Annotated in this window: 46 protein-coding genes and 1 tRNA gene (1 of these 47 running past the window's edge); 24 read left to right on the top strand and 23 right to left on the bottom strand. The window is 68.0% G+C overall.

Features of this window, described 5'->3' with window-relative positions; all coding sequences use genetic code 11:
• From AB4Z27_RS21800 to AB4Z27_RS21820, 5 genes are all read right to left on the bottom strand, one after another.
• Positions 1 to 350: ATP-binding cassette domain-containing protein (locus tag AB4Z27_RS21800; protein WP_441645249.1), on the bottom strand; the 350-nt coding region annotated here is incomplete at its 3' end.
• Between the two features lie 323 nt (positions 351 to 673).
• On the bottom strand, positions 674 to 2,353 hold the full coding sequence (locus AB4Z27_RS21805) for a GMC family oxidoreductase (RefSeq protein ID WP_441645250.1): 1,680 nt from the start codon (positions 2,351 to 2,353) through the stop codon (positions 674 to 676).
• A 90-nt stretch (positions 2,354 to 2,443) separates the two neighbouring features.
• Entirely contained in the window at positions 2,444 to 3,307 is an 864-nt protein-coding gene (locus AB4Z27_RS21810) for an alpha/beta hydrolase (RefSeq protein ID WP_255370720.1), read from the bottom strand.
• A gap of 166 nt (positions 3,308 to 3,473) precedes the next feature.
• The gene (gene cueR / locus AB4Z27_RS21815) at positions 3,474 to 3,902 is read right to left on the bottom strand and encodes a Cu(I)-responsive transcriptional regulator (protein ID WP_092290921.1); all 429 of its coding nucleotides are present in this window, start codon (positions 3,900 to 3,902) and stop codon (positions 3,474 to 3,476) included.
• Positions 3,899 to 6,157 (bottom strand): heavy metal translocating P-type ATPase, encoded by a 2,259-nt coding sequence (locus tag AB4Z27_RS21820; RefSeq protein ID WP_441645251.1) that lies wholly within the window; start codon positions 6,155 to 6,157, stop codon positions 3,899 to 3,901. Before AB4Z27_RS21820 ends, cueR begins: the two co-directional genes overlap by 4 nt.
• Positions 6,158 to 6,318: 161 nt before the next feature.
• On the opposite strand from AB4Z27_RS21820, the gene AB4Z27_RS21825 reads away from it, so the two are divergent.
• Together AB4Z27_RS21825 and AB4Z27_RS21830 are read left to right on the top strand one after the other, a co-directional pair.
• A complete protein-coding gene (locus AB4Z27_RS21825; RefSeq protein ID WP_092290925.1) occupies positions 6,319 to 6,516 on the top strand; it encodes a heavy-metal-associated domain-containing protein in 198 nt (65 codons plus the stop codon).
• A 119-nt stretch (positions 6,517 to 6,635) separates the two neighbouring features.
• On the top strand, positions 6,636 to 7,520 hold the full coding sequence (locus AB4Z27_RS21830; RefSeq protein WP_441645252.1) for a hypothetical protein: 885 nt from the start codon (positions 6,636 to 6,638) through the stop codon (positions 7,518 to 7,520).
• A gap of 74 nt (positions 7,521 to 7,594) precedes the next feature.
• Here the strand turns inward: AB4Z27_RS21830 and AB4Z27_RS21835 are convergent, their stop codons facing one another.
• The 3 genes from AB4Z27_RS21835 to AB4Z27_RS21845 form a co-directional block, all read right to left on the bottom strand.
• Positions 7,595 to 8,323 (bottom strand): OmpW/AlkL family protein, encoded by a 729-nt coding sequence (locus AB4Z27_RS21835; RefSeq protein ID WP_092290929.1) that lies wholly within the window; start codon positions 8,321 to 8,323, stop codon positions 7,595 to 7,597.
• A gap of 249 nt (positions 8,324 to 8,572) precedes the next feature.
• Positions 8,573 to 9,541, bottom strand: coding sequence for a delta(1)-pyrroline-2-carboxylate reductase family protein (locus tag AB4Z27_RS21840; RefSeq protein WP_441645253.1), 969 nt, complete (start codon positions 9,539 to 9,541; stop codon positions 8,573 to 8,575).
• 69 nt (positions 9,542 to 9,610) lie between these two features.
• Positions 9,611 to 10,609 (bottom strand): aldo/keto reductase, encoded by a 999-nt coding sequence (locus tag AB4Z27_RS21845; protein WP_441645254.1) that lies wholly within the window; start codon positions 10,607 to 10,609, stop codon positions 9,611 to 9,613.
• An 87-nt stretch (positions 10,610 to 10,696) separates the two neighbouring features.
• Here AB4Z27_RS21845 and AB4Z27_RS21850 point away from each other — a divergent pair, with 87 nt between their 5' ends.
• The gene (locus tag AB4Z27_RS21850) at positions 10,697 to 11,623 is read left to right on the top strand and encodes a LysR family transcriptional regulator (RefSeq protein ID WP_441645255.1); all 927 of its coding nucleotides are present in this window, start codon (positions 10,697 to 10,699) and stop codon (positions 11,621 to 11,623) included.
• Here the strand turns inward: AB4Z27_RS21850 and pbpC are convergent.
• The 4 genes from pbpC to AB4Z27_RS21870 all read right to left on the bottom strand — a co-directional run bounded on the left by pbpC (position 11,620) and on the right by AB4Z27_RS21870 (position 21,106).
• Positions 11,620 to 13,824 (bottom strand): penicillin-binding protein 1C, encoded by a 2,205-nt coding sequence (pbpC, locus tag AB4Z27_RS21855; protein ID WP_441645266.1) that lies wholly within the window; start codon positions 13,822 to 13,824, stop codon positions 11,620 to 11,622. The two genes, AB4Z27_RS21850 and pbpC, sit on opposite strands and share 4 nt — an antisense overlap.
• A 2-nt stretch (positions 13,825 to 13,826) precedes the next feature.
• Positions 13,827 to 14,540 (bottom strand): lysoplasmalogenase, encoded by a 714-nt coding sequence (locus AB4Z27_RS21860; RefSeq protein ID WP_092290940.1) that lies wholly within the window; start codon positions 14,538 to 14,540, stop codon positions 13,827 to 13,829.
• Positions 14,537 to 20,533 carry an MG2 domain-containing protein gene (locus AB4Z27_RS21865; RefSeq protein WP_441645256.1) on the bottom strand — a complete coding sequence of 1,999 codons (5,997 nt, stop codon included), beginning with the start codon at positions 20,531 to 20,533 and terminating at the stop codon, positions 14,537 to 14,539. The genes AB4Z27_RS21860 and AB4Z27_RS21865 overlap by 4 nt, the downstream gene beginning before the upstream one ends.
• A gap of 93 nt (positions 20,534 to 20,626) precedes the next feature.
• Positions 20,627 to 21,106, bottom strand: coding sequence for an Lrp/AsnC family transcriptional regulator (locus AB4Z27_RS21870; RefSeq protein WP_092292059.1), 480 nt, complete (start codon positions 21,104 to 21,106; stop codon positions 20,627 to 20,629).
• A 141-nt stretch (positions 21,107 to 21,247) separates the two neighbouring features.
• Between AB4Z27_RS21870 and phhA the strand changes: the two genes are divergently transcribed.
• The 4 genes from phhA to AB4Z27_RS21890 all read left to right on the top strand — a co-directional run bounded on the left by phhA (position 21,248) and on the right by AB4Z27_RS21890 (position 24,972).
• Complete coding sequence (gene phhA, locus AB4Z27_RS21875; RefSeq protein WP_092290944.1) at positions 21,248 to 22,171, top strand: phenylalanine 4-monooxygenase; 924 nt, start codon at positions 21,248 to 21,250, stop codon at positions 22,169 to 22,171.
• Positions 22,172 to 22,194: 23 nt separating this feature from the next.
• Positions 22,195 to 22,518 (top strand): 4a-hydroxytetrahydrobiopterin dehydratase, encoded by a 324-nt coding sequence (locus tag AB4Z27_RS21880; protein WP_255370721.1) that lies wholly within the window; start codon positions 22,195 to 22,197, stop codon positions 22,516 to 22,518.
• A 110-nt stretch (positions 22,519 to 22,628) separates the two neighbouring features.
• Positions 22,629 to 23,333, top strand: a complete 705-nt coding sequence (locus AB4Z27_RS21885) for a response regulator transcription factor (RefSeq protein WP_092290948.1) — start codon at positions 22,629 to 22,631, stop codon at positions 23,331 to 23,333.
• Positions 23,272 to 24,972, top strand: coding sequence for a sensor histidine kinase (locus AB4Z27_RS21890; protein WP_441645257.1), 1,701 nt, complete (start codon positions 23,272 to 23,274; stop codon positions 24,970 to 24,972). Before AB4Z27_RS21885 ends, AB4Z27_RS21890 begins: the two co-directional genes overlap by 62 nt.
• 14 nt (positions 24,973 to 24,986) lie before the next feature.
• Here AB4Z27_RS21890 and AB4Z27_RS21895 read toward each other — a convergent pair whose 3' ends face one another.
• A complete protein-coding gene (locus AB4Z27_RS21895) occupies positions 24,987 to 25,484 on the bottom strand; it encodes an SET domain-containing protein (protein ID WP_092290953.1) in 498 nt (165 codons plus the stop codon).
• Positions 25,485 to 26,303: 819 nt separating this feature from the next.
• Between AB4Z27_RS21895 and AB4Z27_RS21900 the strand changes: the two genes are divergently transcribed.
• Positions 26,304 to 26,582 (top strand): HU family DNA-binding protein, encoded by a 279-nt coding sequence (locus tag AB4Z27_RS21900; RefSeq protein ID WP_092290955.1) that lies wholly within the window; start codon positions 26,304 to 26,306, stop codon positions 26,580 to 26,582.
• A 241-nt stretch (positions 26,583 to 26,823) separates the two neighbouring features.
• The gene (locus AB4Z27_RS21905; RefSeq protein ID WP_092290957.1) at positions 26,824 to 27,795 is read left to right on the top strand and encodes a DUF2272 domain-containing protein; all 972 of its coding nucleotides are present in this window, start codon (positions 26,824 to 26,826) and stop codon (positions 27,793 to 27,795) included.
• A 54-nt stretch (positions 27,796 to 27,849) separates the two neighbouring features.
• Here AB4Z27_RS21905 and AB4Z27_RS21910 read toward each other — a convergent pair whose 3' ends face one another.
• A complete protein-coding gene (locus AB4Z27_RS21910) occupies positions 27,850 to 29,589 on the bottom strand; it encodes a carbohydrate porin (protein WP_092290959.1) in 1,740 nt (579 codons plus the stop codon).
• Positions 29,590 to 29,893: 304 nt separating this feature from the next.
• Between AB4Z27_RS21910 and AB4Z27_RS21915 the strand changes: the two genes are divergently transcribed.
• The 5 genes from AB4Z27_RS21915 to AB4Z27_RS21935 all read left to right on the top strand — a co-directional run bounded on the left by AB4Z27_RS21915 (position 29,894) and on the right by AB4Z27_RS21935 (position 36,506).
• Positions 29,894 to 31,033: a TRAP transporter substrate-binding protein gene (locus tag AB4Z27_RS21915; RefSeq protein WP_092290961.1), complete on the top strand. Its 1,140-nt coding sequence runs from the start codon at positions 29,894 to 29,896 to the stop codon at positions 31,031 to 31,033.
• Positions 31,034 to 31,144: 111 nt separating this feature from the next.
• Positions 31,145 to 32,047, top strand: coding sequence for an EamA family transporter RarD (gene rarD / locus AB4Z27_RS21920; protein ID WP_092290963.1), 903 nt, complete (start codon positions 31,145 to 31,147; stop codon positions 32,045 to 32,047).
• A 121-nt stretch (positions 32,048 to 32,168) separates the two neighbouring features.
• Complete coding sequence (gene dinB / locus AB4Z27_RS21925) at positions 32,169 to 33,341, top strand: DNA polymerase IV (RefSeq protein ID WP_441645258.1); 1,173 nt, start codon at positions 32,169 to 32,171, stop codon at positions 33,339 to 33,341.
• An 80-nt stretch (positions 33,342 to 33,421) separates the two neighbouring features.
• Positions 33,422 to 34,615: an MFS transporter gene (locus tag AB4Z27_RS21930; protein WP_441591598.1), complete on the top strand. Its 1,194-nt coding sequence runs from the start codon at positions 33,422 to 33,424 to the stop codon at positions 34,613 to 34,615.
• Between the two features lie 193 nt (positions 34,616 to 34,808).
• A complete protein-coding gene (locus AB4Z27_RS21935; protein ID WP_441645259.1) occupies positions 34,809 to 36,506 on the top strand; it encodes a diguanylate cyclase in 1,698 nt (565 codons plus the stop codon).
• Positions 36,507 to 36,536: 30 nt separating this feature from the next.
• On the opposite strand, the gene AB4Z27_RS21940 is transcribed toward AB4Z27_RS21935, so the two are convergent.
• Positions 36,537 to 37,037 carry a hypothetical protein gene (locus AB4Z27_RS21940; protein WP_092290972.1) on the bottom strand — a complete coding sequence of 167 codons (501 nt, stop codon included), beginning with the start codon at positions 37,035 to 37,037 and terminating at the stop codon, positions 36,537 to 36,539.
• A 377-nt stretch (positions 37,038 to 37,414) separates the two neighbouring features.
• Here AB4Z27_RS21940 and AB4Z27_RS21945 point away from each other — a divergent pair, with 377 nt between their 5' ends.
• The 6 genes from AB4Z27_RS21945 (at position 37,415) to AB4Z27_RS21970 (ending at position 43,552) form a co-directional block, all read left to right on the top strand.
• A complete protein-coding gene (locus AB4Z27_RS21945) occupies positions 37,415 to 38,371 on the top strand; it encodes a Bug family tripartite tricarboxylate transporter substrate binding protein (RefSeq protein WP_092290974.1) in 957 nt (318 codons plus the stop codon).
• Between the two features lie 128 nt (positions 38,372 to 38,499).
• Positions 38,500 to 38,982: a tripartite tricarboxylate transporter TctB family protein gene (locus tag AB4Z27_RS21950; RefSeq protein ID WP_092290976.1), complete on the top strand. Its 483-nt coding sequence runs from the start codon at positions 38,500 to 38,502 to the stop codon at positions 38,980 to 38,982.
• Between the two features lie 19 nt (positions 38,983 to 39,001).
• Positions 39,002 to 40,516, top strand: a complete 1,515-nt coding sequence (locus AB4Z27_RS21955) for a tripartite tricarboxylate transporter permease (RefSeq protein ID WP_092290978.1) — start codon at positions 39,002 to 39,004, stop codon at positions 40,514 to 40,516.
• Positions 40,517 to 40,611: 95 nt separating this feature from the next.
• Entirely contained in the window at positions 40,612 to 41,052 is a 441-nt protein-coding gene (locus AB4Z27_RS21960; protein WP_092290980.1) for a PaaI family thioesterase, read from the top strand.
• 19 nt (positions 41,053 to 41,071) lie between these two features.
• Complete coding sequence (locus AB4Z27_RS21965; protein ID WP_255370691.1) at positions 41,072 to 42,001, top strand: patatin-like phospholipase family protein; 930 nt, start codon at positions 41,072 to 41,074, stop codon at positions 41,999 to 42,001.
• Between the two features lie 69 nt (positions 42,002 to 42,070).
• Positions 42,071 to 43,552, top strand: a complete 1,482-nt coding sequence (locus AB4Z27_RS21970) for a dihydrolipoyl dehydrogenase family protein (RefSeq protein WP_441591592.1) — start codon at positions 42,071 to 42,073, stop codon at positions 43,550 to 43,552.
• 60 nt (positions 43,553 to 43,612) lie between these two features.
• On the opposite strand, the gene AB4Z27_RS21975 is transcribed toward AB4Z27_RS21970, so the two are convergent.
• The 8 genes from AB4Z27_RS21975 to def form a co-directional block, all read right to left on the bottom strand.
• Positions 43,613 to 43,688 (bottom strand) — tRNA-Phe (locus AB4Z27_RS21975).
• 62 nt (positions 43,689 to 43,750) lie between these two features.
• Positions 43,751 to 44,470, bottom strand: a complete 720-nt coding sequence (locus AB4Z27_RS21980) for a response regulator (RefSeq protein ID WP_092290986.1) — start codon at positions 44,468 to 44,470, stop codon at positions 43,751 to 43,753.
• 51 nt (positions 44,471 to 44,521) lie between these two features.
• On the bottom strand, positions 44,522 to 47,002 hold the full coding sequence (locus AB4Z27_RS21985; protein WP_092290988.1) for a sensor histidine kinase: 2,481 nt from the start codon (positions 47,000 to 47,002) through the stop codon (positions 44,522 to 44,524).
• Positions 46,999 to 47,889: a DUF4390 domain-containing protein gene (locus AB4Z27_RS21990; protein WP_092290990.1), complete on the bottom strand. Its 891-nt coding sequence runs from the start codon at positions 47,887 to 47,889 to the stop codon at positions 46,999 to 47,001. The genes AB4Z27_RS21985 and AB4Z27_RS21990 overlap by 4 nt, the downstream gene beginning before the upstream one ends.
• 8 nt (positions 47,890 to 47,897) lie before the next feature.
• The gene (rsmB, locus tag AB4Z27_RS21995) at positions 47,898 to 49,271 is read right to left on the bottom strand and encodes a 16S rRNA (cytosine(967)-C(5))-methyltransferase RsmB (RefSeq protein WP_092290992.1); all 1,374 of its coding nucleotides are present in this window, start codon (positions 49,269 to 49,271) and stop codon (positions 47,898 to 47,900) included.
• Between the two features lie 128 nt (positions 49,272 to 49,399).
• On the bottom strand, positions 49,400 to 50,260 hold the full coding sequence (gene htpX / locus AB4Z27_RS22000) for a zinc metalloprotease HtpX (protein ID WP_092290994.1): 861 nt from the start codon (positions 50,258 to 50,260) through the stop codon (positions 49,400 to 49,402).
• A 140-nt stretch (positions 50,261 to 50,400) separates the two neighbouring features.
• Entirely contained in the window at positions 50,401 to 51,396 is a 996-nt protein-coding gene (gene fmt / locus AB4Z27_RS22005; protein WP_441645260.1) for a methionyl-tRNA formyltransferase, read from the bottom strand.
• Positions 51,397 to 51,506: 110 nt separating this feature from the next.
• The gene (gene def / locus AB4Z27_RS22010) at positions 51,507 to 52,013 is read right to left on the bottom strand and encodes a peptide deformylase (protein WP_092290998.1); all 507 of its coding nucleotides are present in this window, start codon (positions 52,011 to 52,013) and stop codon (positions 51,507 to 51,509) included.
• Between the two features lie 161 nt (positions 52,014 to 52,174).
• Here def and AB4Z27_RS22015 point away from each other — a divergent pair, with 161 nt between their 5' ends.
• The 4 genes from AB4Z27_RS22015 to AB4Z27_RS22030 all read left to right on the top strand — a co-directional run.
• The gene (locus AB4Z27_RS22015; RefSeq protein WP_092291000.1) at positions 52,175 to 53,350 is read left to right on the top strand and encodes a LysM peptidoglycan-binding domain-containing protein; all 1,176 of its coding nucleotides are present in this window, start codon (positions 52,175 to 52,177) and stop codon (positions 53,348 to 53,350) included.
• Entirely contained in the window at positions 53,347 to 54,510 is a 1,164-nt protein-coding gene (gene dprA / locus AB4Z27_RS22020) for a DNA-processing protein DprA (protein ID WP_441645261.1), read from the top strand. The genes AB4Z27_RS22015 and dprA overlap by 4 nt, the downstream gene beginning before the upstream one ends.
• A gap of 75 nt (positions 54,511 to 54,585) precedes the next feature.
• The gene (locus AB4Z27_RS22025) at positions 54,586 to 54,987 is read left to right on the top strand and encodes a thioredoxin family protein (protein ID WP_149137045.1); all 402 of its coding nucleotides are present in this window, start codon (positions 54,586 to 54,588) and stop codon (positions 54,985 to 54,987) included.
• A 165-nt stretch (positions 54,988 to 55,152) separates the two neighbouring features.
• Positions 55,153 to 57,671, top strand: the 5' portion of a protein-coding gene (locus AB4Z27_RS22030) for a DNA topoisomerase III (RefSeq protein WP_441645262.1). The gene runs 190 nt beyond the window's last position; 2,519 of the gene's 2,709 nt are visible here — the first part of the coding sequence; its start codon is at positions 55,153 to 55,155; its stop codon lies beyond the right edge, outside the window.

The following is a 57,671-nucleotide window of genomic DNA, read 5'->3' on the forward strand; positions in this document are numbered from 1 at the left end:
CAGAACTGGAACGAGGTGCCGAGCTGGCGCTGCAGGCCGATGCGCACGTTCTCGCGCACGGTCAGGTGCGGGAACACGGCGGAAATCTGGAACGAACGGATCACGCCGCGCCGCGCAATCTGCGCCGGTTTCTCGCGGGTGATGTCGATGCCGTTGAAAAGGATGGTGCCGGTGGTCGGCTCCAGGAACTTGGTGAGCAGGTTGAAGCAGGTCGTCTTGCCCGCGCCGTTGGGGCCGATCAATGCGTGGATCGAGCCGCGTCGCACCTGCAGGTTGACGTCGCTAACCGCCGTGAACCCCTTGAATTCCTTCGTGAGGTTCTTTGTTTCCAGGATGATTTCCTGAGTCATAGTCTCCTGCCCGCCCTCTTGCTGCGATACCGGGTTGTGCCCGGCACTGACAATGGTTCGAACTCCGGCTTTGTCGCCATGTTTGCCGCGTTATAGGTGTCTGGAAGCGGCGCGGCTGCCGCGATATCCGGGTGGCTCAACCGCCCTGAAGTGCAGGCGGGAGCACCGTATACCGGCGACTATTGTGTGCGTCTGCTGCGTCGCAAAACATCGGGGTTTGCACTAGGCATAAGACATGCAGGAGTCGTCATGTTTCGCCTTGTCTGGTCAACGCTGGCGCGGGTTGGCGGCGGGTTGGGGGCTCCCGCCGCCGACCCGGCACATCACGCCACGGGAATACCCGAAGGCGTGTCAGCAAGCACCTGCACCACGGCGGCGCCACTGGCGCGCAGCTTGCGATCCTCGCGGATCATGTCGCTGGCGCGCTCGGCGATCATGATCGTCGGCGAGTTGGTATTCCCCGACGTGATCAGCGGCATGACGGACGCATCCACCACGCGCAGGCCGGCGATGCCCCGCACGCGCAGGCGGTTGTCCACCACGGCGTCCGGATCGTCGGCGGTGCCCATGCGACAGGTGCCCACCGGGTGGAAAATGGTCGTGCCGATGGCGCCAGCAGCCTCGGCCAACTGCTCGTCCGTCTCGAAAGCGGCGCCGGGCAGCCATTCCTGGGGCTTGTACGGCGCCAGCGCCGGGGAGGCGACGATGCGGCGCGTCAGGCGCAGCGAATCGGCCGCCACCTTGCGGTCCTCCTCGGTGGCGAGGTAGTTGGGGGCGATGGCCGGTGCGCGCCGGAAATCGGCGTCTTCTATATGTACGCTGCCGCGCGAGCTGGGCCGCAGGTTGCACACGCTGGCCGTGAAGGCGTTGAAGGCGTGGAGCGGATCGCCGAACTTGTCGAGCGACAGCGGCTGCACGTGGTATTCGAGGTTCGGCCGTGTGTAGCTGGGGTCGCTGCGCGCGAACGCGCCGAGTTGCGACGGCGCCATGCTCATCGGCCCGCTCTGGTTGAACGCGTACTGGAGGCCGATGCCGAGCTTGCCCCACCAGCGCGCCACGCGCGTGTTCAGCGTGCGCACGCCATCCACCTTCATCACCGCGCGCAGCTGCAGGTGATCCTGCAGGTTCTCGCCCACGCCCGGCAGCGCCTGCCGCACGCGGATACCGAGCGACTGCAGCCGCTCCGGCTGCCCGATGCCGGACAGCTCCAGCAGCTGGGGCGAATTGATCGCACCCGAGGCCAGGATCACTTCCTCRGTRACGCGTGCCTCGCGGTTCTCCCCGCCGCCGACGAACTGCACGCCGGTGCAGCGGCGCCCGTCGGGGCCGTCGAAGGTCAGCGCGCTGACCTGCGCCCCGGTGACGATGGTCAGGTTGGGCCGGTCCGAGGCGCGTCGCAGGAAGGCCTTGGCCGTGTTCCAGCGAATGCCGCGCCGCTGGTTGACCTCGAAATAGCCGACGCCGAAGTTGTCGCCACGGTTGAAGTCCTCGGTACGGGGGATGCCGGCCTGCTCGGCCGCGTCGATAAAGCGCTCGAGGATGTCCCAGCGCAGCCGCTGGGCCTCCACGCGCCATTCGCCGCCCGCGCCGTGGAAGGCGTTGGCGCCGCGATAGTGGTCTTCGCTGCGCCGGAACAGCGGCAGGACGTTGTCCCAGCGCCAGCCGTCGTCGCCGGCGATGCGCGCCCACTCGTCATAGTCCTCGCGCTGGCCGCGCATATAGATCATGCCGTTGATGGACGAGCTGCCGCCGAGCACGCGCCCGCGCGGGTAGCCGAGCGAGCGGCCATTGAGCCCCGGCTCCGCCACGGTGCGGTACATCCAGTCCGTGCGCGGGTTGCCGATGCAGTACAGGTAGCCCACCGGAATATGAATCCAGTGATAGTCGTCCTTGCCGCCCGCCTCCAGCAGCAGCACGTTGACGTCGGYGTCCTGCGTCAGGCGGTTGGCCAGCACGCAGCCGGCCGAACCGGCGCCCACGATGATGTAGTCGTACGTCTCCATAGTCCCTGGCTAGTCCTTCAATGCGCCCCGGCACATCGGTTTTATTATCGGAATGCCACGGATCATCGCACGACTCGGACCCTGCCGCCGTCAGGGCTTTGCCTGAGCCCCCGCACCCGTCCCCGCCACGGGTGCCGCCCCCAGATGCGCCCGCAGCCAGCCGGAGAGCGCCGCGAACACCTCGCTGCGCAGCGGCTCGGCCTCGTTGAAGATCTCGTGATAACCGTTGTCGAACCAGACCATCTCGCGCAGGTCCTCGGGCGCGTTGTCGTGGAAGGTCCGGCTGCCGGCGGCATCGACGATCCGGTCCGCGCCGCCCACCAGCATCAGCGTGGGCGCCTCSAGCCGGGGCGCGTCGGCCTGCGCCTGGGCCATGCCGTGGAGGAACGTCTCCAGCACGCCGGCGCTGATGGTGCCCTGCACCAATGGATCGGTGCGATAGGCGCGCGCCACCTCGGGGTCGTGCGACAGCTGCCGCGCGTCGATCGGATTCGGCACGCGCAGTTGTGGCGCCAGCGCCAGCAGCAGCCGGTGCACGGTCATCATGCCGCTGGAGATGCGCAGCGCMAGTGCCGGCGAGGACAGGATCAACGCGCGAATCGGCCGCACGCGTGCCGTGGCCAGCCGCGCCGCCACGAGCCCGCCCATGCTGTGGCCGAGCACGATCGGCAATTCGTTCCACTGGCGCACGGTGGCGTCGTGGATCTCGGCGAGGTCATCCACATAGATGTCCGCGTGCGGCACGGCCATGCGCGGCCCGCCGCTGGCGCCATGGCCGCGATGATCATAGGCGCGCACGCGCAGGCCGAGCCCGCACAGCAGCGCCGCCACGTGCGGGTAGCGCCCGCTGTGCTCGGCCAGCCCGTGTACCAACAGCAGCGTGCCGAGCGGCTCGGGGTAGCGGTTCGGATCGGGCAGCCAGGTGCGCACCAGCAGCTCGGTGCCGTCGCGCATGCGCTGGCGGGTCTCGGCTGGGGCGATGCTGGGGCGTGCGGCGGCTTCGGTGCCAGGCCGTTCGTCCACGCCGCCCACGTCGTCCGTGCCGATGAGAGGTTCGTCCATCGCTGGTCTCCTGATTGGTACGCCTGCTTCTTCTTGTGGGAATGCTTGCGGCGCGCGGTCAGCGGTGACAGCTCGCACAATCCTTGGAATCCTCGCCGGCGGCGCTCGCCATGTCCGCCAGGATCGGGCAGTCGGGGCGATCGTCGCCGCTGCATGACTCGGCCAGCGCACGCAGCGTGTCTCGCATCGCAGCCAGTTCGGCAATGCGCACTTCGAGATCCGCCACGTGCTTCAGGGTCAGCGCCTTGACGTCCGCGCTGGCCCGCGCGCGGTCGTGCCAGAGCGACAGCAGCCCGCGAATCTCGTCGAGCGAGAATCCCAGATTACGGGCCCGCCGCACGAAGCGCAAGGTGTGCACCGCGCGGTCGTCGTAGCGCCGGTAGCCGCCCTCGGAACGCGGCGGCGCGTCCACCAGGCCGATCGATTCATAGTGGCGGATCATCTTGGCCGTGACGCCAGAGGCCGCTGCGGCTTCTCCGATATTCATCGTGATTCCTCATCAGTCGATCGGGCACTCGCCGCCCCAGCACCCGCCGGATGCCAGCGGCGCAGCAAGAGCGCATTGCCGACCACGCTCACGCTCGAAAACGCCATGGCCGCGCCCGCGACCACCGGGTTCAGCAAGCCGGCGGCGGCCAGCGGAATGCCGATCACGTTGTAGATGAACGCCCAGAACAAATTCTGCCGAATCTTGCGCACGGTGCGGTGCGACACGGCGAGCGCATCGGCCACCAGCGCGGGGTCGCCGCGCATCAGCGTGATGCCGGCGGCGTGCATCGCCACATCGGTGCCGGTGGACATGGCGATGCCCACATCGGCGGCGGCCAGCGCGGGGGCGTCGTTGATGCCGTCGCCGACCATCGCCACCACGGCGGCGCCGTCGCGCTTGAGCGCGGTCACGCGCGCGGCCTTGTCCTCGGGCAGCACCTCGGCCTGGAACTCGTCCAGACCGAGCGCGCGGGCGACCTGCGCGGCGGCGCCGGGGTTGTCGCCGGTCAGCATCACGGTSCGGATGCCCGCCGCGCGGAGCCGTGCGATGGCCGGTGCGGCGCCCGGCTTCACGGCATCGCCGAACGCGACGAGACCCGCCACGCGTCCGTSCGCCATCAGCCAGGACACCGTGCGGCCCTCGGCGCGCAGCCGCTCGGCTTCGGCCTGGAGCGGACCGGCGTCGGCGTGCAGGCTGGCGCGCAACGCCTCGCTGCCCAGTTGCAGCGGCTGGCCATCGACCACCCCGGCGATGCCACGCCCCGGCAGCGCACGCACCTCGCTCGCCGGCAGGGGCGCGATACCACGCGCGGCGGCAGCCGCCAGCACGGCACGGGCCAGCGGATGCTCGCTGCCGAACTGCAGCGCCGCCAGGCGCGCCAGCAGCGCGGCTTCGTCCCCATCGGTGGCGATCAGCGCCACCACATCGGGCTTGCCGACGGTGAGCGTGCCAGTCTTGTCGAAGGCGACCACCGACACGCGATGCGCCACCTCCAGCGCCTCCGCATCCTTGATCAGGATGCCCGCGCGCGCGCCGGCGCCAGTGCCGGCCATGATCGCGGTCGGCGTGGCCAGCCCCAGCGCGCACGGGCAGGCGATGACGAGCACGGCCACCGCGTTGAGCATCGCGGCGGTCCAGTCGCCGCCTACCAGCCCCCAGCCGAGCAGCGTGGCCGCCGCCAGCGCCAGCACCACCGGCACGAACACCGCGCTGACCTGATCCACCAGCCGCTGGATCGGCGCCTTGGCCGCCTGCGCGTGCTCCACCATGCGGATGATGCGCGCCAGCACGGTCTCCGCGCCCACCGCCACGGTGCGCGCCACCAGCAGCCCTTCGGCATTGATCGCGCCACCGGTGAGGCGATCCCCGGCGCGCTTCGGCACCGGCACGGACTCGCCGGTCAGCATCGATTCATCGACATGGCTGCTGCCTTCGATCACCTCGGCATCCACCGGAATACGTTCGCCGGGACGCACGATGACTTCGTCGCCCACGCGCACGGCGGCCAGCGGCACGGTGGCTTCCACGCCGTGCCGACGCACCTGTGCGGTATCCGGCCGCAGCGCGGCCAGCGCGCGGATGGCGGCGGCGGTCTGACGCTTGGCGCGCGTCTCCAGCCACTTGCCGAGCCGCACCAGCGTGATGACCACGGCGGCGCTCTCGAAGTAGAGGTGCGGCATGACGTCGTGCGCCATCGCCATCTGCCACAGTGACAGCCCATACGCGGCGGACGTGCCGAGCGCCACGAGCAGGTCCATATTGCCGGCCCCGGCGCGCACGGCCTTCCAGCCGGCCTTGTAGAAGCGCCAGCCGAACACGAACTGCACCGGCGTAGCCAGCAGCCACTGGACCCACCCGGGCAGCATCGCGTGGATGCCGAACCACGCGAGCACCATCGGCGCCACCAGCGGCACGGACAGTGCGGCGGAGATCGCCACGGGCCACGGGCCGGACCAGAAATCGGCATGCCCCGCCTCCGCCGACACCGCCGCCTCGTCCGCCGGGACCAGCGTGGCCGCATAGCCGGCGCGCGAGACGGCATCGGCCAGCGCCGCCGCATCCACGGCGCCACGCTGCACGGTGACGGCGGCGCGCTCGGTGGCAAGGTTGACCTGGGCATCCTCGACGCCGGGCACCGCGCGCAACGCACGCTCCACCCGGCCCACGCATGACGCGCAGGTCATGTCGGCGATGTTCAGGTCGATGGTGTCGCGCGGCCCTTCGGCGGCGATCAGGGCGGGGGTACTGGACATGACAGGAAAACTCCACGGGAGCCATCGATAGCGATGACTGCACTGTGAACCCTACCATCATTGGAAGGTCAAGGTCTTTGCGCGACGCGGAAAGCGCTTGCGCTTCCCATGGTGGGAAGGTTCACACTGCAGGCTATCGTCATTAATCCCGGAGTTCCAAGATGATCCAGTTCCAAGTCGAAGGCATGTCCTGCAACCATTGCGTCCGCGCCATCACCCAGGCCGTGCAGGCCGTTGATCCTGCGGCACGCGTCACGGCCGATGTGCCGACGCAGGCGGTGAAGGTGGAATCGGGCGCGGATCGACAGGCGCTGCGGCAGGCGATCGAGGGGGCGGGGTATCCGGTGAAGGCGGAGTGAAACTGGCGCCATTTTGTGTTGCGCCTGAATCATCGCAATTTCAGCGTATGGCCATAGCCGGAGCGCAACCCGTCATATAGATTCCGCGGTCCAAGCTTCCTCGACCGCGATCCATCGATATGAAACCGTTGCGATGCCTGCTCGTTCTCATCGGCACTTTTACGCTGTCCAACGGGGCCACCGCCTCTCCGCAGGAGCCTGATGAATTGCCGACACGCTATGTGTCGGCCCCAAACCTCCCCTATTCCTCGATGCAAGAGTGGGAAGGACGCGTGGCAGTGGTCAGGGCCAGATCAGGCTCTTACGGTGTCAGGGACCCGTCGACGCGGCGCGAGATACTGCGGCCTAATTGGAAGGCCGTCGAGATCATTCAGGCAAGGCACCCCAGCCCCGCCGTGGCGCCCCCTGTCCCGGCCTACCTGCTGGCAACGAAGGTGCGCATGCAGCTCTTCACCTTGTCCGGCGAGCCCGTCGATGTCCCGCCGTTTGACAGGATCGAGGTCCTGCACGACTTCTTCGTTTCCCTGCGCCCCGGTCTGATGCTGTGGAAAACAACGGAKCTGCAGGCCAAAACCTGCATGCTCTACAGCATGGGTTTCCGGCCGCTGCTCCGCACACCCATGCCGCTCGACGTTTTCGGCAAATGTCCGGCTGAGTATTTCAAGGAATACTCCAGCTTCGCATTCACCGACACGGCGGAACAGAGTCGGATATACCGCAAGGAACTTGCCGGTCCCGAAGGTCTGCTGCTTCCGACCGCCGCGAATATCGACGGCACCATCGTTTTTCGTTATGAAGACGGCTCTCTGGTCTTGAGGCGGCGTCGCGGTGGACCGCTGGAATATCGCCTGGTCAATGCCGCCGCACAGGATGTCCAGGGCGCAAGTTTCAGTAGATTCCGAACGTTTGGCCGTCGCCCTCTGGTCCTGCATGAGGGGAAATGGCGGACCCTCAATCCTGACGGCACCCTCGGTTCACGGCTCTTGTTCAGGTTCAGTTCCTGACGGTATCGCGCGAACCATGAAAAAAGGGCACCCTAGGGTGCCCTTCTTGTCACATCACGTCCGGATCAAACCGATCAGAACCGATACCCCACATTCAGGAAGGTAACGATCGGGTCGATCTTGATCTTGGTGTGCGACTGCACCTGCGCGCCGTTGGCCAGCGTGGTGGTGAAGTTGGCGGTGGTCGAGATCGGCACGTAGGACACCGACAGGCCGACGAACCAGTTGTCGGTCACGGCATAGTTGGCGCCGACGTTGAACACCGGGTTCCACGACGGCTTGGCCGAGGCGGTCATGGTCGAGCCCGGGCCGAATTCGCTCTGCACGAAGGTCTGGTTGGTGACCGTTTCGCCCGTGAACCACGTGTAGTTCACGCCGATGCCCACGTACGGGCGGAACTTCGTCTTGGCGTCGAAGAAGTGCCACTTGGCGACGATGGCCGGGCTCCACTGGCGCACCTTGCCGAGCTTGCCGTACTTCTCGTAGCCACGGTCACCGCTCACGTCGTGCTCCGGCGGAATGCCGGCCACGAATTCCGTGGAGATGTTGTCCGTGAAGAAGTGGCTGAACGCCAGGCCGACCGTGTCGGCCGAGTCGATCGTGGCGCCCGTGTTCTGGCGCTGCAGGCCACCGGTGGGACGGCCCGCGACCGAGTCGATCGTCAGGAATTCCGAGTGGCCCTGCGGCATCACCCGGAACCAGCCCAGGCTGACGATATTGCTGCCCGCGGATTGTGCTTGTGCCACGCCCGCCAGCGTCATTGCGGCGGCGGCCACGAGCATCTTCTTATAGGTGTTCTTCATGATTCCTCTTACTCCTCATCCTCGTTCTGTCTCAACTCACTGCTGGCACGCATTATCCGTCTCACGGACGGCAAGCTGTTTCAAACGTGATACCGGGAGGTAGAAGAATTGCCCTAAAGGCAGGGTTAACCCAAGAACCTCGCACAAATCGAGGTCGAATTCGCCYCAAAACGCGGCTTTCGCGCAACGGTTCTGTTCACAAAACGATAATCCATTCGARCAGCGTGGTTTTTCCRCTGAGGACGAAGGTCAGCCGGCGTCACTCCGGCTCGCCAGCACGCAGGCAGCGAGGTCCCAGAGCGCGTAGCCCACGCTCTTGAAGACCAGCGGGCAGCCGGTGCGGGCGCGCAGRGCGTCGGCATCGAGAATGGCGGTTTCGAAYGGCTGGACCGTGGCCCAGTCGATGCCGGCCTGGAGCAGGTCGCCCGCCTCGTCCTCGATGCCGAACAGGGTGTCGGCCAGCAGCCTGCCTCGGGCGGAGGCGGTCTGGCAGAGCACGGGCGGCAGCTCGCACATATCGGGGCGGAATGCGCCGACGCCKGCGACGAAGTGCCGATCTGTCCACAACCCACTGTCGACGTCGGGCAGCACCGCCGTGCGGCTCGACGTCACCGTGACGACCATCGACACATGTGGAAGTGCCTCGGCCACATCGTCGATCACCCTCGCTTCCACGCCGAGGGCGCGCGCCTGGGTGGCCAGCGCCTCGGCCTTGTCGCGCGTGCGCGACTGCAGCCAGACCCGCCGTACCGGCAGGCCGGCCACGAAGGCCTCGAGGTGGGTCTGCGCCTGCACGCCGGCGCCGACGATCAGCAGCTCGCCATCGGRCTCGGGCGCGAACGACTGCGCCGCCAGCAGCGTGACCGCCGCCGTGCGCCGCCCCGTGACCGTGGGGCCATCGAGCATGGCGATCCGCTCGCCCGTKTGCGCATTGGCGACCAGCACTTCGCCGAGGATGGTCGGCAGGCCGCGCCGGGGRTTGTCGGGATGGACGGTGATGTTCTTGGTCATCACCAGGTCGCGGTTGCGCGCAGGCATGACCAGCAGCGTCCCGGCGCCGCTCGCGGCGTCGCCCACGGGCAGCGCGATGCGCGGCGGCGCCATCGCGCTGCCATCCCGCAGTTCAGCGAGCATGGCGGCGATGGCCTGGGCCAGTTCGGGATACGGCAGGCGGGCCGCCGTGGCGGCGGCGTCGAGTGGGACGAAGGCGTTGGGCATCGGGCGACGGATGGGTGACAGGTGGGCCGAAGGCAATCCGCCATTGTCCCCCATGCCGCGCCCCCGGGATCAGCGCGACAGCATCCCCATCACCGCCGCSGCGTAGCGCGTACCCGCCGCTGCGCCGGCCGGGAATACGGCCTCGATGTCGGCAAGATCCTGCGCTCCGAGCCGCACATCGAGCGCACCAAGGTTGTCATCGAGATTGGCGATGCGGCGCGTGCCCGGAATCGGCACCACATGCTCGCCGCGCGCCAGCACCCAGGCCAGCGCCAGTTGMGCCGGCGTGCAGCCGCGGGCATCGGCCAGCGCACGGACCTTKTCCACCAGCGCCAGGTTGCGGGCGAAGTTCTCGCCGATAAAGCGCGGATTGGTCTTGCGATAGTCGTCCGCATCGAAGTCGTCTGGCGTGCGGATGGCCCCGGTCAGGAAGCCGCGCCCGAGCGGGCTGTACGGCACGAAGCCGATGCCGAGCCGCTCGCACGTGGCGTAGATGCCGTTTTCGTCCACGTCACGCGTCCACAGCGAGTACTCGGTCTGCAGCGCGGTGAGTGGATGCACCGCGTGGGCGCGTTCGATGGTCTCCGCGCCCGCCTCTGACAGCCCAATCCAGCGCACCTTGCCCGCCTGGACCAGTTCGGCCATCGCGCCGACGGTGTCCTCGATCGGCACGGTCGGGTCCACGCGATGCTGGTAATAGAGATCGATGGTGTCGAGGCCCAGCCGCTTCAGGCTGGCATCGCAGGCGGCACGCACGTACTCGGGCCGCCCGTTCACGCCGCGCGCCGCCGGATTGGCCGGGTCGCGCACCATGCCGAACTTGGTCGCCAGCACCACCTTGTCGCGCCGCCCGCCGGCCAGCGCGCGGCCAAGCAACTGCTCRTTGGTGTGCGGGCCGTAGATGTCGGCCGTGTCGAGCAGGTTCACGCCGCGCTCGATGGCATGGTGGATCGTGCGGATCGACTCGGCGTCGTCGTGCGCACCGTAGAAGTCGCTCATGCCCATGCAGCCGAGGCCCAGCGGGAAGACGTCGGGGCCGACCCGGCCCAGTTTGCGCATTGCGGTCATGTGAGACTCCTTGTGACGGGGTTGGAAACTGGCGCCCAGTATCCCCATCCCGCGCGATCGGAAACAGCATGCTACGCTGCAWGCATCATGAAGYCCGACTTCACAATCGATCCTGATTCCCTGCCCTCGCTGGCCGCCTTCGCCTGCGTGGCGCGGCTTGGCAGCTTCACGGCCGCTGCCGGCGCGCTGGGCGTCAGCCCCTCGGCGGTCTCCCAGACCATCCGGCACCTGGAAGACCGGCTGGGTGTGCGGCTGCTGCAGCGGACCACGCGCCATGTCGGCCTGACCGAGGCCGGCGCGGCACTGCTGGCCCGCGTGGCGCCGGCGCTGGCCGAGATCCAGGCGGCCACCGAGGACGCCCGCGCCCAGCGCGACACCCCGGTCGGCACGCTGCGGCTGACCAGTTCGCACTCGGCGGTGGTCATCGCGCTGCGGCCGATCCTGACGGACTTCATGCGCGCCTATCCGTCGATCTGCGTCGATCTGGTCACCGACGACCGCTTCGTCGACCTGATCGCCGAAGGTTTCGACGCCGGCCTGCGGCTGGGCGAGGCACTCCACCAGGACATGGTGGCGATTCCAGTGACCGGCCCGCTGCGGATGTTCGTGGCGGCCTCGCCCGACTACCTCGCCCGCCACGGCACGCCGCAGACGCCGCACGCACTGCATCAGCACGCCTGCCTGCAATACCGCTTCGGGCCGATAGGTTCGGTGTATCGCTGGGAGTTCGCGCGCGGCGGGCGGCCGTTCACGGTCGATACGCGCGCCGCGCTGATCGCCAATGACAAGACCATGCTGCATCAGGCTGCGGTGGCCGGGCTCGGCCTGATCTACGAGTTCCCGCACCACATCCAGGCCGCGCTGGCGGCAGGCCAGCTCGTCACCGTGCTGGAAGACTGGACGCCGCCGTTCTCGGGCTTCTACCTCTACTACCCGAGCCGCGCGCTGATGCCGCCCAAGCTGCGCGTATTCGTCGATTTCCTCAAGGCGCGCGGCCTGCCGGCAACGGCCTAGCGCCGCATYGACGTGCGCCGCGGCCCGGCCTCGCGCACGCTGGCGCCGCGCACCTCGATGCCGATGTCATCGACGACCTTGCCCGCCGCATCGACCAGTTCCACGCGATGCCGGCCCGGCCACGGCAGCCACGCCAGCTGCCCACCCTTGCCGAGCGGCTTGCCGTCGATGCGCCAGCTCACCGCGCGCGCCGTCTGCCCGGTCAGCCCATCGGCATGGAACCAGACGCGTTGCGCATCGGGCGGAATATCGGGATCGAGCGCGAAGATCGTGCCRTCCCTGGGACTGGCGATGGCCGGCGTGCCGCTCGACGGTGGCGCCGCGCCCACGTTGATGCGCGTCACGGCGGTGCCGGCCAGGAACACTTCCTCGCGCGCCGGCTCGAGGTTGTCGGCGAAGGTCAGCGGCACCCGCTCCACGCCGGCCGGCATCGCGGGCGCGCGGCTGGACGACTGCCGATGGAGCGCCGCCATCACGTCGTGCCACACCGGCGCCGCGCCGGAGACCCCCGACACATCGTGCATGCTCGCGCCGCTGGCGTTGCCGATCCACACGCCCACCGTGTAGCGCTGCGACCAGCCGATGCACCAGTTGTCGCGCATGTCCTTGCTGGTGCCGGTCTTCACGGCGGTCCAGAAGCGCGTGGTCAGCGGGCTGTCGAGGCCGAAGGTTCGCGCCCGCGCGTGGCGGTCGGCCAGCACATCGCCAATCACATAGCTGGCCGCCGGACTCATCACGGGCTGGCGGGGCACCGTCGCGCCGTCCACGGTCATCCGCACCGGGCCGTAGGCGCCCTGGTTCGCAAAACTCCGATAGGCATTGGTCAGCGACAGCAGCGACACATCGGCGCTGCCCAGCGCGAGGCTGTAGCCGTAGTAATCGCCCGATTCGGTGAGCGGCAGGCCCAGCGCCACCAGCCGCCGATGAAAGCGATGCGGCGTGACCATCACCAGCGTCCGCACGGCCGGCACGTTCAGTGACGAGCCGAGCGCCGCGCGCAGGCTGACCCAGCCCGCGTAGCGATGATCGTAATTCTGCGGAATGTAGAGCCCGCCGCCGGTCGGCAGGTTGACAGGACGGTCATCGAGCAGCGACGCGGCCGTCAGCCGTCGTTCCTCGATGGCCTGCGCGTACAGGAACGGCTTCAGCGTCGAGCCGGCCTGACGCGGCGCGGCGGCGTGATCGACCTGTGCGGCCGACGACAGCGCGCCTGAGGAGCCCACATAGGCCAGCACATCGCCGCTGGCATTGTCGATGACCACCACGGCGCCGTCCTCGGCATTGCGCCCGGCCAGTTCGCGCAGATGGCGCGAGAGGCTGTCCACGGCCACGCGCTGCACCTCGGCATCGACCGTGGAAGCGATGCGCGCCGGCACCGGCCGCCCTGCCGGCAGCGTCTCGCGCGTATGGGCGATCACGGCGCGCGCAAGGTGCGGCGCCAGATTGGTCCGGAAACTCGCGTCCGGCACGCTGGCCGACTTCGCCAGGGCCAGCGCCGTGAAGCCATCCAGGCCGTCGCACTCGCGCGGCTGCTTCATCTCGCGCAGGATGCGGCACGCCCGCACCGACACCTGCCCCGGCGCGGCGTTGGGGCCGCGCACCAGCGCCACGGCCAGTGCCGCCTCGCGCGCATTCAGGCCGCTCGGCACCTTGCCGAACAGCGTCTGCGACATCGCCGAGAGCCCCACCAGCTCGCCYCGGAACGGCACGAGGTTCAGGTATGCCTCGAGGATCTGGTCCTTGCTCCAGCCGTGTTCGAGCGAGGCGGCGCTGACCGCCTGCCCTACCTTCTGGCCGAAGCTGCGCCCGCGCGCGGCACGCAGGTCTTCATCGAGCAGACCGGCCAGCTGCATGGTCAGCGTGGAGGCACCGCGCGTGCGCGTGTTCCACATATTGGCCCACGCGGCGGCGGCCACCCCCTGCCAGTCCACGCCGCTGTGCGCGTAGAAGCGCCGGTCCTCGGACAGCACGATGGCCGTGCGCAGGGCCGGCGAGGTGTCGGCCAGCGTCACCCAGTCGCCACGCCGCGCGCGGAAGTCGTCCCGCACGCGCGCCACGGGTTCGCCATGGCGATCCATCACGACGATGTCGGCGCTGCGCCAGTTGTCGCGCACGTCGCGGAAGGCGGGCACCGCCGCCGCCGAGGACGTGGCTGCGGCCAGCGCGAGCAGGACGAGTGGGGCAAACAAGCGGCGCGGCATCGTCATCGTCCCCCGGCCTCCCCGCGCTCCGACACCACCCCCGCCACCAGCAGCACCTGCGCCAGCGCGTAGGTCCACCAGATGCCGAGTTGGTAGGTATCGAACGGGGACAGGAACCTGGCCATGCCGATCATCGCGTCCGAGGCGACGAAGCACAGCGCGCCCAGCGCGGCGAGCGGCGTTGGCAACTGCGCCAACAGCGCCGCGCAGGCCATGGCCGCCAGCGCGCCGATGTAGACCGTGACCGGCAGCGCCATCTCGCCAAGATTGGGCCAGAAGCGGCCGAGCAGCGCGCCCGCCGCACCGATCACCAGCCCGCAGCCCAGCAGTCGCTGCGGCCGGAGATCACGCGCCATCGGCACGAACAGGCGCAGGTAGGCCAGGTGCGCCAGCAGGAAGGCGCCGAGCCCGCCGAGGAACGAGATCTTCAAGCCCGGCAGCGCGAGCAGGAAATCGCCGATCGCCGAGAACACGAGCGCCACTACCAGCCAGCGGCGCTCGCCAAGCGGGCGATGGAACCATGCGGCGCGCGCCAGCATGATCGCCATCGCCGTCTTCCACGCCGGCTGGTAGGCGATCTGGCCGGTCAGCGGCGTGCCGGGCGGYAACTCCATCGACGCCTGGAGCAGCAGCACGCCATAGACCACGGCGGCCAGCGTGCCCGCGATCCACCACTCGCGCACGCGCGGCGGCATCCGCATCGCGAGCCAGCTCAYGGGCGCGCTCCCACGGTCACCTTGGCGTTGGGGGCGGCGCCGAACACGTCGGGTGCGTAGAGCGCCTCCACGCGCGTGGGCGGCAGCGCGAACTCGCCGGCGTTGTTGAGCCGCACCGTGTACTCCACCGCCACGTTGCCCTTGGGCAAGTAGCCGAAGTACTCGCGGTACGACTCGGGCGTGCGTTCGGTGAAGGTCGCCGACGACTTCTTCTCACCGCTCGTGGCGATCTGCGAATCGCGGCCCAGCCCGCTGCCGAGGATGGTGGCGCCGGTCGGCACCGGATCATTCACCACGACCCAGGTCATGTCCGCCTGCGCGTCCACTTCGAGCCGCACGCGATAGGAGTCGCCGCGCGACCACTTGCCCGCCACGGCCTGCTCCACCGGTGTCACGGTGCGCTTGATGCGATACCCCGCCGCCACCGGATCGCGCAGCGGCACGGCGGCCATCGCCCGCACCGTGGCCCAGGGACGGCCCGAGCCCTGCTGCTCGACCTGCAAGGTGCCAGTCGTGCCGGCAGCGGGCCACGGCAGTTCCACCGCGCCGCTCGCCACGCCATCCTTCTTGGTCGCGCCCGACCAGTCGAACGTGCGCGAGGCATCGCCCAGCGTCACGCGCGCGCCGCCGGCCACCGGTGTCTTCTCAAACGCCTGCGCGTAGCGCTGCACGGCCAGCACGCCCCAGGCGTTGGCCGTGGTGGTGCCCCACGCGCCGCGCGTCTGGCGGCCCAGCAGGCCGGTCACCAGTTGCGGCACATCATCTTTCCAGCCCGGCAGTTGCGTGGCCAGCGCCAGCAGCTTGGCGGCGTTGACGTCGCCGTTGGCCATCAGCCACCACCAGTCGTCGCTGCGCTCGGTCGAGAACACCAGCCGCGTGCCCTGCACCGTGAGCCGGCTGCGCAGCAGTTGCTGGGCTTCGGCGAGGCGTTTTTCATGCTCGGGGATGTCCGTCACGCGCGAGAGCAGCGCCAGCCAGTCGATCAGCGCCGAGGTGGGCCACTGCGCGGGCAGGATCTGGACGCTGCCGAGCATGCGCGCCTGGGCGTGGCCGGTGCGCGAGAGTGCCTCGAGCGCGGCCAGCTTGCGTACGTCGAGGTCCATCGACGCGGATGCCGGCGCCCAGCGCGGCGGCGTGATGCGCCCTTCGACGAACGACGTCAGCCCACGCTCCATCTGCGCGCGCTGCGCCTCGGGGAGGCGCATCGGCAGACCGGCCCGTGCGGCCTCATCGGCCACGGACAGCAGGTAGGCCGTCAGCACCTCGCTGCCCGCGCTCGCATCGCTCTGCAGCGGGAAGTAGGCGGCCAGGCCGTTGCTGTCGAGGTAGGACGGCAGTTGCGCCATCAGTGCATCCCACGCCGCCGTGTCGCCCAGGCCGAGCGACTTCGACGTGCGCTGTTCGAGGCAGCTATAGGGATAGTGGCGGAACCACTCGCGTACGCCAGGCATCCCGCCCGCCAGCGACGACTGCATCGTCACCTGCATGCCGCCGCGCAGCTTGCCGGACGGATCGGTCAGCGCGCCGGCCGGGGCCTGCACCGGCACCGAGACCGTCGGCGTCATTTGCGCCAGCATCGCCTGCTGCGCGGTGACGGGCACCGCCGGGACGATCTGCTGCGAGAGCTTGAGCCGGTCGGCCGCATTGCTACCGCCCTTCTCGGTCGCCGCCACCTCCCACATTRCCGTGCCGCTGCGGCTGTAGGCCAGCAGCGCCGGCGCGGTCACGTCCCAGCCAATCTCGCGCGAGGCGCCGGCCGCCAACTCSACGGTCTGCGCCGGCAGCGTCTGGGCATCGACGAGCGTGGCGCGCGCGGTGGCCTCCACAGTCATCGCCCGTTGCGTGGTGTTGCGCAGCGTGAACATGGCGCGATACTTGTCGTCCTCGCGCACCAGCAGCGGCAGGCCCGAAATCATCTGCAGATCCTGCGTGGCGGCGACGGTGGCGCTGCCGGACCCGAAACGGCCCACGCCGAGGTCGGCCACGGCGACGATGCGGAAGCTCGTCAGCGAGTCGTTGAGCGGCACGTCGAGCGTGGCACGCCCTTCGGCGTCGAGCTGCACGCGCGGGTTCCACAGCAGCAGCGTGTCGAACAGTTCGCGCGTCGGACTCTTGCCCCCGCCGCCGCCGGCCGGCACGGCCTTGCGGCCGTAATGGCGCCTGCCGATGATCTCCATCTGCGCGGTCGAGGTCTCCACGCCATAGCTGCGCCGTTGCAGCATCGCGTCGAGCAGGTTCCAGCTCGTGTTCGGCATCAGTTCGAGCAGCGCCTGGTCCACGGCGGCCAGCGCCACCTCGCCGTTGGCGGCGGGCTTGCCGTCGGGCAGCTTCACCTGCACCACCACGCGCGCCTTGCCGCGCACCGGGTAGGTGGCCTTGTCCGGCGTCACGGTCACGTCGAGCCGATGGGCTTCATTGCCGACGCGGATCTCGGCCAGCCCGAGCCGGAACGCCGGCTTGGACAGGTCCACCAGCGGCGATGGCGCCACGTAGTCGCGMCCCTCGCTGCGGAACGCGCGCCACCAGTCCACCGGCTGGCGCCAGCCCCAGGTGAAGAACGAGTACCACGGCACGTCGCGGAGGCGCCCGCGCACGCTTAACACAGACACATAGACGTTCGGCCCCCATTCCGGCTTCACCTTGAGCCGCACCGTGGGATCGGTGCCGTTCAGCTCCACCACCTGCGTTTCGAGAATGCCTTCCCGTTCGATGGCGACCAGCGCCGTGGCATGGCGGAACGGCATGCGCACCTGGAACACGGCGGTATCGCCGGGCGCGTAGGCGCGCTTCTCCGGCAGCACGTCCATGCGGTCGTGGTTCTCGCCGCCGAACCAGAGTTCGCCCTGGCGTGTGACCCAGACCGTGGTGGAAGCCTGCGAGACACGCCCGTCCGTATCGCGCGCACTGGCGATCAGCTCCACCTGCCCCGCCTGCGCCAGCGACACGTCGCAGCGCATGCGGCCCTGCGCATCGGTGCGCGACTCGCACACCACGCCCAGGTCCTTGCTCTCGGTACGGTTGTCATAGCGATAGAAGCCGCCAACCACGCGCTGGCGGGCAGACGTGGTGATGCGCGCGCGCGCCTTCACCTGCACCGGCGTATCAGCCACCGGCTTGCCCTGGGTGTCGAGCACCACGCCCTGTACCGACAGCTTCTGGCTCACCGATACCCAGTTGGCCGCGCGGATGCCCGCCACCACGGCGGCCGGCCACACCGGCACGGTCTGGCGCAGCGTCTGGATCTCGCCGTTCGGGTCGGCGAAGCCGGCCTCCAGTACGAGGTCGCCCGGCGTAGTGATCTTCGGCATGTCCTTGACCGTGACCTTGCCGTTGCCGTCCTTGTCCAGCGTGACGGGCAGCTTGTCGGCGACGAGCTTCTCGCGGCTTTCGCCCGATGTGTCCTCGCTGTCTTCGTCATCGACGGTGGCCTTCTCGTCCGGCGCGCGCGGCGGCTGGAACGAGAATTCGTCGAAATCGGCGAAGTTGACCGGCTTCTCGCGCAGCAGCGCCGACAGGCGCACCGGCAGGCCGGCCGCGCCGCCGCCGTTCAGATAGTGGATTTCCACGCCGACCGGCACCTCGCCCGGCGCGACCAGCGCGTTGCCCTTGGCTTTCGGGTCCTTGGCCGTGCTCAGCGTACCGGACAGTACCGGCAGGCGGAATGCTTCGACGCGGAAGCTGCCGCCGTCGAGCGTGCGGCCATCGACATAGACCAGCCCCACGGTGTAGACGCCCAGCTTGGCTGCCTGCGGGATCTGGAAGGTGCTCTCGGCGCTGCGCCCGCCCGTGGCCGTGGTACGCCAGGCCAGCGGCAGTTCATAGGTCTGGCCGCTGCCGTCATGCGTGACGACGGCCTTCTCCGGCATCGATGCCGGCAGCGCAAAGCCCTGCGCCGTCTCGCTGCGCAGCAGGTGCTTCATCGACACCGTCTCGCCCAGCCGCAGCAGCGTGCGGTCGAAGATGGTGTGCGCGCGCACGGTCTGCTTCGGGCTCATGTCGGTGGGCACGTTGAAGCGCCACGTCTCGATGCCACGGTTCCAGTTCGACATCACGAAGGCCATGTCGGCCTTGCCGCGCGCCTTCGGGTGGTCGGCGGCGATCCGTGCGGAGACGAAGTAACCCTCCATGCCGTTGCCGCAGTCCTGGTAGCGCTGGTCCGGCAGCTTGGCGAAGCGGGCGACGCCGGTGGCGTCGGTGGTSCCTTCGCCCAGCAGGGCGCCCTCGCAGCTACGCACCGCGATGCGGGCGTTGGCGACGGGCTTGCCGTCGTCGAGGCCGGTCACCCAGGCCAGTCCGCTCATCTCGCCCTCGGCAGTGCCGCGCGCGAGCTTGAAATGGACGCCGAGGTTGGTCACCAGCGCCGCCGTGCGCACGTACATCGGCTCGGACTTGCCGAGCAGCGCGGCRCCCAGCATCGGCGAGGCAATCTCCACCACGTGGAAGCCCGGCTCGGGCAGCGGAATGCCGACGACCTCGAAGGGTCGGGGCGAGGTGTCCGACGATTTCGGAATCGCCAACGTCTGCGCGCCCGCCACGCCGCGCAGCAATGGCACCGCGCGCGTCTCGATGGCCGGGGCGTYGCGCGGGCTCYTGGCCCGGTACGGCGGCTGGCCGGCACGGATCGCGTCGATCTGTTCCTTGGTCCACGTGTTCTCGTGCATGCGCTTGACCATGCCGAACCAACGCAGGATGGCCGTGTCGTCATCGACCTTGAGCCGCGCCACAGTGCCCGCCTGGGCGCGCACGGACGTGGCGGGCAGGTCGGCCTCCACGTTGCGCAGCGTCACGGGCAGCAGCGGCGGATAGTCGGCCGGGGACTTGCCGCGCGGCACATCGGCGAAACGTTCCACCACGCCGAACGGCGCGGCGGCGAACTTGGCCAGCGGCGGCAGCGCGCCGGTGGTCAGCTTGATCGGGAACAGGTCCGCATTGGTCAGCGGGCGGCCGCTGTCGTCCTTGATGTCGCGCGGGGCCTCGATGGTCAGGCTGGCGCGCTCCGGGAACGGCGCGGTGAAGCGGACCGACTCCACCGGGGCGTCCGGCGGCGTGTCCGGGTCGAAGGYCGGCGCGCGCGGGCCGGASGGGGTTTTCAGGACGATGTGCTCGGCCACCTTGCGCGGAATCGGSGCGGTGAAGGTCACCGTCATCGGCCGCAGCGGGGTGCAGGGCGCCTCGGCCCGTTCGCGCTCACAGGTGAAGCCGGCGGCGAAGGCTTCGCGCACGGTGTAGTCGAAGCGGCGCGGCGCCGTGGTGGCAATGCCGGAGGGCGTGGCGATGCCCGCATCGAGCACGAGCTGCATGCGCGCGCCGGCCGGCAGCTTCTGCTGGCAGCCCAGCAGGTGCACCGCCTCCCCTTCCCGCTTGGCGATCTCGTTCCAGCCGACCGCCGCGATCACGTCCGTGCGTTCCTTGCCGGCCAGCAGCCGTACCGGAATGCGCTCGCCCAGGCCCTCGGCCTGGCACCACGCGTGTTCGCGGATCGACCCGGCCGTGGCCGCGCCGTTGAAGCGCAGCACGAAGACCTGGTCTTCCTCCACCTCTCCGCCGGAAGGCCGGGCCGATACCACCGTGGGCCCACCGGTCTCGAACCGGTATTCCGGCTTGCCCGCGTAGGCCTTGCCAGCCACGCTCTTGAGCCCGCCGGCAATGCGCACCGTGCAGCGCATGCCGGGCGGCAGGTCACGCTCGAAGTCGAATACCCAGTTGGTGGCGTTGACCCAGCGCCCGCTACCGGCCGCCGCACCGCCGGTGCAGGACACCGCCGCGGGTGGCGCGGCGTTGAGGTCGCCCATCGGCACCATCGGCTCGTCGAACCGGATGGCCACCTGGCGCACCTGGGGCACCAYCCCTTCGGGCGAGAAACGCGCGATCTGCGCCGCGTGCGCATCGCCGGCGCCGGCCCACAGCGCCAGTCCCGCGCCCAGCACGGCCAGCCTCCCAAACGTGGTGGCGTACCCGCCGCTGCGACCCGAGGTGACAATCGTCCCCATCATCCTTTCCTTGTTGGATTTGGCTCGGGGCGAGGGTGACATGCGCGGATGGCAAGCGCAAGCCTCTGCACATTTTGGATTTTGTGTATGGCTGATTCAGCGCAAATGTGACAGCGGCAGCGGTCCTTCGCGCTTCAGGGCGGTCAGCACGATGTTGGACCGCACGCTCTCCACGCCRGGYACGCGCATCAGGCGCTTCATGGTGAATTCGGCCAGCGTKGGCAGGTCCGGCACCACCACGCGGACAAGGTAATCGGCCTCGCCGGCGACCGAGTAGCACTCCTGCACCTCTTCCAGCAGCAGGATTTCCTCGCGGAAGCGTTCGATGATGGTGTCGCCGTGGTGGGCCAGTTTCACACTAATAAATACCAGCACGCCCAGACCCAGCGCTTGTGGCGAAAGATTCACACGGTAGCCGGTAATCACGCCATCGGCCTCGAGCTTGGCCAGCCGGCGGCCGACCTGGCTGGGCGAGAGGTGCACCCGTTCGGCCAGTTGCTGGTGGGTRGAGCGGCCGTCGGCCTGCAGGGCGGTCAGCAGGGCGAGGTCGTAGGGGTCGAGGCTGGCAGTGTTCATGGCACGCAGRAAATCCGCATYCWGGATCTGAAAGATGCAGGTTACCTGCATGCRCCGACGAAACCAAGCCGTTTATGCGGCCTGAATGCACGTCCACACGCCTACACTGTGCATAAATTCCGCATCGCTGGAGACACACAGATGAACGCCACCCCGGACACCACGGCCGACTTTGCCGGCACGATGACCGCCAAGCTCAGGGAACAATTCGAAGCCGGCCTGCTGTCCGGCGAGGAACTGCGTCCCGACTTCACCATCGCCCAGCCGGTGCACCGCTACACCAGCACCGACCACGCCATCTGGCGCAAGCTCTACGACCGCCAGGCCTCGATGCTGCAAGGCCGGGTCTGCGACGAGTTCCTGCAAGGGCTGGGCACGCTGGGCATGGAGCGCGACCGCGTGCCCGAGTTCGACCAGCTCAACGAGACGCTGATGCGCGCCACGGGCTGGCAGGTGGTGGCCGTGCCGGGCCTGGTGCCGGACGAGGTGTTCTTCGAGCACCTGGCCAACCGCCGCTTCCCGGCGAGCTGGTGGATGCGCAAGCCCGAGCAGCTGGACTACCTCCAGGAGCCGGACTGCTTCCACGACGTGTTCGGCCATGTGCCGCTGCTGATCAACCCGATCTTCGCCGACTACATGGAGGCGTACGGCAAGGGTGGCTTGAAGGCGGCCAAGCTCGGCGCGCTGGACATGCTCGCGCGCCTGTACTGGTACACCGTGGAATTCGGCCTGATCCAGACCCCGGCCGGGCTGCGCATCTTTGGCGCGGGCATCCTGTCCAGCCAGGGCGAATCGATCTACAGTCTGGATTCGGACAGCCCGAACCGGATCGGCTTCGACCTGCACCGCATCATGCGCACGCGGTACCGGATCGACACCTTCCAGAAGACCTACTTCGTGATCGACAGCTTCGAACAGCTGTTCGACGCCACGCGGCCGGACTTCTCGGACCTGTACCCGCAACTGCGCGCGCTGCCGACGCTGGGCGCCGGCGATGTCGCCGAGGGCGACCGTGTGCTGAACATCGGCACCCGCGAGGGCTGGGCCGACAGCAACGACATCTGACGACGACAGCCGAGCCGCAGAACATTCATAACACCGAGGCCATCATGACCCCTCTTTCGCAAGACGCCCGCGCCAGCCTGCTGGCCGGGCTACCCGGCTGGACCCCGGTCCAGGACCGCGACGCCATTCACAAATCCTTCAAGTTCGCCGATTTCAACGCGGCGTTCGGCTTCATGACGCGCGTGGCGCTGCATGCCGACAAGGTCGATCACCATCCCGAATGGTTCAACGTCTACAACCGCGTGGACATCACCCTGTCCACCCACGACGCCAACGGCCTGACCCAGCGCGATATCGACCTGGCGCGTTTCATCGAGCAGGCTTTCAGCGGCCCGCCGGCGCGTTGAAGTCGCGCTATAGATAACTGTCGCCAGCTGAAGGGCAACTGAAAGGCAGCGCGCAAGGCTGCCCTGTACAATCGGCGGCATTGCCCCACAACGCCGCCGAGCCCCCTGCCATGCGTATCCTGCTGATCGAGGACGACCGTCAAATCGCCAGTGGCGTGGAGGCGGGCCTGACCCGTGCCGGCCATCAGGTACGCGTGGTCCATGACGGCGTGTATGCCACGGATCACCTGCTGCGCGAGCAGCACGACCTCGTCATCCTCGACCTGGGCCTGCCCGGCATCGACGGCATGACGCTGCTGGCCCGCTACCGCGCCCGCAACCGCACCACGCCGGTCATCATCCTGACCGCCCGCGACGAACTCGAAGACAAGCTCTCCGGCCTCAACGCCGGCGCCGACGACTACCTCGTCAAGCCCTTCGCGCTGCCCGAGCTGGAAGCGCGCGTGCGCGTGCTGCTGCGCCGCAGCCAGCATGGCGAGGCCGCGCCCGAGCGCGACGTGCGCCTGGGCCGCCTGCGCCTGTCCGGCAACGACCGCCGCATGTTCGTCGACGGCAAGCCGCTGGAGCTGTCGCCGCGCGAGTTCGCCGTGCTGGAACTGCTGCTCCAGCGCCAGGGCCGCGTGGTGAGCAAGGCGCAGATGCAGGACCACCTGGCCACCTTCGCCCATCCGGCTGGCGAGGGCGGCGATACCGTCGGCGACACCGCCATCGAGGTCTACGTGCACCGCGTGCGCAAGAAGCTCGAGGAAGCGGATGTGGAGATCGTCACCGTGCGGGGCTTCGGCTACCTGCTCCAGATTCGTGGCGGACACTGACTCTCCCTCCCCCTCGCGTTCGCGGCTGGTCCGCGCTTCGAACCCGAGCCTGCGTGTCCACCTGCTGCGCGCGCTGGCCACGCCGCTGTTCGCGCTGGTGCTGGTCAGCGGCTCGCTCTCCTACTGGCTCGCGGCGCACTACACCACCCAGGTCTTCGACCGCGCGCTGTATGGCGTGGCGAACAACATCGCCCAGCAGATCCGCATCGCCGGGCCGCGCCTCGATCAAGATATTCCGATGATTGCCCAGACGCTGGTCGAGGCCGAAGGCTCCGACCGCATCTACTGGCGTATCCACGGCCCGGACGGGCTGATCGGCGGCATGGACACCTGGCTCGGCTACGGCACGGGCCAGACCACGCTCCACGACGCACGGCTGTTCTACGCGTGGTTCAGCGGTCGCCAGGTACGCGCCGTGCGGCTGCCGGTGACGCTGCCGAGCCCCGCCTCGGACGAATTCGGCACGAGTGGCGAGGGCACGCTGTCGCGCGGGCCGATCGTCGTGGAAGTCGCTGAACTGCTAGACCGCCGCGAGACGGCGGCGAACGAGATCCTGCTGTCGGTGTCGGTGCCGCTGATCCTGCTGCTGCTGGTGGGCAGCCTGATCCTGTCGCACGTGCTCAAGGAGGAACTGGTGCCGCTCCAGATCCTGACCGACAAGCTGAACCGCCAGACCGCCCGCTCGCTGGCCGCGCTGGACGAAACCCAGGTGCCGGCCGAAGTCGAACCGTTGATCCGCGGCCTGAACGCGCTGCTGGCGCGCCTGCGCGATGCGCTGGACGCCCAGCGCAAGTTCATCGCCGATGCCGCGCACCAGCTACGCACGCCGCTGACCGCCGTGAAGCTCCATGCGGACCGCGCGCTCGATGCCGATTCCCCCGATGTGGCCCGCCACGCGCTGCGCGAGGTGCAGACCGCTGCCGACCGCGCGGTGCGGCTGTCGAACCAGCTGCTGTCGCTGGCGCGGGCCGAGCCGGGGCTGTCGCTGGAGCGGCTGGGGCCGGTGGAACATTTCGACCTGGCCGAACTGGCTTTCGAGATTGGCGCGGAATGGGTGCCGCAGGCGCTGGCCCGCCGCGTGGACCTGGGTTTCGAGATCCTGCCTGGCCCCACCTTCACCGGCAGCGCGCCGGCCACGGTGCGCGGCAACCGGCTGCTGATGCGCGAGGCGCTCTCGAACCTGATCGACAATGCCGTGAAATACGTGCCGGCCGGCGGGCGCATCACGGTGCGCGCGGGTGGCGAGACCATGGGCCATCGCGGCATGGCCGTGGTGATGGTGGAAGACAACGGCCCGGGCATTGCGCCAGCGCGGCGCGAGGAAGTCTTCAAGCGCTTCTTCCGGGGCGATCACACACCCGGCGCCCAGGCGGTGCAGCAGGCCGCGCCGAGCGGCGCCGGCCTGGGGCTGGCCATCGTGCATGAAATCGTCTCGCTGCACCAGGGCACCATCCGTATCGAGGACGTGCCCGCGCCCTCCCCGGCGCCTGTGCCGGCGCCGTCCGCGCTGTCAGCCGTGGTGGCTGGCCACGGGGATCACGGCGACCATGGGGAGCAGCGCGACCCGGCACCCCGGCGCGCGTCGATGCGGTTCGTGATCCGCATCCCCTGCGAGGCGCCCGGCACGGCTGCCGGCTGACTTCTTCCGACTGCTTACTTCCGTTCCTTCGGGGCCAGCATCGTGCCCCGGCAGTTCGGGCTGCCGCAGCGGCACTCGTATTCCTTCTTCAGCTTCTTGGTATAGCGCGCGTCTATTACCAAACCATAGTCATAGAACAGCTCTTCGCCCTGGGCGATGTCGCGCAGCGCGTGGATGAACACGCGCCCCTTCTTCTCACGTGCCTCGCAGTTCGGCTCGCAGGCATGGTTGATCCAGCGCGCGCGGTTGCCGCCGAACTTGGCGTCGATCACGTCGCCGTCGTCCAGGCTGAAGTAGAAGGTGTGGTTCGGGTCGGCCGGATCATGCGGATGGCGCTTGAGCGCTTCTTTCCACGAGATGTGCTCGCCCTTGTATTCGATCACGCGCTCGCCCTCGGCGATATTGCCGATCGCGTATACGCCCTTGCCGTGCACGCCTGACTGGCGCACCTCGATGCGGTCGCTGGCGCTCTTCTTCTTGCCCGCCTTCTTTGCCTTGCCTTGTTCCGACATGTCGCTGTTTCCCCGTCAAACCGATGACTGCCGGTCCACTCCGGCGCGCCCCGGATGATACCTGCCAACCATGTCGGCGCGACACCCCTTTTCGCCTCCTGTATACCGTCATGCATGTGGATAAACCGGCCAAAATCTGTGGATAAGCGCGCGGGTTTGGTGTGGGCGGCAAGGGGGTGACATGGGGATGGCGCAGGAACAAGTCGACGAGGTATACCTCCCATCCTCCTCCAGACGGCTGAGTCATCCACGCCGGCCAACAACCGCTCCCTGTGCTTTCGGTATACGTAAACATCTGATCCGATTGACGTATACGTGGTTATCCACAGAAACGGTCGCCCTCTATTGACTACTACTATTCGTATACATAAAAGAAAGATGTAAACCGAAAGCACGAGAGCCGGCAGCGCAGCGAGGTATACGTCCGAACCCCTCCGACTTTGGGAGGAAGGCCGTTTTGGACGTCGATGAAAAATTGAGCAGGTCCCGTTTTTCGCGTATACCGGCACGCGGGCACGCCAGAAGCCCCTCAGGCGCTTTTGGCCGCGTATACGTCCCCAACCCTCTGTCAGCCGCGTATACGCCTCTGAAGGGCTCTCAGCGCTTCCAGGCCCCTTCCGCGTGACGCGTATACCGCTTCCCAATCGCCCTCAGCCCCCTGCTGCCGAGGCCTGGCAATGGCTGGCGTAACAATCTGTTCCCGGTGCGCCTTCCCCGACACGGTATGATGTGGCCCGCGGCGTCTTTGCCGGTGCGGGTTCCAGCGGAGCCGGCGCGGCCAGGACGTCAGTGTTTTTTCAACTCGAGACGGAGTGAAGCATGACGAAAACCGAACTGATCGACGCGATTGCAGCTGGCGTGGACGGTCTGACCAAGGCCAAGGCGGAACAGGCACTCAACGTGACGCTCACCGCGATCATGGACGCCGTGGCCAAGGGCGATACCCTGAGCCTGATCGGCTTTGGCACCTTCAGCCAGGGCGAGCGTGGCGAGCGCATGGCGCGCAACCCGCGTACCGGCGAGGAAATCAAGGTGGAAGCCGCCAAGACCGTGAAGTTCAAGGCGGGCCAGAAGTTCAAGGACGCCGTCAACCAGTGATGCTTGCGGGCCGATGAATCAGCCCGGTTTGCAAGACCCCGCCGTGCCGCCACCGGATGCCGTCTCCGGCGCAGGTGCGCGCCAGGCGGGGGACGTTATCCACAACAGGTTTCCCGCCGCCGTGCGCGGCAAACCGCACAGCTGCACCGTGCCGTCAGACGGCGGCCGCAATCCTCTTCAAAATGGCGTCCGGACGTGGCCAGCACTAGGATTCTCGGGCGTCGCCATCCGTGGCCTCGCCATGCCGTCCAGCCCGCTCGCACCCAGATTTCCACAGCGTTATACACAGCGCTTTCCACACAAGGCTCCACAGCTTTCTCCACAGGCACTGACTCGGCGTTTTCTGAGTCTGGTAGCACTCGCCGTGCTATGTGGTTGCACCGCCGCGCCGCCGCGCACGGCACGTCCGCAGGCCGTGCCCTTGCCCGACCTGGAGCGCGTGGCCACCACGCCCGGCGCCACGCCGCGTGAGCGCATTGTCGAGATCGCCATGCAGGAGTGGCGCAAGTGGGGCAGCCAGACCATGCGCATCGGCCGCGACGATGGCGCCTGTGTGACGCACAGTCCCCTGCCCGCCCCGGTGGCAGTCGAATCGTTCGCCCCCCTCGCCCCGCAAGGCGCCCAGTCGGCGGACGATGAATCGGACGAGAACGGGAATGCAACGGATTGCATACGTTTTCCCGATGGCACGGGCATGGAAGCCACCGCGCAAGGCTGCCGGATGGCCCAGCGCTACTGGGGCATCGTGGGCGAGGCGCCGGATTGCCGCCAGGTGACGCAAGGCGCGTGGGCGTGGTCGGCCGTGTTCATTTCGTGGGTGATGCGCAAGGCTGGGCTCAACAACGACCAGTTCCTGACCGGTCAGTCCCATGCGATGTATGTGGTCGATGCCCGGGATGGCAAGCTGCCGCGTCCCGCCTTCCATATCGAGCCGATGCCGGCGCTGCCGCGCCCTGGCGATGTCATCTGCGCGCCGCGCGGACGTGACAAGTACCTCGAGAACCTGTCGGAGATCGGCTTCGGCACCACGCCGATGCACTGCGACATCGTCGTGGCCGTGGACCCCGCTGCGCGCGTGGTGCGGGCCATCGGCGGCAATGTGCAGCAGTCGGTGACSATGAGCGAGATCGACCTCAACGATGCCGGCCAGCTCGACGCCTTCACCAACTCGCACATGCCGTGGCTACTGGTGATGCGGAACGATTTGCAGTGACGGGACGAATCGAGTGGGCTGAAATTTCCGCTCGATCATCTATCCGAAGAATGATTACCAGCGGCGGTTGAGCTGCACGCCGAAGATCGAGCCGCTGGTCTGGGTCGCCCAGGCTTCGGCGGGCGTGGCGAAGGTGATGCCGTCGACGTCGCTGGCGCGGCTGTAGGTGTAGAACGCGCGTAGGTTGGCGTTGCCGGTGGACTTGCCGAGCGTGAAGGTCGGCGCCACGGTCAGCGCGGTGCGCTGGCCACCCACGCCAAACCCGGACGAGATCTGGTCGTGCGCGACTTCGAAGTTGAGCCGGAACTGGTCGTTGGCCACATAGGCCGGACGGAAGCGCGTGGCCGCCCATTGCAGCGTGCCGACCGGCGAGCGGTCCAGCTGCAGGCTCGATTCCACCGAGCCGCCGATGCCCGAGCGGCCCTTCCACTCCATCGATTCCGCCACGCGCACGCGTGACAGCGAAGCGCCCATGCCCGTGTAGCCGGTCATGGCCGCGCGCGACCCCTGCCCGTACTGCACGCCCAGCCGGTTGGTGCCCATCAGCACGTTCTTCTGCTCGTGCATGGCGGAGGCCCACCAGGCGCTGCCGGTGTCTTCCATGGCCGAGAGCGGCTCCACGCGCGTGAAACCCAACTGGACGTTGCCCTTGTCATTGGTGTCGATCGGGGCGCTGCGCAGGCTGTGATAGCTGGGCAGATGGGCGCCGTTCAGATCGTTACGTGCGGTGTATTGATAACTGAGTCCGAAATCGCCCAGTTTGGCGTTATCCACCCCGAATCGCATCGAGGGCGAGTTGGGCGGCAGCAGGCCGGACGACATCAGGAACGGATTGCTCTCGCGGCGGCCGGCCCAGACGCTGGCGCCATCGAGCACGGATACACCCGAGAGCCCGGTGACAGAGGTATAGAACTGCGGCACCAGTGCGTAGGGGTCCACGGCGGCGGCGTTGCCGTTGACCGAGGTGGCGTTGGTACCCCGGGCCTGGGCCACGAGCTGGACCTGGGTGCCGCCGCCGATGTCGGCCAGCGATTCGCGGATCTTGACCTCGCCAGTGCTGGTGCAGGCCAGCCCGCCACCGAGCCCGACCGACGGCGTACCACCGCCCGGGCAGGCGCGCTGCGTGCTGGCGCGGTCCTCGACCGCTGCACGGCCGCTGTAACCCATGCGCCATACCGTATCGCCGGCGAGATCCTCGGCCGGCAACTGCGAGCGGAGCACCGGAGGTGCATCCGAGACCGTACCCGCTTCAGCGCTGTCGACTTGATCACCGCCGTTTGTGCCATCAGCGGCACTGGCGCGTGCCGGCTGGACGGGCTGAGCCGGCTGCGCGGGGAATTCACCCAGCCGCTGCGGGAAGAGGACCAATGGCGGTGGCGGAGGCGGCGGGGCTGCGGCCGACTCGGGCGGACCGACGAAGTCGGGGTCCACGGGGTTCTCCGCCGCGACGGTTGCCATGGTTTCGGATGGTGCCGCATTCGCCGCTTTCGCCGTAATTGCCACAGCCGCATCGGCAGCAGGCTTGCTCGTACCCGGGACGACGGTCGGCTGGATCAGGTCGTACAGCGGGTCCGTCGCCGGCGCGGCAGCCGCCACCGGCGCAGCGGTAGGTACGCTCGCTGGGGCCGAAGTCGACGCCATGGCCGTCGGYGGCACAGTGCTGGCCGAAATTTGTGGCGGTGTCGCCACCTGACTGCCCGTTTGCGCGCAGGCGACCATGCCCCAAGCAGCCATGACGGCAAACGTGAGACGGCGGGAACGCAGGCGAGCGAATCGGGGTACTGGCAGCAGCATGGGAAACAGTGACGGCGCGCGGCGCGCCGGATGGGGGCTCCGTTTTTTAACAGGCGAACTTTTTGACCGCAAGACGGGTTACAAAATCCATCAAACCGTGCGGCATCTCACATTGCGAAAAGATCACCTCGCGCCACCTTGCCAGTCTCCCCGTAAACCGTTGCAGAAGTGCGAATCCCTAGCGAAAACCCGCAGTCGGGAGTGTGGTCGTGCGCAAAACGCCACCGCTATAATCGACCGGCTGTTTTGGACTTGTCCTATGGGTGGGGCAGCCAGCGCACATATATCTATAAGAGGAGATGTCATGGAACGTCGTTCCTTCCTGTTGAAAGCATCGGCTGTGGCCGCTACCGGGGCCCTGGCCGCGTGCGGCAAGGAAGACAAACCCGCCGCGCCCGCGGCGTCGGCGAGCGCACCGGGCGCGCCGGCCGTGATCGGCAGCAACCCGGCGGTGGAATGGCGCCTGGCATCGAGCTTCCCGAAGTCGCTGGACACCATCTACGGCGCCGCCGAGCTGCTGTCCCAGCGCGTGAAGGAGCTGACCGACGGCAAGTTCAACATCAAGGTGTTCGCCGCCGGTGAAGTGGTGCCGGGCCTGCAGGTGCTGGACGCCGTGCAGAACCAGACCGTGCAGATCGGCCACACGGCCGGCTACTACTACTTCGGCAAGAATCCGACGCTGTGCTTCGACACCACCGTCCCGTTCGGCCTGACCGCGCGCCAGCAGACCGCGTGGATGATGCAGGGCAACGGCATGAAGCTGATGCGCGAGTTCTTCAAGGAATATAACGTCGTCAACTTCATGGGCGGCAACACCAATGCCCAGATGGGCGGCTGGTTCCGCAAGGAAATCAAGACCGTGGCGGACCTGCAGGGCCTGAAGTACCGCATCGCCGGGTTTGCCGGCGTGGTGCTGCAGCGCCTGGGCGTGGTGCCGCAGCAGATTGCCGGTGGCGATATCTACCCGGCGCTGGAAAAGGGCACCATCGATGCGGCCGAGTGGGTCGGCCCGTATGACGACGAGAAGCTCGGCTTCTACAAGGTGGCGCCGTACTACTACTACCCGGGCTGGTGGGAAGGCAGCGCCCAGCTGTCGTTCTACGCCTCCGCACCGGAGTTCGAGAAGCTGCCGGCGCAGTACAAGCGCGCGCTGGAAACGGCCACCATCGAGGCCCACACCAACATGATGGCCAAGTACGACGCCGTGAACCCGCAGGCGCTGGCCCGTCTGCTGGAGAATGGCGTGAAGCTGCGCCCGTTCTCGAAGGAGATCATGGAGGCATGCTTCAAGGCCACGCAGGACGCGTACGCCGAGGAAACCGCCAAGAACCCGTCGTTCAAGAAGATCTATGACGACTGGCGCGTGTTCCGCAACAACGAGGCCGCCTGGTTCAACGTGGCCGAGCAGGGCTTCGCGCAGTTCAGCTTCGCGCGCAAGCTGTAAGACATCGATGTGATTTGTATGTGATGTTGTCGCCTCTCCCGCCAGGGGGAGGCGAGTTCCAACGCCGATGACGGCGTCCCGGTAGAATCCGCGCACCTACCGGACACTCCCATGCAACTCGGCATCTTCTACGCGCTGCTCGCGTACGTCATCTGGGGCCTGCTGCCCCTCTATATCAAATCCCTCCACGGCGTGGCGCCGCTCGAGATCCTGCTGCACCGGATGGTGTGGTCGCTGGTCTTTTTGGGCGCGATCCTGCTCTGGCGGCGGCATTTCGGCTGGCTGCGCGAGGTGGCGGGCAATCCGCGCCTGATCCTCGGCTTCGCGGCGAGCGCCGCCCTGCTCTGCGCCAACTGGTTCCTCTATATCTGGGCGGTGTCGGCCGACCGGGTGGTCGATGCGAGCCTGGGGTACTTCATCAATCCGCTGTTCAGCGTGCTGCTGGGTGTGCTGTTCCTGCACGAGCGGCTGCGGCCGGGGCAGTGGCTGTCCATCGCCGTCGCGGCGGGGGGCGTGCTCTGGCTGACCATCAGCGCCGGGCAACTGCCGTGGATCGCGCTCGCGCTGGCGGCGTCGTTCGGCGGCTACGGGCTGCTGCGCAAGACCGGGGCGCTGGGCGCGCTGGAGGGGCTGTCGCTGGAGACGCTGCTGCTGTTTCCGATTGCGGCCACCGCGCTGGGCGTGCTCGTCTTCACCGGCCAGGACACCTTCCGGAGCGCAGCACCGGGTACGCAGATCTTGCTGCTGCTGGCCGGCCCGGTCACGGCGGTGCCGCTGCTGTTCTTCGCCGCCGGCGCGCGCCGGATTCCGCTTTCGCTGCTCGGCCTGCTCCAGTACACCGGCCCGACGCTCCAGCTGCTGCTCGGCATCTGGCTGTGGCACGAGCCGTTCCCGGCCCAGAAGCAACTCGGCTATGCACTGATCTGGGTGTCGCTGCTGATCTACGCGATGGAAGGGGTGTGGGTTTCCCGCCGCAATTCCGTTAAGTCTATCAGCGCGACAAATGAAGCATAGGTTTGGATCGATTAATCGATTCATCCCGGGAATGATGGATTAACACCGGCTCGGCACGCGAGGGCCGACGCACTATACTGTACGTTTATACAGTACCGACGACGCGCACGCCCCCTTCGCCATGTCCACCCCCGTCCGGCGCATCGCCCACCTCGACATGGACGCCTTCTATGCGTCCGTCGAACTGCTCCGTTATCCCGACCTGCGCGGCCAGGCCGTTGTCATCGGCGGCGGCCGCAATGCCATCCCGGAGACGCTGCCCGATGGCTCGCGCCGCTATGCCCGCCTGCGCGACTACGTCGGACGTGGCGTCGTCACCACTTCYACYTACGAAGCCCGCGCGCTGGGCGTGTTCTCGGCGATGGGCATGATGAAGGCGGCCAAGCTGGCGCCGGACGCCATCCTGCTGCCGACCGATTTCGACGCCTATCGCCGCTACTCGGGCCTGTTCAAGGCCGCCGTGCGCACCTTCACCGAGCAGGTGGAAGACCGGGGCATCGACGAGATCTATATCGATCTGACCGAGGTGCCCGGCGAGCCGGCCGAGGTAGCCGCGCGCATCAAGGCKGCCGTGAGCGAGGCCACYGGCCTGACCTGCTCGATCTGCGTGGCGCCCAACAAGCTGCTGGCGAAGATCGGGTCCGAACTCGACAAGCCGGACGGCCTGACCCTGCTCACCCCCGCCGACATCSCCCACCGTATCTGGCCGCTCGCGGCGCGCAAGGTCAACGGCATCGGGCCGAAGGCGGCCGAGAAGCTGGCCGGCATCGGCATCGACACCGTGGGCGACCTGGCCGAGGCCGACCAGGGCGTGCTCCAGACCCATTTCGGCCGCAACTACGCGAGCTGGCTGATCGAGGTGGCGCATGGGCGTGATGACCGCCCGGTGGTGGTCAGTTCCGAGCCCAAGTCGATGAGCCGCGAAACCACCTTYGAGCGCGACCTGCACCCGCGCGTGGACCGCCCGCTCCTATCGGAATCGTTCACCAAGCTCTGCATGCGCGTGGGCGAGGACCTGCGCCGCAAGGGCTACGTGGGCCGCACGGTGGGCATCAAGCTGCGCTTTGACGATTTCCGCACGGTCACGCGCGACCTGACCATGCCGGCCCATACCGCCGATGGCGCGGCGATCCGGCGCAGCGCCACGGAATGCCTGAAGCGGATACCGCTCGAGCGGCGCATCCGGCTGCTCGGCGTGCGCGTGAGCGCCCTGATCCCGGCGGACGAACAGGGCGACGACCCGGCGCCCGTGCAGGAGGAGTTCCGCTTCGAGGATGAGCGGCCGGATGCCTGACGCGGCACCGGAATGACCCCTCCGACGCATCTATCTATCTCCCGCTAGAATCGGCGGCTTCGAGCACCAAGGCCGTCSCCATGACCACCACCGCCACAGAGCGCGCCGCTGAGCCCGCCACCTGGATCACGCCGCTGCTGGCCACGGCCTGCGGCATGATCGTCGCCAATCTCTATTACGCCCAGCCRCTGGTCGGCCCGATCGCCCGGTCGCTGCAACTCTCGCCCGAGATTGCCGGGCTGATCGTCACGCTGATCCAGATGGGCTACTGCGCGGGGCTGGTGCTGCTGGTGCCGCTCGGGGATCTGGTCGAGAACCGCAAGCTGGTCCTGACGCTGATTGGCGGCTGTGCCGTGGCGCTCATGGCGGCGGCCCTGGCCACTCACGCCAGCGTGTTCCTGATCGCGGGCTGCGCCATCGGCCTATGCTCGGTGGCGGTGCAGGTGCTGGTGCCGTTCGCGGCGCACCTCGCCCCGGACCATATCCGGGGCCGCGTGGTCGGCAACGTCACCAGCGGGCTRCTGATGGGGATCATGCTGGCGCGGCCGGTGTCGAGCCTGATGGCCGGCCTGACGGGCGGCTGGCACACCATCTTCGCGGTCTCGGCCGTAGCCATGGTGCTGCTGGCGCTGGTGCTGGCGCGCAAGCTGCCGCGCCGCCAGCCCGCGCGGGGCGTGACCTACGGCCAGATGCTGGCGTCGATGGCGCACCTGCTCCGTACCCAGCCCGTGCTGCGCCGGCGCGCGCTGTACCAGGCCAGCATGTTCGGCGTGTTCAGCCTGTTCTGGACCACCATCCCGCTCTATCTGGCCGGGCCTGCGTTCCACATGTCGCAGACCGGCATCGCCGTGTTCGCGCTGGTCGGCGTGGCCGGCGCCATCGCCGCGCCGATGGCCGGCCGCTACGCGGACCGGGGCCACAGCCGCCAGATGACCGCCATCGCGCTGGCCATCGGCGCCGGGTCGTTCCTGTTGAGCCGGGTGGGCGTGGAGGGGTCGATGACCTCGCTCCTGGCGCTGACCGTGGCGGCCATCCTGCTCGACTTCGGCGTATCGGCGAACCTTGTGGTCGGCCAGCGCGCCATTTTCACGCTCTCGGCCGAGCACCGCAGCCGGCTGAACGGCCTGTACATGGCGATCTTCTTCGTCGGCGGCGCCACCGGCTCGTGGCTGGGCGCCTGGGCCTTCGCGCGCGGCGGCTGGCCGCTGGCGAGCTGGATCGGCTTCGCGCTGCCGGCGCTCGCCCTGCTCTACTTCCGGACCGACCGGCACTAAGCKCGGGGCGCCACCCCCTCCCGAAGTCCCGTTTGCTGCACTACACTGGCCGAGCGTTGTCCTTCATCGTCACAGTTTCGTTGCAGTGCCCGCTCAGGCGGGACTTGCCCGGAGGCCCCCGATGCCATGGCGCAAACTGGTGCCGCAACCGCGATGGTTACCGCGCGCGGCGGTCATGCGCCCGCAGCGAGTCGTGATCTGGTGTTTCAGCCTCGTGCTGGCGCTGACGCTCGCCGTTGGCCTGCGAGACCTCTACACGCTGCGCGAGCGCGTGATTGCCAGCCATCAGCACAATCTCGCGCTGCGCGCGATGGGGCTGGAGGCCGCCGTGTCGTCGGAGCGCTTCCGGCTGTCGTTCGTGCGCGACTACGCGCGGCAGCTGATGCGGATGGAGGCCGTGCAAGCCCGTGGCGTCTCGGACCCCGTCCTCGATCGGGCCTTCGCCGCGCGCGACGAGCCGATCTGGCAGATGGAAGTCCCGCTCGGCGATGCGCCCGTGATCGGCGTGTCACCGCAGGCCCTGGCCGGCCTGCCCGGCTTCGAGCGCCACGTGGGCGACCTGCGCGCCGACCTCTTCGCCGCGCGCCAGCTCAGCCATGTGCTGGGGCTGACCATGGGCGTGGACGAGATCCGCAATTCGGTCACGTTCATCTCGAGTAACGGCTTCTTCGTGACCTATCCCCCGGTGCCGGCCGACAAGGCACCCGCGTTGCTGCAGCGCTTTGCGAGCATGCCCTACTACCGCGATCTCCTGCCCGACCGCAATCCGGGCCAGGACCTGCGCTGGGCGCCGCCCTATCGCCAGTTCGAAAGCACCGAGCTGCGCACCACGCTGAGCGTGCCGATCTATGTGGAGTCGCGCTTTCGCGGCGTGGTGGCGGTGGATGTCTCGCTGAAGCATATCCAGGCGCTGCTCGGCGCACCGAGCGACGACTCCCCGGCCCTGAACCGCTACCTGATGGACAGCGCCGGCCGACTGATCGCGGCCTACCAYGACCATCTGAGCACGGACCTGCGCTGGCCCGACGTGCTGGGCGACACCTGGCGCGACGTGGGACCGCAGACGCTGTTCGCCACCGACGGCCCCGGCATGCGCAAGGGCGATGGCGGCTACCTGTTCTACCAGCGGCTGGGCACCGGGCAGTGGATGCTSCTGGAGGCGGTCTCGACCGCCCAACTCTACGGCGAGGTTTTCTCGCGCATCAGCAAGCCGCTGCTGCCGATCTGGATCGCGCTGCCGCTGCTGATGTGGGTCTCGGTGCGGCTGGTATCGCTGCTGTTCAGCTACTACCTCGCGCTGGGCGACAAGCTCCAGAAACTGGCCGAGCGCGATCCGCTGACGGACCTCGCCAACCGGCGTCATTTCGGCGACCAGTTCGCGCAGGCGGCGGCGCGGCGCGCGCGCGACGGCAGCGCGCTGTCGATGCTGATGCTCGACATCGACTATTTCAAGAAGGTGAATGATCGATGGGGCCATGCCAGCGGCGACCACGTGCTCCAGCGGCTGGCCACGGCGTTGCGGGAAAATATGCGTGCGGTGGATACGCCGGCCCGCCTGGGCGGTGAGGAATTCGCCGTGTTGATGCCCGGCGCCACGCTGGCCGAGGCCACGGTCAGTGCCGAACGGCTGCGCGTGGCGCTGGCCGCGATGCCGGTGGAGCCCGCCCCGGACGCGCCCACGTCAGCGACGCAGGGCGACCCCGGGGCGCGCATCCGCTTCACGGTGTCGATAGGCGTGGCCGAAGCCGGGAGCGACGGGGGCCAGACACTCGATGCCATGTTGGCGACGGCCGACCGCCGTCTTTATGCCGCCAAGGCAATGGGGCGAAACCGGGTTTGCGCGGAGGATGCGCGGGCCGGCAATGCAGAGGCACCGCCGGTTGCGGGGTGAGGTGCAGGCAGGTCATGACGGCGTCCCCGGTCAGCGCAGCAGGAAGGCGATGTCCTCGACGGCAATCACCGAAACCGGGATGCCCTTGCGGCGCTGGAACAGGATGTGTTGCTGCACGCGGCTGCGCTGCTCCGCGAACACGGCCGGGTCCACCGGCGTGCCGCTGCGCGCGTAGTGCTGCACCAGCAGCTTGTAGGCGCGATGGCGGATCTGGAGCGTCTCGTTCTCGGCGCGCAGCCGCTGCCATTCGGTGGGGCTGAGGTCGAGCGTGTGGTTGAGTTCGTCGAGCGTACGCGCGTGAAGGTCGCGGTAGAGATCGCGCTCGGCTTCGGCGCGATGCAGCTCGTCGCGCAGCGCCATGATCTTGTGCTGGAGCTTCAGTGTCTGCCCCACCGCCGCCTGCATGCCCTTGGCGGCCTCGAGCGCCTGGCTTGCCGCCGCCATGGTGCTCTTCCACAGTCCACGGTCGGTACCCGCGGCCGTATCCAGCTCCGGCGGCCACACGTCGGCAGCCTTGATCGTCGTATCCATTGTTGACCCCAGTTGACACCCATCAGGCCCGTCGCCTCGTTGTGCGCGGGTCCCTTTTTCATCGTTTGTCCGTCGCCTGTTCCGCACTGCAACGTGCGGCAGGCAACTGTGGTCAATCGTAGTGATATGTCTGACGTCAGCCAAGTCAAAGATGTTTAGATCAGACTTCCTCGCACTTGTCTGTGGCGAAAACCATGCAGTGGGTAGTGCGTGTGCCGTCCGGCGCGTGTCGGCGGGGCCAGACAAAGCAGACAACCCCCACGTAAACCCCATGCGAATTCCTGTCGGTTTGACAGGCTTTTGACAGTTACCGACCTCTAGAATCCAGCCCACAGCTATCACTAGCTATCCATTCCAAAAAAAGACAGGAGACCGCGATGCCTCGCACGCTTGCCCGCTTTGCCCATGTCGTCCTCGCCGCCGCCACGCTGGCCGCGGCCCCGGCCTACGCCGTGGACAGCCTGAAGGTCATGATCGGCGCCAACCCCGGCGGCGGCTACGACCAGACCGGCCGCACGATCGGCGCGGCGATGATCGCGGCAGGCACCGCCAAGACCGCGTCCTATGACAACAAGGGCGGCGCCGGCGGCACCATCGGCCTGACCCAGTTCGTCAACACCGACAAGGGCAACCCCAACGCGCTGATCGTGACCGGCGCGGTGATGGTCGGTGCCATCGAGACCAACCATCCGCCCGTGACGCTGAAGAACGCCACGCCGATCGCCCGCCTGTATGCCGACACCATGGTCCTGACCGTGCCGGCCAGCTCGCCGCTGAAGTCCATCAAGGACCTGACCGCGCAGCTCAAGGCCAACCCGGGCAGCGTGAGCTGGGGTGGTGGCTCGAAGGGTTCGATCGACCACATCCTGGCCGGCCTGATCGCCAAGGACATCGGCGTGGATCCGAARAAGATCAACTACGTGCCGTTCGCGGGCGGCGGCGAAGCCTCCGCGTCGATCATGGGCGGCCACGTGACCGTGGGCATTGCCGGCGTGTCCGAGTTCCTGCCCTTCATCAAGAGCGGCAAGATGCGCGCGCTGGCGGTGACCTCGAAGGACCGCACCGCCGACATCCCCACGCTCAAGGAGCAGGGCGTGAACGTGGAGATCTATAACTGGCGCGGCGTCTACGGCGCGCCGGGCATCACGCCCGAGCAGCGCAAGGCGATGATCGACGCCGTGGTCAAGGGCACCGAGAACAAGGTCTGGAAGGAAGCCCTGACGAAGAATGACTGGACGCCCTTCCTGCTGACCGGCGACGAGTTCGGCAAGTTCGTGGATGCCGAGTCGACCCGCCTGGGTGGCACGCTGCGCGAACTGGGCGTTGCCAAGTAAGTCCGGCGGATTCATCGCCAACTGCACGACTCGCCTCACCGCCCCACCCGCGCGCCCCAACAATAATCACAATCCTGTCACGCTCGTCGTGACCGCGCGGGTGGTGGCCATCCCTCCGGGAGCCCACCATGAAACCATCGCATGTCTCCATCGGCATCGCCGTCCTGGCGTTGTCCGCCTTCTTCCTGGCCGGCCTGTCCGGCATCTCGGGCGAGGAAGGCTACGCCGGCCTGTCGCCGCGCTTCGCGCCCACCCTGGTCGCCATCGGCCTGGCCGTGTGCGGCGCGCTGCTGACCTGGCAGGGCGTGCGCGGCGGCTTCCGCAATATGCCGGAGGAAGATGCCGAGTTGCCCGAGGCGCCACACAACTTCAAGGGCTTCCTGTGGGTAGCGGCGGGCCTGGTGCTGAACATGGCGCTGATCGGCACGCTCGGCTTCGTGCTGTCCTCCACGCTGATGATGGTCTGCGTGGCGCGCGGCTACGGCAGCCGCCGGCTGGTGCGCGATGCGCTGATCGGCCTGGGCCTGACGCTGCCGATGTGGGCGTTGTTTGAATTCTTGCTCGGCATCAACCTGCCGCTGCTGCCYCTTTTGTCGATCTCCGGCTTCTGAACCGGCGGGAGGAATTGCCATGGATACCCTGAACCAGTTGATGCACGGCTTCGCCGTCGCCATCACACCGATCAACCTGATGTGGGCCCTCGTGGGCTGCTTCCTCGGCACCGCCATCGGCGTGCTGCCGGGCATTGGCCCGGCCCTGACCGTGGCGATGCTGCTGCCGCTGACGGCCAAGGTGGAACCCACCGCCGCGCTGATCATGTTCGCCGGCATCTACTACGGCGCGATGTACGGCGGCTCGACCACCTCCATCCTGATGAACACGCCGGGCGAGTCGTCCACCATGGTCACCGCCATGGAAGGCAACCTGATGGCCAAGAACGGCCGCGCCGGGCCGGCGCTGGCCACGGCGGCGATCGGCTCCTTCGTGGCGGGCACYATCGCCACCGTGCTGCTGTCGATGTTCGCGCCGGTGGCGGCGGACGTGGCGCTGCAGTTCGGCCCGGGCGAGTACTTCATGATCATGCTGCTGGCCTTCACGACCGTGTCGGCCGTGCTCGGCTCGTCGCTGCTGCGCGGCATGACCAGCCTGTTCCTGGGGCTCGGCATCGGCCTGATCGGCATCGATTCGCTGTCCGGCCAGACCCGTTACTCGATGAACATCCAGGAGCTTTACGATGGCGTGGATATCGTCGTGGTGGCCGTGGGCCTGTTCGCCGTGGGCGAGGCGCTGTTCAACGCGTTCTTCCCGCAGCCGGCCGGCTCGTTCAACAAGCTCAGTTCCGTCCACATGAACAAGTCGGACTGGAARCGCTCGGTGCCGGCCTGGCTGCGCGGCACGCTGATCGGCTTCCCGTTCGGGCTGATTCCGGCCGGCGGCGCGGAGATCCCGACCTTCCTGTCGTACGCGACCGAAAAGAAGCTCTCCAAACACCAGGACGAGTTCGGCAAGGTGGGCGCCATCGAGGGCGTGGCCGGCCCCGAGGCCGCCAACAACGCCGCCGTGACGGCCACGCTGGCGCCGCTGCTGACGCTGGGCATTCCGACCTCGAACACCACCGCCATCCTGCTGGCGGCGTTCCAGAACTACAACCTCCAGCCCGGTCCGATGCTGTTCCAGACCTCGGGCGATCTGGTCTGGGGCCTGCTGGCGTCGCTGTACATCGGCAACGTGATGCTGCTGGTGCTGAACCTGCCGGCGATCGGCCTCTGGGTGCGCATGCTGCGCGTGCCCACGCCGCTGCTGTACGGCGGCATCCTGATCTTCGCGGGGCTCGGTGCGTACGGTATCCGCCAGTCGTGGTTCGACCTGCTGCTGCTGTTCGTGATCGGCCTGCTGGGCATGGCCATGCGCCGCTTCGACTTCCCCACGGCGCCGGTCATCGTCGGCCTGATCCTGGGGCCGATGGCCGAGAAGCAGCTGCGCAATGCGCTGTCGATTGGCCAGGGCGACTGGAGCCTGTTCGTCAAGCAGCCGATCTCCGCCACGATTCTGGCGATGACGGTGGCCGTGGTGGTGGTGCCGCGCGTGCTGCGCTGGCACGCCAGCCGCAGCAGTGCCCGCGCTGCTGCCGACAACGCGGCGTAGCCGTCGCCCGCCCCGGCCGGCGGGGTCTTGCAGTGCATCACACGGGGGGCTGCGGCCCCCTGTATCATTGGCGAAACCCGCTCGACAGGATCGCCATGCCGGAACCGACCTCCGCACCGACCGCAGCGCCCGCCTTCACCCTGGCTGATGTCGATGCCACGCTGGAACGCGTGCTCGCCCCGTGGGTGCGCCAGCTTGGCCTGCGAGCCGAGGCGGTGGACGACCAGGGCGTGACGCTGCGCCTGCCGTTCAGTGAGACTTTTCGCCATGCCGGCGGCGTGGTGTGCGGGCAGGTACTGATGTCGGCAGCCGATACGGCGATGATCGTCGCCATCTCCCGGGTGCTCGGGGAGTTCCGCCCGATGACCACGGTCAGCCTGACCACCAACTTCATGCGGCCTGTGATCGACGGCGACGTGCGCGTGCGCGCCAACGTGCTGCGGCTCGGCAAGACCGTGGTGTTCGGCGAGATCGAGCTGACCGGCACCGACGGCAAGCTGGCGGTGCAGGCCACCACCACCTACGCGCTGCTCTGACATCCAGGACCATCCGACGATGATGACTGGCGCCGCGCCAATCTCCTCCGCCCCTCCCCAGCCGCTTTCCCAGCCGTTCGACCAGATCGTGTTCGCCGGCGGCGGCAACCGATGCTGGTGGCAGGCCGGCTGGTGGGACACCGTGGCGCCCGAGCTGGCGCTGCGGCCGCGCGTGATTGCGGGCATCTCGGCCGGGGCGGCTACGGCGTGCATGGTCCATGCGCATGATTCGCACCAGACCATGGCCTATTACCGCGACATCCTGGCCAACAACACGCGCAACGCCTACTGGGGCAACCTGCTGCGGCGCGAGCGCGTGTTTCCACATTACGGCATCTATCGCAACGCGCTGCTGTCGCTATTCGGCGATAACCGGCTCGCGCGGCTCCAGGCCGCGCCCGAGATCCGCATCGGCGTGGCGCATATCCCGCCGTGGAGCGGCCCGCGCCTGGCCGTGGCCGCCGGGCTGCTCGCGTACAACATCGACAAGCACCTCCTCAAGACGCTGCACCCGCGGCTGGGCCGCAAGCTGGGCTTCCGGCCCGAGTTCGTGCGCGCGCAGGATTGTGCTTCGCCCGAGGATCTGGCCGATCTGCTCTTGCAGTCGGCCTCCACGCCGCCGTTCACACCGGTACTGAAGCGCCAGGGGCGCGCGGTGCTCGATGGCGGGCTGGTGGACAACGTGCCCGTCGATGCGCTCGACCCGGCCCCCGGCAACGTGCTGGTGCTGGTGACGCGGCTGTACCCGCGCCCGCCCCGCTTCGTGCTGGCGGAGGGCGGCCAGCGCCGGCTGTACCTGCAGCCGTCGCAGCGCGTACCCATCTCGAGCTGGGACTACACCCGGCCCGAGGCCATGACACATGCCTACGATCTGGGCCGGCGCGACGCGGAAGCGTTTCTGCGCGACTGGCCCACGATCCGGGACGAGGAATTGTTGCCGGCGCCCTGAGTGGTTGCGCCCACGGGCGCCGGTCGGTCGTGTTGAATGCGGCGATGCGCCGCGTACAAGGAGACATGGATGACTAAGCGCCAGGCAACACCCGAGACCGCCACCCCGGCACCGGCCAAGGAGCGCCGCCGCGCGCGCGAGATCAGCGCGGCGCCMGTGGTGGAGAACGTGCCGCGCCGCAAGCGCAATGGCCGGCCGGGCAAGGCGCGCGAGGCGGACCTCGTCGTCATCGGCGCGGGTTCCGGCGGCGTAGCGGCGGCCCGGCGCGCGGCGTCGCTGGGCGCGCGCGTGATCCTGGTCGAACGTGGCGCCATCGGCGGCACCTGCGTCAATCGCGGCTGCGTGCCCAAGAAGATGCTGTCCTACGGTGCCACCTGGGCGGCCATTTTGTCCGATTGCCTGTCTCACACGGGCGGCAAGGAGGACTGGCGCGATGCCATCGTGCGGGTCAATGCCGAGGTCGCGCGTCTCAACGCGTCTTATGCCCAGCGGCTGACCGAGGCCGGCGTGGAGATCCTGCACGGCGAGGCCCGGCTGACGAGCCCGACCGAGATCGTCGTCGGCAACGAAACCCTGCGCACCCGCAAGACGCTGATCGCCACGGGCGCGCGGCCGCGCGTACTTTCGGTGCCCGGCGGCGAGCTGGCGAGCACGTCCGACGATGTGTTCACGTGGCAGACCGTGCCGGCGTCGATGGTGGTGATCGGCGGGGGGTATATCGCCGTGGAACTGGCGTCGATCCTGTCGCGCTACGGGGTCAAGGTCGACCTGCTCGTGCGCGAGGACCGACTGCTGCCGCGCTTCGACCACGACGTCTCCGCCTCGCTGGCCGGGGCGCTGGCCGCCAAGGGCATCCGCCTGCATTTCAATACCGAGGTGACGCTGCTCTCGCAGGCCAATGGCGCGACCGAGGTCTGCTATACGCAGGACGGCAACCCGGGCCGTACCCAGACCGTGCGCGCCCAGGCGGTGCTGTCGGCCATCGGTCGGCAGGCCAATGTGGAGGGGCTGGGGCTCGAGGACATCGGCATCGAACTGGGCGAAAAGGGCGGCATCGTTGTGGACCGCCAGTTCCGCAGCGCGGAGCGCGCGCTGTACGCGGTGGGCGACTGCATGGCCGAGAACCTGCACCTGACGCCGGTGGCCATCGCACAGGGCCGCTGGGTCGCGGACCGCCTGTTCGGCAAGCGCGGCGACCTGGCCGATTTCGACATCGTGCCCACGGCCGTGTTCTGCGAGCCGGCCATCGGCGTGGTGGGCATGACGGAGGCGCAGGCCATCGAGGACGCGGGGAAGCCGGAGCGCATCCGCACCGAAATCAAGCGATTYGTCTCATTGGAAAACCGCTTCGGCGGCAGTTCGCAACAGTCGATGATCAAGCTGGTGCTGAACGCGCGCAGCGGCCGGGTGCTCGGCGTGCATTTGATGGACAACGCCGCGCCCGAGATCATCCAGGCGCTGGCGGTGTCGCTGCGGCTGGGGCTCAAGGCCTCGCACCTGAAGACGACCCTGCCCCTGCATCCGACGGTGGCGGAGGAGATGTTCGGGTAGGCGCTAAACCATTGACCCCAAACGCAAAAACGGACGCCGAAGCGTCCGTTTTCTTGTATCTGGTGGCCTGGGACGGAATCGAACCGCCGACACAAGGATTTTCAATCCTCTGCTCTACCGACTGAGCTACCGGGCCAAAGAAGCGAAACTATATCAGCGCGAAACCGGCCAGTCAAGCGCCCCGTGCATCACTGTCGGTCATTGTTCGGTGGGCTCGGGCTTGTTGCGACCCAGCTCCACGCCGAGCTGCTTGAGCTTGCGGTACAGGTGGGTCCGTTCGAGGCCGGTCTTCTCGGCCACGCGTGTCATGCTGCCGTGTTCGCGCACCAGGTGGTATTCGAAATAGGCACGCTCGAACAGATCGCGTGCCTCACGCAATGGCATGTCGAAGGAGAAGTGCATCTCGGCCTCGGGCAGGCGTGCCGGATTGCCGTTCGCGGCGATCTCCGCGGGCATCTCGGCGGGCGCCAGCGCGGCCGCGGCGGCTTCGCCCGTGGCAGAGGTGGCGGCAGGCGCCGCGCTGGCCGCCGTCGGCGCCGTACGCGGGCGTTCGATGCCGCGCGCCAAGCCTTGCTCCACGGCGGACAGCAACTTCTGCAGCGCGATGGGCTTCTCGAGGAAGTTCAGCGCGCCAATCTTGGTCGCCTCCACAGCGGTGTCAATCGTGGCGTGGCCAGACATCATGATGACCGGCATCGTCAGGTAACCCTGTGCCGACCATTCCTTGAGCAAGCTGACGCCATCGGTATCTGGCATCCAGATATCGAGCAATACCAGATCGGGCGTCCCGGCCGCACGGTACTCGCGTGCCTGCTGGGCGTTCTCCGCCACTTCGACCACATGGCCTTCGTCACTCAGGATCTCCGAGAGTAATTCCCGGATGCCCATTTCGTCGTCGACTACGAGGATGGTTGCCATACTTCCCCTCTTAACCCCACCGCAGCGCCACCGGACGGTGACGCAGTTTGACTATGCCAGTTTAACGAACAGGATCGAGATCTGTGCCCCGATGATCTCGGCGCCGTCCATGCGATTGCGTAACTCGATGCGCGCGCCGTGTTCGTCAATGATCTTCTTTACCATCGCCAGCCCGAGACCCGTACCCTTGGCTTTCGTGGTCACATACGGTTCGAACGCCCGACTGAGAATACGGGGTGCGAATCCTGGACCATTGTCCGCGATGGACAGCTTGACGGCCTGCCGGTCTTCGCCAGCAGAATCTTTGTATTCTACAGTCTCGGTGTGCAGAGTGATATGGGGCGCCGCCCTACCGGCCGCCACGTTGTCCGCCACCGCATCCTGCGCATTCTGCAGCAAGTTGTGGATCACCTGCCGCAACTGGGTCGGATCTCCCTTTATTTCAGGCAAATCGGGCCCCAGCGCCGAATGGATCACGGGATGCTCGTGCACCCCGGGCTCGTCGATCCCATACAGATGCAAGACTTCTGCCACCAGGTGATTCAGCGCCAGCGTCTGCACTACGGCGGGCGGCGTACGCGCGTAATCGCGGAAGTCGTCAACCATGCGTTTCATTGCCGCCACTTGGTTAACGATCGTTGCGGCCCCGCGCTTTAGCACTTCCGCATCGGTTGTCTCCAATTTCGGCGAAAGTTTCATCTGCAGGCGCTCCGCCGAGAGTTGGATCGGGGTGAGCGGATTCTTGATTTCGTGGGCCAGCCGGCGCGCCACCTCGCCCCAGGCGACCGAGCGCTGGGCCGAGATCACATCGGAAATATCGTCGAAAACCACCACGTAGCCGGGCTCGTCGCGGCTGCCGCCCGGCAGGTGGGCGCCGCGCACCAGCAGCGTCAGCGGCTGTTCCTCGTCGCCCTGCGGCAGTTCGATCTGCTTCTGCCAGTGCCGCGCGCCGCCCAGCACCTCGCTGGTGTTCTGCTCGGAAAACGCCTGGCGCACGATCTCGGTGAACTCGCCCAGCCCTGGAATCTGCTCGGCCGGCTGGCCCAGCACGCCGGCGAAGGGCTGGCGGAAGATGCGCTCGGCCCCGGGGTTGGCGGTCAGCAGCGCAAAGCGCCGGTCGAACACCAGCACGCCGGCGGTCAGGTTCTGCAGCACGCTTTCCAGGTAGGCCTTCGACTGCTCCAGCGCGGTGCGGTTTTCCTCCACGGCGATGCGGGCCTCGGACAACTGGCGCGTCATCGCGTTGAACTGCTGCGTCAGCATGCCCAGTTCGTCGCGGCTTTTAAGTTCACGCTTGGGTGAGAGATCGCCCTCGGCCACCTCCTTGGTCCCCTGCAGCAGCATCAGCAGCGGCCGGGCGAGCTGGCCGCCCAGCAGCAGGGCCAGCATCACGGCGATGAACACGGCCAGGAACAGCGTCAGGGTCAGCGTGCCGATGTACATCTTGCGCAGGCCGGTGCGCCCCAGCGCCTTTTCCTGGTACTCCTGATAGGCGCGCTGGACCTCGTCGGCATTGCGTGCGAGCACGGCCGGCACTGGGTGCAGCACCTGGAGGTAGCGCTCCTCGCGCACCGTATCGCCCATCAGGCCGAAGCCGGTAGCCGGTGCGTCCTCGGGGCGGCGCTCCACGGACAGCCCCGACCCGGCCCAGCGGGCACCGGGCGCGGACATGCCGGCACGCGGCGGGCGCTGCGCGCGCTGGACCGCGGCGGCTGCAGCCACGGCGGCGGCCTGCGCCTCCGCGTCGGTCGAGTTCTGCGACGGCGCCGGCCCGAGCGGAATGATCACGCGGATGCGGTACAGGTGGGTACTGTCGATGGGGCCCGTGCGCTTGCCGTCTACCGAGGGCTCGGTGCCGCCCTCCACGGCCGCATAGCCGCCGGCCAGCCGCGCCTGCTCGGCGAGCATGCCCGACGGCAGGTCCGGCACCAGCGAGGCGTAGCTGCTCGACGCCGTGGCCATCACCCGGCCGCTGCCGGTGAAGATCGCGGCCTCCTGCACGCCGTACTGCTCGCGCAGCCGGTTCAGTTGCAGCGACGTGGCCATGCCCGACGACCCCGTGAGCTGGTCCGCCATCAGCCGGGCCTTGCCCTGCAGATCGGCCAGTTGGCTGTCGATGGTGGACCGGCCCAGGTTCAGCCCGGCCTCGAGCGCCGTTTCCACGCGCACATCGAACCAGGATTCGATGCTGCGCGAGACGAACTGCAGCGAGACCAGGTAGATCAGCACGCCCGGCAGCACGCCCACCACGCCGAAGAACACGGCCAGCTTGGTCATCAGCCGCGTGCCGAACTTGCCGCGCCGGTAGCGCACCCACAGCGTCATGGCCAACGCGCCCACGGTCAGCACAAGCAGCGCGCCGACGACGAGGTTGACCTTGAACAGCAGGGTGAAATAGCGATCGAAGAATTCGGTGTTGGCCGAGGCCCCGGCCAGCAGGCCCACCAGGACCAGCGCCAGGAAGACGATGATCCCCACCACGACGCGATAGAGCACGCGGCGGAATCGGCTGTCCCAGATCGCTCCGTTCATGGCGGGCTCGATGCGGGCTGTACCAATTGGCTCGGAGACAGGACCGTGGAGACGGTCTGCGAGAACGGCGTGCGGGCATCGGCTGATGGCGCGGAGGCCGCGGCGGGCGCGGAGCCGGGGATGGCCGGCGCAGCGGGCGGTGCCGGGGGTGCCGCAGGCGGTGAGGCGGGCATCGGGGCCGGCGGTGGGGGCAGCGGCTGCGGCGCGTCGAGGTTGGTCGGCACGGTGTAGTTGAAGCGCTTCCACTCGGACGACAGGTTCCACTCGCGCGTGTTCACCGCATTGATCTGGAACGGCTTCGGCAGCTGCGAGAGGTCGAGCCGCATGCGCAGCTCGGCGTGATAGGTTTCGCCGCGCCGCACGTCGCCGCGCTCGAACACGCGCCAGCCACGCACCTGCTGGATGAACTGCAGCGCGCCCTTGAGGCGGTTGAACGGCAGTTGCAGCCCGCCCGTGGAAACGCGGTACTGACGCGTCAGCGGCTGATACGACAGGCGCACGCTGCGGTTGGTGTTCACCGGCTTYTCGTCGAACCAGTACCAGCGCGGGCGCGAGAGCTGGAATTCGACCACGAAATAGAGCGGAATGCCCTTGTGCAGCGCGTCTTCCAGCGCCGGCGGCAGGTCGAAATCGAACGAGGTGGCCAGCTCGAAGCCGCCGTCCTGGTATTCGATCTTCGCTTCGGAATTCTCGATGAGCTGCGCCTCGGCGCGGGGCGTCAGCGCTAGCAGCAGGCTCAGCAGCAGCCATGCGGTGACGGCCCAAATGCTGAGTGTGCCAAGGGTGCCCAGCGCACGCCGGCCGCTATTGGCCAGCGCGAGCGCCGGCGCCTCGCGCGTTGCGCGGCCCGGGACTCGGTGGACGAACAAGCGCAGCGGGCTCGGCATCGGTGGGATCAGGCGCGTTTCTGGAAGCGGGCGTAGTAGAAGCCATCGTGATCGGTAGGCAGACCCGATGGCGAACCGGTTGGCAGGCTGGCCGTTTCAGGCGCCTTCGTACCGGGCAGCAGTTGTCCCGGCGCTTGCAATCGTATCGCATCTGGTAGCTGCGCACCAAACCAGAGCGCCTGCTCCTCGCCTTCCGTTGGGAAAATAGAACAGGTCACGTACACCAGGATGCCGCCCGGCTTCAGCAGCGGCCAAAGTTGAGACACGATGCGACGCTGCTCATTGACGAGGCGCGCGATATCTGTCTCGCGGCGCAGCCAGCGGATATCGGGATGGCGCCGCACGATGCCCGACGCCGAGCACGGCACGTCCGCCAGGATGCGATCGAACGGCTGGCCGTCCCACCAGTCCTGGGGCCGGCTCGCGTCGCCGACGATCACGTTGGCGCGCTGGCCCAGGCGGGCAAGGTTTTCGTGGATGCGGGCGGCGCGTTGCGCGTCGCTCTCCACGGCGGTGACGTCGATGTCGGCCAGCTCCAGCAGGTGGCCGGTCTTGCCGCCGGGGGCCGCGCAGGCATCGAGCACGCGCATGCCATCAGACAATTCGCAAAGGGGCGCGGCCAGTTGCGCGCCGGCGTCCTGCACCGACACATCGCCTTCGGCAAAGCCGGGCACCTGCGAGACCGGGAACGCGCGGACCAGCCGCACCGCCTGCTCGCCCACGACCGTGCCGGCCATGCCGGCGTTGGCCAGTTCAGTCAGATATTCCGGCACCGACATGCGCTGCGTGTTCACGCGCAGCGTCATCGGCGGCCGGGCGTTGACGCTCTCCGCCAACGTAGTCCACTGGTCCGGGTACGCCTTGCGCAGCTGCGCCAGCCACCAGGACGGCAGGTTGTAGCGCGCTTCCTCGTCCTGGTTGACGGTCTGCATCAGTTGCTGACGTTCACGCAAAAAGCGGCGCAGCACCGCGTTCACCAGGCCGCGCGCGTGGGCGGTCTTCGGCTCGGATGCGGCCGCGCTGACGGCCTGGTCGACCACGGTGAAATCGCTGTAGCCACCGCGCCCGACCTTGCTGGCATCGCCCTCCTCGCCTTCCAGCAGCAGCGCCAGGGCCACGGCCAGCAGGGAATCGACGAGCGCGCCGGGCGGGCGCGTGACCAGTTCGGTGACCAGCGCGCGCGTGGTGCCGAACTGGCGCACGGTGCGATAGGCCAGGTCCTGCACGGCGCCGCGCGTGGCGGCGTCGCGCACGCGGTCGAGCCGCAGGTGCGTGGCGACGTCTTCGATGGCCTGCGGCAGGGCCGTGCCTTCATTGACGCCGCGTACCGCCGCGGCGGCGCCGAGCATCTGGAAGGCAAGTGAATCGTGTTGCAGGCGCATGGAATACGAGAATTCTGAAAATGCTATGAATGACAGTGACCGGCACGGCGTGCCGATCACAAAAAAAGCCCGCCGGTTCCGGGGAACACAGCGGGCAGTTTACCCGGACTCGGGGCGCGCGGCCGGCCTCAGGCGGGATAGGTGCCCGTCTGCGCCATGTGCATCAGCCGCGCAACGCGCTCCTCGGTGGCCGGGTGGGTCGAGAACAGGTTGGCGATGCCGCCGCCCGAGAGCGGGTTCATGATCATCATCTGCGCCGTGGCCGGGTGCGCCTCGGCGGCCTGGAACGGGATACCCTGCGCGTAGCGGTGGATCTTGTCCAGCGCGCTGGCCAGCGCCTGCGGGTCGCCGCTGATCTCGGCGCCGCCCCGGTCGGCCTCGAATTCACGCGCCCGGGAAATCGCCATCTGGATCAGCGAGGCCGCCAGCGGGGCCAGGATCGCCACGGCGATGCTGGCGATCGGATTGGACCGATTGCCGTTCTCGTCGCGCCCGCCGAAGAACATCGCCATGTTGGCCAACGCCGAGATCGCACCGGCCATCGTGGCCGCGATGGTCGAGGTCAGGATATCGCGGTGCTTCACGTGCGCCAGTTCGTGCGCCATCACGCCGCGCAGCTCGCGGTCAGACAGCACGCGCAGGATGCCCGTGGTGGCCGCCACCGCCGCGTGCTCGGGGTTACGCCCCGTGGCAAACGCGTTCGGCGCGTCCTCGTTGATCAGGTACACACGCGGCATCGGCAGCCCGGCGCGCTGGGACAGCTCCTGCACCATGTTGTAGAACTGCGGCGCCGTGCCGGCGTCCACTTCCTGCGCGTTGTACATGCGCAGGACCATTTTGTCCGAGAACCAGTAGGAAAAGAAATTCATGCCCAGCGCGATCAACAGCGCGAACATCATCCCGCTGCGGCCCCCGATCATGCCCCCGATGACGATGAACAGCGCCGTGATGGCGGCCATCAGCATGAAGGTCTTGACCCAGTTGAACATGGAAAAGTCTCCCAAATCGACAATCGACGTACATCCCCGCGTACCCGCCCCTGCGGGACGCGTTGACGGTTAGATCGGGACCGATTGCCGGAAATTCAATGTCCGTAGCAGGGTTTTTGCAGACGGATGAGGAGATTGCGTCACGCCGGCACGAGGCAGCGCGTGCCCGGCGGCAGCGGCTGGCCCTGCAGGAACTGTTGCGCCGGCTGGCGGCGGCCGCCCGGCTTCTGGAGTTCGGTGACCTGGAGCGCGCTGCCCTCGCCGCAGGCGATGATCACGCCGCTGGCGTCGGCCGCCAGCACAGTGCCGGGCGGGTGCGGCAGCGGCGTCGAGCTGGCCAGCGGCAGCGCCTGCCAGCACTTGATGACGGTGTCGCCCACCTGCACCGTGGCCCCGGGGAAGGGGTTGAAGGCGCGCACCTGGCCAGCCAGCGCCGTGGCCGGGCGGCGCAGGTCGAGCGGGGCTTCATCCTTGGCGATCTTCTCGGCATAGGTCACGCCGGCCTCGGGCTGGGGCGTGGCGGCCAGCGACTGGCCGGCCGCCAGTTGCTGCAGCGCCGCGACGATCATCCGCCCGCCCAGCGCCGCCAGCGTGTCATGGAGCGTGCCGGTGGTGTCCAGCGGGCCGATCGGCACGGCCTCGCGGGAAAGCATGCCGCCCGTGTCGAGCCCTTCGTCCATCTGCATCAGCGTGATGCCGGTCTCGGCATCGCCGGCCTCGATGGCACGGTGGATCGGCGCCGCGCCGCGCCAGCGCGGCAGCAGCGAGGCGTGGATGTTCAGGCACCCATGGCGCGGCAGCGTCAGCACCTCGGCCGGCAGGATCAGGCCGTAGGCGGCCACCACCATGACATCGGGCGCCGTGGCCGCCAGCGCATCGACGGCCGCGCCGGCTTCCTCGGGATATTTGCCCTGGCGGCGCAGCGAGCGCGGCTGGAGCACCGGCCCGAGGCCGGCATCGAGCGCAAACTGTTTGACTGGGCTGGCCTGCAGCTGCATGCCGCGGCCCGCCGGGCGGTCCGGCTGGGTCAGCACGGCCACCACCGGGAAGCCTGCGGCGTGGATGGCCTCCAGGGCGACGCGCGCGAATTCCGGGGTGCCGGCAAAGGCAACGCGCAGTGGCTGGGCTTGGGTCATGGCAGGGTTCCGCGATAAAAACGCCACCGGCCGCATGGTGGCGGCCGGGTGCATTGGGTGCTTCGGAGGGGTTAACGATAGCAGACGGCGCCGGCGCGGCGGCACCGCTGTTACATCCGCGAACGGACGCGCTTCTGGAGCTTCTGCTTGATGCGGGTGACCTTGAGCGGCGACAGGTACTCGACGAACACCTTGCCCATCAGGTGATCCATCTCGTGCTGTATACATACAGCGAGCAGATCGTCGGCATCGAGTTCGAAGGCTTCGCCCTTTTCGTTCAGCGCGCGTACGCGCACGCGGTCCGGGCGCTCCACGCGGTCRTAGACCTCGGGCACGGACAGGCAGCCCTCTTCCCAGACCTTGCGGTTGTCGCTGGCCCAGACGATTTCCGGGTTGATGAAGACCTGGAGGGCGTCGCGCGTCTCGGAGAGGTCGATCACGATCACGCGCTCGTGCACATCCACCTGCGTGGCGGCCAGGCCGATGCCCGGCGCTTCGTACATGGTTTCGGCCATGTCGCGCACCAGCGTGCGGATGCGGTCATCCACCACCTCCACGGGCTTGGCCACTTTGTGCAGGCGGGGATCGGGGTAGGTGAGGATGTCGAGTTTTGCCATGATGCTCGGGCGCAACGCCAGGTGCTGTCTACTGCCCGGCCGCGTTGCGGCGACGGGTGTTTACATGCAGAATCGGGGCGCAAGTACAAAAAATCAAGGCGGGCCGCAGCAGGCACGCTCTCTAGGGTCAATCCGGTCGCTACACCGACCGGTTCACGAAAATGCGCGATCTTACCAAAGAACAAGCGGCGTCGGGCCGCAGGCTGCACGCGTTCACCCTTCTCATGCTAAGTGTCGCCGGCATCACTGCCGGGGCGGGCATGACCGTCCAGGCCGCAGACCTCAGTGTCTCGCCGGCGCAGCAGGCGCAAGCCGACCGGACGGCACAGCAAGGCATTCCAGTTGCCGATCTGGCGCCCAGCGCGCCGGGCCAGTACACGGTGCGCTCCGGCGACACCCTGTGGGGCATCTCGGGCCGCTTCCTGCGCCAGCCCTGGCGCTGGCCCGAGCTGTGGGGCATGAACAAGCAGCAGATCCGCAATCCCCACCTGATCTATCCGGGCCAGACCCTGTATCTGGTCACCCGCGATGGCCGCGCCTACCTGAGCACGACCGCACCGGGCGGCGCGAGTGGCGATGGCCGCCTCTCGCCGCGCATGCGGGGCGAAGGCGCCGATGGCGACGCGATCCTGAGCATTCCGGCGGCCGACATCGAGCCGTTCCTGATCCGCCCGCTGGTGGTGGACAAGGACACCGTCGATACCTCGGCGCGCCTCGTGGCCCTGCCCGATGCCCGTGTCTACATGGGCCGTGGCGATACCGGCTACGCGCGCGGCATTGGCCCCGGCGATGCCTCCATCGGCAGCGACTGGCAGGCCTTCAAGCCGGCCTTGCCGGTGCGTGATCCGATCACCAACAAGGTGATTGGCTTCGAGGCCGAATACCAGGGCAGCGTGCGCGTCTCGCGTCCGCCCGAGGGCCCGGACGCCGTGACCACGGTGCAGGCCACTCAGTCGCTGCAGGAAATGGGCCCCGGCACACTGCTGCTGCCCCAGCCCCCGCGCGAGCTGGTGCGCTATGTGCCGCACGCGCCCGAGACCGACGTGAATGCCCGCATCGCAGCCGTATATGGCGGCGTGCAGTACGGCGGCGCCAAGCAGGTGGTGGTGCTGAACGTGGGCACCGATGCCGGGCTCGAGCCGGGCCATGTGCTGGCGCTCTCGCGTGACGGCGGTCTGGTCAAGGATCCGACGGACAGCAATCGCACCATCCGSCTGCCCGACGACCGKTACGGGCTGGCCTATGTGTATCGCGTGTTCCCGGGTATCTCGTACGCGCTGGTCACCGATGCCACGAACCTGATGAAGGTTGGCGACATCGCCACGACGCCACGTTGACCGGTTGGCGCGCGCCGGAGGGCGCGCAAGTCTCCGGGCCGGCCCTGGGCAAGGATGCGGGGCTGGCCGACGTTGCGGCGTGGCTGCGGCTGATCGCCACGCCAGGACTGAGCGCAGCGGCCGCGCGCCGGCTGCTGGGCGCGTTCGGCCTGCCGTCGGCGGTGCTGGCGCAGCCCGCTGCCCGACTGCATGGGCTGGTGCCGCCCGCCATCGCCCAAATCCTGACCGCCCCGCCCGATGCCACGCTGGCCGCGCTGATCGCGCGTACCGAGGCATGGCTTGCCGTACCCAACCATCACCTCGTCACGCTCGCCGATAGCGATTACCCGGCGCGGCTGCTCGACCTCGCCGATCCCCCGCTCCTCCTCCACGTCAATGGCCGGCGCGATGCGCTGGCAGCGCCGTCCATCGGCATCGTCGGCGCGCGCAAGGCCACCGTGCAGGGGGCGAAGGACGCCCACGCGTTTGCCGCTGCCCTGTCCGGGGCGGGATTCACGGTGGTGTCCGGCCTCGCGCTCGGTATCGATGCAGCGGCCCATGCGGGGGCGATGTCCGGCGCCGGCGGCACGATTGCCGTCATCGGCACGGGTATCGATGTGGTGTATCCGGCACGCCATCACGCGCTGGCGCATGAGATCGTCGACCGAGGCGGCGCCATCCTCAGCGAATTTCCCCTTGGAACGCCGCCGGTGAGCCACCACTTCCCCAAGCGGAACCGGCTGATCGCGGCACTGGGCCAGGGCGTGCTGGTGGTCGAGGCGGCCGAGCGGTCGGGGTCGCTGATCACGGCGCGGCTGGCGTCGGAGTTGGGGCGCGAGGTGTTCGCGATACCCGGGTCGATCCACGCGCCGCTCTCGAAAGGCTGTCACCGGTTGATCCGGCAGGGCGCCAAGCTGGTGGAAAGCCTCGAGGACATCGTGGAGGAGTTTCCCGACCTCGCCCCGTCATCGGCCAGACCCGCCGGGGCGGAGGTTGCCGACCCCCGCCCGACCCCCGCCGACGCATTCGGCGCCGCCCTCGCCTATGATCCTGTGACACTMGACGCCTTGTGCGCCTGCAGCGGAATGTCGGCGGATGCGGCGTCGGCAGCGCTTTTACAGCTGGAACTGGCCGGCGCGGTGGAGCGATTACCGGGCAACCGCTACCGGCGGCTCGGGTAAGGGGCGCCAAACTCTATACAATCTGCCGGCAATTGCCGCGGCTGGTGCCGTAGGCTGCTCATGTTTTCGACTGCCATGACCGTTTACTTTCCCGAACAAGACGCCGCGGCGCTGCGCCAGGCGTTGGCCGCGCGGCCAGCGGGCCGGCTGGTGGCCTGCCTGTGCGCSGACTGGTGCGGGACGTGCAAGGACTATATGAGTGGCTTTGCGGCGCTGGCAGCGCGMTATCCCGGCGACTGCTTTGTCTGGATCGATATCGAGACCCACGCCGACCGGCTCGGCGAGGACATCGACATTGAGAAYTTTCCGACGGTGCTGATCCAGCCCGTGGCCGGCGGCGATCCGCATTTTTACGGCACGGTGCTRCCTCATCTGGAAGTGTTGGAGCGAATGCTGGACCGTGGGGCGTCGATGCCCGCGGCCGCATCGGAAATTCCCGAAGTGCTCGACTGGTTACTCGAGAGCCACCCCGGCTGATGYCATGTGCTGCCTGAGCCTCAGGCGGCGTTTGCTTGCACCGCCGACGGATGCGCGCTTATTATTGGCGCCTCAAAGCCCAGGCGTGCTGTTTACATAATTAGCAGTGCCAATCAAGAGGCGCTGGCTTCCCCTGGAGGGGGCCGTGCCGCAAGGACCCGTTCAATGTCTAAAGCCCTCATCATCGCGGAAAAGCCATCGGTCGCCGCCGATATCGCGCGCGCCCTCGGGGGCTTTACCAAGCACGACGAGTACTTCGAGAGCGACGACTACGTGCTGTCTTCGGCCGTGGGCCACCTCGTGGAGATTGCCGCGCCGGACGACTACGAGGTCAAGCGCGGCAAGTGGAGCTTCGCCAATCTGCCGGTGATTCCGCCGCACTTCGACCTGCGCCCGATCCAGAAGACCGAATCGCGGCTGAAGGTGCTGAACCGGCTGATCAAGCGCAAGGACGTGACCGGCCTGATCAACGCCTGCGATGCGGGGCGCGAGGGGGAACTGATCTTCCGCCTGATCGCGCAACAGGCCAAGGCCAAGCAGCCGGTGCGCCGGCTGTGGCTGCAGTCGATGACGCCGCAGGCCATCCGCGACGGGTTTGCGCAGTTGCGCGACGACCTGGAAATGATGCCGCTGGCYGATGCCGCGCGCTGCCGGTCGGAGGCCGAYTGGCTGGTCGGCATCAACGGCACSCGGGCGATGACCGCGTTCAACAGCAAGGGCGGCGGTTTCTTCCTGACCACGGTGGGCCGGGTGCAGACCCCGACGCTGTCGATCGTSGTGGAGCGCGAGGAGAAGATCAAGCACTTCGTGGCGCGCGACTACTGGGAAGTGCACGCCGAGTTCATCGCCGCCAAGGGCCTGTACGAGGGCCGCTGGTTCGACCCGAAGTTCAAGAAGAACGAGTTCGACCCCGAGGCGCGCGAGGCGCGCCTGTGGAGCGAGGCCGAGGCCAAGAGCATCGTRGCCGCCTGCCGCGACAAGCCGGGCACCGTCACCGAGGAATCGAAGCCGTCGACGCAGCAGTCGCCGGCACTGTTCGACCTGACCACGCTCCAGCGCGAGGCCAACTCGCGTTTCGGCTTCTCCGCCAAGAACACGCTGGGTCTGGCCCAGGCGCTGTACGAGAAGCACAAGGTGCTGACGTACCCGCGTACCGACGCCCGCGCGCTGCCCGAGGACTACCTGGAGACGGTCAAGGAGACCATGGGCATGCTGGCCGACAGCTCGCCCAACTACCTGACCCACKSCAAGAAGATCCTGGCCAGCGGCTGGGTGAAGCCGAACAAGAAGATCTTCGACAACAGCAAGATCAGCGATCACTTCGCCATCATCCCGACGCTGCAGGCGCCCAAGAACCTGTCCGAGCCCGAGCAGAAGCTGTATGACCTGGTGGTGCGCCGCTTCCTGGCGGTATTCTTCCCGGCTGCCGAGTTCCAGGTGACCACCCGTATCACCGAAGTGGCCGGCCATCACTTCAAGACCGAGGGCAAGGTCCTGGTCAACCCGGGCTGGCTGGTGATCTATGGCCGCGAGGCGCAGGGCAAGGACGACAAGGACGCCAACCTGGTGCCGGTGGACAAGGGCGAGCGCGTCAAGACCGACAAGGTCGAGTCCGTCGGCCTGACCACGCGCCCGCCGGCGCGCTACAACGAAGCCACGCTGCTCTCGGCGATGGAAGGCGCGGGCAAGCTCGTCGACGACGACGCGCTGCGCGAGGCCATGGCAGGCAAGGGCCTCGGCACGCCGGCCACGCGCGCAGCCATCATCGAAGGGCTGCTGACCGAGAAGTACCTCGTGCGCGAGGGCCGCGAACTGATCCCGACCGCCAAGGCGTTCCAGCTCATGACGCTGCTGCGCGGCCTGGGCGTGCTCGAACTGACGCAGGCCGAGCTGACCGGCGAGTGGGAGCACAAGCTGTCGCAGATCGAGCGCGGCCGGCTCAAGCGCGACGAATTCATGCGTGAGATCGCGCAGATGACGCAGCAGATCGTCAAGCGCGCCAAGGAATACGACAGCGACACCATTCCGGGCGACTACGCCACGCTGGACACCCCGTGCCCGCAGTGCGGCGGCCAGGTCAAGGAAAACTACCGCCGCTTTGCCTGCACCGCGTGCGAGTTCTCGATCAGCAAGATCCCGGGCGGCCGCCAGTTCGAGATCGAGGAAGTCGAGGAACTGCTGCTGAAGAAGGAAATTGGTCCGCTGCAGGGCTTCCGCAGCAAGATGGGCCGGCCGTTCGCGGCCATCCTGAAGCTGGCCAAGGGCGACGACGGCAACTGGAAGATGGAGTTCGACTTCGGCCAGAACGACGATGACGCCGATGGCGAGCCGATCGACTTCAGCGCCCAGACCCCGGTGGGGTCGTGCCCGAAGTGCAGCGGCGCGGTCTACGAGCACGGCATGAAGTACGTCTGCGAGAATGCCGTAGGCAGCGAGAAGACCTGCGATTTCACCACCGGCAAGATCATCCTGCAGCAGGAAATCTCGCGCGAGCAGATCGGCAAGCTGCTGACGGCCGGCAAGACAGACCTGCTGACCGGCTTCAAGTCGTCCCGCACGGGCCGCAACTTCAAGGCGTTCCTGGTGAAGCAGCCGGACGGCAAGATCGGCTTCGAGTTCGAGGTACGTGAGCCGAAGGCTGGCGCCAAGGGCGCCGCAGCCAAGACCGCCAAGGGGGCCAAGGC

Source organism: Cupriavidus sp. KB_39 (assembly GCF_052114485.1).
Lineage (GTDB): Bacteria > Pseudomonadota > Gammaproteobacteria > Burkholderiales > Burkholderiaceae > Cupriavidus.

Coding starts and splice junctions, on each gene's coding strand:
- AB4Z27_RS21835 (WP_092290929.1), bottom strand. CDS start 8,323: ATGAAGAACACCTATAAGAAGATGCTCGTGGCCGCCGCCGCAATGACG.
- AB4Z27_RS21890 (WP_441645257.1), top strand. CDS start 23,272: ATGTGGAGATCGTCACCGTGCGGGGCTTCGGCTACCTGCTCCAGATTC.
- rsmB (WP_092290992.1), bottom strand. CDS start 49,271: ATGCGCCTGCAACACGATTCACTTGCCTTCCAGATGCTCGGCGCCGCC.
- AB4Z27_RS21960 (WP_092290980.1), top strand. CDS start 40,612: ATGCCGGAACCGACCTCCGCACCGACCGCAGCGCCCGCCTTCACCCTG.
- phhA (WP_092290944.1), top strand. CDS start 21,248: ATGAACGCCACCCCGGACACCACGGCCGACTTTGCCGGCACGATGACC.
- rarD (WP_092290963.1), top strand. CDS start 31,145: ATGCAACTCGGCATCTTCTACGCGCTGCTCGCGTACGTCATCTGGGGC.
- AB4Z27_RS21825 (WP_092290925.1), top strand. CDS start 6,319: ATGATCCAGTTCCAAGTCGAAGGCATGTCCTGCAACCATTGCGTCCGC.
- AB4Z27_RS21985 (WP_092290988.1), bottom strand. CDS start 47,002: ATGAACGGAGCGATCTGGGACAGCCGATTCCGCCGCGTGCTCTATCGC.
- htpX (WP_092290994.1), bottom strand. CDS start 50,260: ATGTTCAACTGGGTCAAGACCTTCATGCTGATGGCCGCCATCACGGCG.
- AB4Z27_RS21885 (WP_092290948.1), top strand. CDS start 22,629: ATGCGTATCCTGCTGATCGAGGACGACCGTCAAATCGCCAGTGGCGTG.
- cueR (WP_092290921.1), bottom strand. CDS start 3,902: ATGAATATCGGAGAAGCCGCAGCGGCCTCTGGCGTCACGGCCAAGATG.
- AB4Z27_RS21900 (WP_092290955.1), top strand. CDS start 26,304: ATGACGAAAACCGAACTGATCGACGCGATTGCAGCTGGCGTGGACGGT.
- AB4Z27_RS21915 (WP_092290961.1), top strand. CDS start 29,894: ATGGAACGTCGTTCCTTCCTGTTGAAAGCATCGGCTGTGGCCGCTACC.
- AB4Z27_RS21965 (WP_255370691.1), top strand. CDS start 41,072: ATGATGACTGGCGCCGCGCCAATCTCCTCCGCCCCTCCCCAGCCGCTT.
- AB4Z27_RS21940 (WP_092290972.1), bottom strand. CDS start 37,037: ATGGATACGACGATCAAGGCTGCCGACGTGTGGCCGCCGGAGCTGGAT.
- fmt (WP_441645260.1), bottom strand. CDS start 51,396: ATGACCCAAGCCCAGCCACTGCGCGTTGCCTTTGCCGGCACCCCGGAA.
- AB4Z27_RS21980 (WP_092290986.1), bottom strand. CDS start 44,470: ATGGCAACCATCCTCGTAGTCGACGACGAAATGGGCATCCGGGAATTA.
- AB4Z27_RS21895 (WP_092290953.1), bottom strand. CDS start 25,484: ATGTCGGAACAAGGCAAGGCAAAGAAGGCGGGCAAGAAGAAGAGCGCC.